Below are 57,671 nucleotides of genomic sequence, written 5' to 3'. Positions count from 1 at the left end.
GGAGCACCAATTCTACTTTTAACTTGTTTAATCTTTATAGTTGACATATCTCCTCCTTATCCTCTAAATACTTTTTCAACACTAATACCTCTGTTCTGAGCAACCATTCTTGCATCACGCATTTCACTCAAAGCTTCAATTGTAGCTTTAACAAGGTTATGCGGATTCGAAGAACCTTTAGATTTAGCCAAAACGTCAGTAACACCAACACTTTCCAATACAGCACGCATAGCACCACCAGCTACAACACCGGTTCCGTGAGATGCAGGTTTGATGAATACTTCAGCACCACCAAATCTAGCTGATTGTTCATGAGGAACAGTACCTTTTAAAATAGGTACTTTCACCAGGTTCTTTTTAGCTGACTCAACACCTTTAGCGATAGCAGCTGTTACTTCACCTGCTTTACCAAGTCCCCAACCAATGATACCTTCTTCGTTACCTACAACAACGATTGCAGAGAAACTAAAAGTTCTACCACCTTTGGTAACTTTAGTAACACGATTAATAGCAACTAATCTATCTTTCAGTTCTATATCGTTAGTAATCTTAACTCTATTATTAACTCCTGCCATAATGATTAAAATTTAAGTCCACCGTTACGAGCAGCATCAGCTACTTCTTTTACTCTCCCATGATACAAGTAACCATTACGGTCGAAAACAACAGTAGTTATACCTGCTTCCTGAGCCTTTTTAGCAATCATTTCACCAACTTTAGCAGCTTGTTCTTTTTTAGCGACTTTCTCAGTCAAACCTAAAGAAGAAGCAGCAGCCAGTGTCTTACCAGAAAGATCATCGATAATCTGGACATAAATTTGCTTGTTACTTCTAAATACACTCATACGCGGACATTCAGTAGTACCTGAAATTTTGTTGCGTACTCTATATTTGATCTTAACTCGTCTTTCTATTTTTGTTGTCATAATAATCTAATTTTATATGAATTACTTAGCGCCGGCTGATTTACCAGACTTTCTACGAATTACTTCGCCAACAAACTTAATACCTTTACCCTTGTATGGTTCAGGCTTACGGAAAGAACGTATTTTAGAGCAAACTTGACCAAGCAATTGTTTGTCACACGATTCCAATATAATAAGAGGATTCTTATTTCTTTCAGACTTCGTTTCAACTTTTACCTCAGCAGGTAATTGAATGAAAATATTGTGTGTATAACCTAAAGCCAGCTCAATGATGTTACCTTGGTTTGAAGCACGATAACCTACACCTACAAGTTCCAGTTCTTTCTTGTAACCTTCAGATACGCCCACAACCATGTTGTGAACCAATGAACGATACAAACCGTGGAAAGCATGTTTCTGCTTCGGGTTATCAAGCATTTCTTTATCGTTTTCTGTTAAAGTTACGTGTCCGTCTTCAATAGTAACATTGATAGCAGGATTCACATATTGGCTCATTTCGCCTTTGGGTCCCTTTACGGTAACCACATTATCCTTCAGAGTGATTGTCACTCCAGCAGGGATACTAATGGGTAATTTTCCTATTCTTGACATTCTAATTCCTCCTAATTAATATACATAACACAAGACTTCACCACCGATTTTCAGTTCTGCAGCCTCTTTGTTAGTCATTACACCTTTGGAAGTAGATATTATAGCAATACCCAGCCCATTAATAACACGCGGCATATCTTTGTAACCAGTATACTTACGCATACCCGGAGAAGATATTCTTTCTAACTTTTTGATTGCGTTAACTTTGTTAACAGAATCATACTTCAAGGCAACCTTAATAGTTCCTTGAGGACCATCTTCTACAAACTTATAATTAAGGATGTAGCCTTTTTCAAAAAGAATCTTAGTGATTTCTTTTTTCAAATTCGAAGCGGGAACTTCAACAACTCTGTGCTTTGCACCAATCGCGTTCCGCAACCTCGTTAAATAATCTGCTATTGGATCAGTCATATAAAAATAAATTAAATTAATCAGGACTACCCTGACAATATTTAAACAATAATTACCAGCTTGCTTTTTTTACGCCTGGGATCAGTCCGTTAGATGCCATCTCACGGAATTGAATTCTCGAAATTCCGAACTGACGAATATAACCTTTAGGACGACCAGTCAGTTTGCAACGGTTGTGCATACGAATTGGATTAGAATTCTTTGGCAACTCTTGCAACTTCTGTGCAGCTTCGAAAGCATCAGCAGGATCACCTGTTCTTACGATTTGCTTCAAAGCAGCTCTTTTCTCGGCGTATTTGGCTACTAATTTAGCACGCTTTACTTCACGTGCTTTCATTGATTCCTTTGCCATATCTATTAGTCTTTTTTAGCGTTTTTAAAAGGTAAACCGAATTCCTTCAGCAAAGCATAACCTTCTTCATCTGTTTCCGCAGAGGTTACAAAGGTAATATTCATTCCGAGAATTCTTGTAATACTATCGATATTTATTTCAGGGAAAATGATTTGTTCCTGAATACCAAGGGTATAGTTACCTTTACCATCAAACTTACTTTCGATACCTTTGAAGTCACGAATACGAGGAAGAGCTACACGAACCAATTTTTCAAGGAATTCGTACATTCTTTCACGACGTAAAGTTACCATAACACCAATCGGCATTTTTTTACGCAACTTAAAGTTTGCGATATCTTTACGAGAAATGGTAGCTACAGCTTTTTGACCTGTAATAGCTGTCATTTCATTGATTGCTACTTCGATAATCTTCTTATCAGCAACAGCCATACCTAATCCCTGATTGATTACAATCTTCTTAAGTACGGGTATCTGCATTGTAGAAGAATACTGGAACTGTGATTTCAATGCAGGTGCTATACGCTCTGCATATTCTTTCTTAAGACTAGCAGTATTACTCATTACTTAATCTCCTCTCCTGATTTTTTAGAATAACGCACTAAAGTTCCTTCCGAACTCTTTTTTCTCCCAATACGCGTTGCTTTACCAGTTTTTGGATCAACCGGGTTCAAGTTTGAAATGTGGATAGAAGCTTCTTGCTTCACAATACCACCTTGTGGATTCTTTGCATTCGGCTTTGTGCTTTTAGATACCATATTGATACCTTCAACAAATGCACGTCCTTCTTTAACAAGAACCTTCAATACACGACCAGTTTTGCCCTTATCTTCACCAGCATTTACGTAAACTGTGTCGCCTTTTTTAATATGTAATTTACTCATTACTTAAATCTTTTACAAATTAAAGTACCTCAGGCGCAAGTGACACAACTTTCATGTTTGTAGCACGAAGTTCTCTTGCTACAGGACCGAAAATACGACTACCTCTAATTTCACCTGCATTATTCAACAACACGCAAGCATTATCATCAAAACGTATATAAGAACCATCAGGACGACGGATTTCTTTCTTTGTACGTACAATCAAAGCCTTTGATACTGCACCTTTTTTAACATCACTAGAAGGGATAACGCTCTTCACTGAAACTACAATGACATCCCCCACTGAAGCATAACGACGGCCTGTACCACCCAAAACGCGGATACACAACGCCTCTTTCGCTCCACTGTTATCACATACTGTAAGTCTGGATTCTACTTGTATCATAATTACTTAGCTCTTTCAATTATTTCTACTAATCTCCATCTTTTAGTCTTGCTCAAAGGACGAGTTTCCATGATGCTTACAGTATCACCGATATTGCATTCATTCTTTTCATCGTGAGCATGGTACTTCTTCGTTTTGCTAACGAACTTACCATATATAGGGTGTTTTTCCTTAAATTTGGCAGCAACTGTGATGGTCTTGTCCATCTTATTGCTCAACACAACCCCTGTTCTTTCTTTTCTTAAATTTCTTGCTTCCATCAAGCTGATCATTTATTGTTAAGTTCTCTTTCGCGCAATTCTGTTTTCATACGCGCAATAGTCCTGCGTAATTGTTTGATTTGAGCAGGATTTTCCAAAGGAGAAATAGAATGATTAATAACCATTTGGTTATAATTAGCTGTTTCCGCCTCTACTCTTTCTACTAAATCATTAGTAGTCATTTCTTTAATTTCTGCAATTTTCATAACACTTACGCATTTTGATTTTGAATATCATAATCACGTCTTACGACAAACTTCGTTGTAATAGGAAGCTTTTGAGCAGCTAAGCGCAATGCTTCTTTCGCGATTTCGTAAGATACTCCTTCAGCTTCAATAATGATTCTACCTGGAGTTACAGGAGCCACAAATCCCTCTGGAGCACCTTTACCTTTACCCATACGTACATCGGCAGGTTTTCTAGTGATCGGTTTATCCGGGAATATACGGATCCAGATCTGTCCTTGACGTTGCATATATCTTGTTACTGCAATACGAGCAGCTTCGATCTGACGGCCTGTAATCCACTTAGTCTCCAAAGCCTTTATGCCAAAAGAACCAAAGGCCAGCTGGTTGCCTCTCTGGGCATTACCTTTCTGACGGCCTTTTTGTTGTCTTCTGAATTTTGTCTTTTTCGGTTGTAACATAGTTTCCTAAAATTCAAATTCGTTTAGCGATTATTTTTCTTTCTTTTGAAGTTCTTTCCGCCGTTGTTTCCACTATTGTTTCCACGACCACTTTCTTTGCTTTGTGTAAAGTTCGGAGCCAATTCTTTCTTACCAAACACTTCACCTCTACAAATCCAAACTTTGATACCAAGAAGACCTACTTTAGTCAATGCTTCTGCATGACAGTAGTCGATATCAGCTCTGAAAGTGTGCAACGGAGTTCTTCCTTCTTTATACATTTCAGAACGAGCCATTTCAGCTCCATTCAAACGTCCTGAAATCTGAATTTTGATACCTTCAGCACCCATACGCATTGTGTTTGCGATAGCCATCTTGATGGCACGGCGATAGGCAATTTTACCTTCAACCTGGCGAGCGATGTTGTTAGCAACAATCACAGCATCCAGTTCCGGTCTCTTCACTTCAAAGATATTGATTTGAATATCTTTGTCGGTAACCTTCTTCAACTCCTCTTTTAACTTATCAACTTCTTGGCCACCTTTACCGATAATAATACCCGGGCGAGCAGTGCAAACAGTAATAGTAACGAGCTTCAGCGTACGTTCAATTACGATTCTTGATACACTTGCTTTTGCAAGTCTTGCATTAAGATATTTACGGATTTTGCTATCTTCCAGCAAAGAATCACCGTAATCATTTCCACCATACCAGTTAGAATCCCATCCTCTGATAATTCCTAAACGGTTGCTTATTGGATTAACTTTTTGTCCCATCTACCTTAATTTTGATCTTCGTTATTACTTTTAGCACCAACGAACAATGTTACGTGATTTGAACGTTTGCGAATTCTATAACCTCTACCCTGTGGTGCCGGTCTCATTCTTTTGAGTGTAGCTCCACCATCAACAAAAATCTGTGTTACGAACAATTCGCCACTTTCTGCTTTACGTTCGTTTTTCTGTTCCCAGTTAGCAATTGCAGAGCGAAGCAATTTTTCCACTCTTGCAGCAGCTTCTTTTGAAGAAAATTTCAAAACACCAAGTGCTCTGTTCACTTCCATACCACGGATCATGTCTGCAACCAGACGCATCTTACGTGGAGAAGTAGGAACATTTTGCAATTTTGCAAAATACATGGTCTTAAGGGCTTCTTTTCTTTTTTCAGCCGATATTTTTTTTCTTGCTCCCATTATTATTTATTACTTTATTATTTCAAATAAATCCTGTTATCTTTTCTTGTTACCAGCGTGTCCTCTGAATGTACGAGTTGGAGCAAATTCGCCCAACTTGTGTCCTACCATATTCTCGGTAACATAAACAGGAATAAATTTATTTCCATTGTGAACTGCAACTGTATGGCCTACAAAATCAGGCGAAATCATTGAAGCTCTGGCCCAAGTCTTTACTACGACTTTCTTACCTGATTCATTCATGGCAAGAATTCTCTTTTCAAGCTTAACGTTAATATATGGACCTTTTTTTAATGAACGACTCATAGTTTACTCAATTAATCAGATTACTTTTTTCTTCTCTCAATAATGTACTTAGACGATTGTTTCTTAGGAGCTCTAGTCTTAAGTCCCTTAGCATACAATCCCTTACGTGATCTTGGGTGACCTCCGGAAGCACGTCCTTCACCACCACCCATCGGGTGATCAACCGGGTTCATTACAACACCACGGTTACGAGGACGACGTCCTTGCCAACGAGAACGTCCAGCTTTACCTGAACTTTCCAACCCATGATCAGAGTTACCTACACTACCGATAGTAGCTTTACAAGTGCTAAGAATCTGTCTAACTTCACCTGAAGGCAACTTAATTACACAATACTTACCCTCACGAGAAGTCAACTGAGCAAAGTTACCAGCTGAACGAACCAGAGCAGCGCCCTGTCCCGGACGTAATTCGATATTGTGAATTACAGTACCCACCGGAATGTTCTGAAGAGGAAGAGCATTACCAATCTCTGGCGCTGCTGTTTCACCTGACATCAGAGTCGCACCAACTTGCAATCCATTGGGAGCAATAATATATCTTTTTTCTCCATCAGCATAAAATAACAGAGCGATACGAGCCGAACGATTCGGGTCGTATTCGATTGTTTTAACTACTGCTGGAACACCGTCCTTATTTCTCTTGAAATCAACAATTCTAATCACCTTTCTATGACCGCCACCAATGTAGCGCATAGTCATCTTACCTTCGCTGTTACGACCACCAGATGATTTCTTACCATATACAAGAGACTTTTCTGGTACTGATGCAGTAATTTCTTCGAAAGTACCAATAATTTTATGTCTTTGCCCCGGTGTTGTGGGCTTAAATTTACGTACTGCCATTTTTATTAAATATTGCTATAAAAATCAATAGTATCTCCTTCTTTCAATGTCACGATTGCTTTTTTGAAAGCATTCGTACGACCATTGATGATACCTGCTTTGGTATAACGGCTCTTATTCTTGCCAGCATACTTCACAGTATTCACATCAACTACAGTAACATTATAAAGAGCTTCAATTTCCTTCTTAATTTCCAGTTTGTTAGCTTCAGGACGTACAACAAAGCCGAAACGATTCAGCTTATCTGTGATTGCAGTCATTTTCTCTGTTACCAACGGTTTAATAATAATTCCCATTATTTAAGCCTCCTTTTTAAATTAAGATATTGTCAATAGCCTTCAGAGAGTTTTCTGTAAGCACAACAACCCCAGCATTCAATACTCTGTAAGTATTTAATCCTGAGATAGTCTGCACATTAGTACCCTCAATGTTACGAGCTGACAAATATACGTTTTTATTTGCTTCCGGTAAAATTACAAGTAGCTTTTTATCGGAAACTTTAAGATTTTTTGTCATTGCAACGAAATCTTTTGTCTTAGGAGCTTCAAATGTGAAATCCTCAACGACAATGATTGCATCGTTTTGAGCTTTATAAGACAAAGCTGACTTACGAGCCAATGTCTTAACTTTTTTATTCAATTTGAAGAAATAGTCTCTTGGTTTCGGACCGAAAACACGAGCACCACCTACAAGAACAGGCGAGTTCATATCACCACGACGTGCTCCACCGCCACCTTTCTGACGACCGATCTTACGAGTTGAACCACTGATTTCACTTCTTTCTTTTGACTTATGAGTACCCTGACGCTGATTAGCCATAAATTGTTTTACGTCCAAATAAATAGCGTGGTCGTTGGGCTCAATTCCGAAGATAGATTCGTTTAACGTAACCTTTCTCCCAGTGTCTTCACCTTTAATGTTATATACGTTAACTTCCATTATTTCTCAATTAATACGATTGAACCTTTGCAACCCGGGATAGAACCTTTAACCAAAAGAAGGTTATGATCCGCGATTACTTTTAATACCTGCAAGTTTTGTACAGTGACTCTGTCACCACCAAGTTGTCCACCCATGCGCATTCCTTTGAATACTTTTGCAGGGTAAGAACAAGCACCGATAGAACCCGGTTTACGAGCGCGATTATGCTGACCGTGAGTAGCTTGACCCACACCACCAAAACCATGTCTTTTTACTACACCCTGAAAACCCTTACCCTTAGAAGTACCAACAACGTCAACAAAGCTAGCGTCGTTAAACATTTCTACAGTAATGGTATCACCCAAATTCAACTCTGTTTCAAATTCTTTGAACTCAGCCAAGTGTCTCTTCGGTGTTACTCCTGCTCTTTTAAAATGTCCCATCAACGGTTTAGTTGTATGTTTTTCCTTTTTGTCCTGGAAACCCAACTGAACAGCTGCATAGCCATCTTTTTCTACAGTTTTAACTTGAGTAACAACACAAGGACCTGCTTCGATAACAGTGCATGGTACATTTTTACCATCGGCACTGAAAACGGATGTCATTCCGATTTTTTTTCCTAATAATCCTGGCATTTCACTAATTTTTAATTATCAAACTTTAATTTCTACTTCCACACCACTTGGCAATTCCAACTTCATCAAAGCATCTACTGTCTTAGCTGTTGAGCTATAGATGTCGATTAATCTCTTATAAGAAGAGAGTTCAAATTGCTCACGAGACTTTTTGTTTACGAAAGTCGAACGGTTCACAGTAAAGATACGTTTGTGCGTAGGCAGAGGTATTGGACCGCTAACGATAGCACCAGTAGCTTTTACAGTTCTTACAATTTTCTCAGCTGACTTGTCAACCAAGTTGTGGTCGTAAGATTTCAATTTAATTCTAATTTTCTGACTCATTATTTTTTTTAATTAATACATTTATAATAAGATAAAGCGGCAGGCTAAGAGTCATTCACTAGCCTGCTGCTTTAGATATTTTAGAGTAAATCAGCGCGTCCTTTTACTTCTTCCAATACAGCCTTAGCAATAGAAGAAGAAAGCTGAGCGTGATGAGAGTAGGTCATTGACGAGGTTGCACGACCAGAAGTAATAGTACGTAAAGCTGTTACGTAACCAAACATTTCCGCCAGTGGAACCATCGCTTTCACGATACGAGCGCCAGAGCGGCTAGATTCCATACCTTCAACCTGTCCACGACGTTTGTTCAAGTCACCGATAACATCACCCATGTTTTCTTCCGGAGTTACAACTTCCAGTTTCATGATAGGTTCCATCAAAACAGGACCTGCCTTAGCACATGCATTTTTATAAGCCTGCATTGCACAGATTTCAAATGACAACTGGTCAGAGTCAACCGGGTGGAATGAACCATCAACCAAAGTCACTTTCAATGAATCCAATGGGTAGCCTGCCAAAACACCACTCTTCATAGCATTTGTAAAGCCTTTCTGAACTGCAGGAATAAATTCCTTAGGAATATTACCACCCTTCACTTCATCAACAAACTGCAAACCACCTAAAGTGAAATCCGCATCAGCCGGACCAATGTTCACAATGATATCAGCAAACTTACCACGTCCACCAGACTGCTTCTTGTACACTTCACGCAAGTTAACTGTCTTCGTGATAGCTTCCTTATAGTTAACCTGAGGCTTACCTTGGTTACATTCTACCTTGAATTCACGTTTCAAACGGTCAATGATAATATCCAAGTGAAGCTCACCCATACCAGAAATAACTGTCTGACCTGTCTGTTCGTCTGTTTTCACAGTAAATGTCGGATCTTCTTCAGCCAATTTAGCCAAACCGTTAGACAGTTTATCCATATCTTTCTGAGTCTTAGGTTCTACAGCGATACCAATAACCGGTTCCGGGAAGTCCATAGACTCAAGTACTATCGGAGCTGTTTCATCACACAAAGTATCCCCAGTACGAATATCTTTAAAGCCTACACCTGCACCAATATCACCAGCACCGATTACTTCAACCGGGTTCTGTTTGTTGGAGTGCATCTGAAACAGACGAGAAACGCGTTCTTTCTTACCAGAACGAGAGTTGTAGATATAAGAACCTGCTTCAATTTTACCAGAATAAACACGGAAGAAAGTCAAACGTCCAACATATGGGTCAGTTGCGATCTTAAACGCCAAAGCAGATGTTTTTTCATCATCACTTGGTTTACGATCCTCTTCAGCTCCCGTATTAGGATTTGTACCTATTACGTTCTCTGTATCAAGTGGAGAAGGCAAGAAAGCACAAACATAATCAAGCAATGTCTGAACACCTTTGTTCTTAAAAGAAGATCCGCAAAGCATAGGAACTACAGCCATCTGAACTGTTGCATTACGAAGAGCTCTCAATACTTCTTCTTCAGTAATAGTAGAAGGATCATCGAAATATTTCTCCATCAAAGCATCATCAAATTCTGCTACTTTTTCAAGCATCTTATCTCTCCACTCGTTAGCTTCATCGATAAGTTCTGCAGGGATTTCCTCAATACTGTAGTCAGCCCCCATTGTTTCATCATGCCAATAGATAGCTTTCATTTTGATAAGGTCAACAAGACCTTTGAAAGATTCTTCAGCACCGATAGGAACAACAATCGGACACGGATTAGCTCCAAGAACATCCTTCATCTGACGAACTACTTCAAAGAAGTCAGCACCAGAACGATCCATCTTATTAACATAAGCAATACGAGGAACGTTATATTTATCAGCCTGACGCCATACAGTTTCTGATTGAGGCTCAACACCACCAACAGCACAGTAAGCAGCTACAGCCCCATCAAGGATACGCAATGAACGTTCTACCTCTGCGGTAAAGTCAACGTGTCCCGGAGTGTCAATCAAGTTAATTTTATAAGTATCACCAGCATATTTCCACCTTGTTGTTGTAGCAGCGGATGTAATAGTGATACCACGTTCTTGCTCCTGTTCCATCCAGTCCATAGTAGCAGCACCATCATGAACTTCACCAATTTTGTGAGTCAATCCAGTATAGAACAGGATACGTTCAGAAGTAGTTGTTTTTCCGGCATCAATGTGAGCCATGATACCGATATTACGAGTTAAATGTAAATCATGTTTAGCCATCTTCTAATTCCTTTACTTTAAGTTTATATTAGGTTTCTTACAGTATTAGAATCTAAAATGAGCAAATGCACGGTTAGCTTCTGCCATTCTGTGCATATCTTCTTTACGTTTGTATGCACCGCCTTGTTCATTGAAGGCATCCATAATTTCAGCAGCCAACTTGTCAGCCATTGATTTACCACCTCTTTTGCGAGCAAACAGAATCAAATTCTTCATAGAGATTGATTCTTTACGATCCGGACGGATTTCAGTAGGAACTTGGAAAGTAGCACCACCTACACGGCGAGACTTTACTTCCACTTGCGGAGTTACATTATCCAAAGCCTTTTTCCAGATTTCGAGAGCTGATTTTTCTTCGTTAGGAAGTTTTGCTTTCACAGTTTCCAAAGCGGCATAAAAGATTTCATAAGATGTATTTTTCTTTCCATCATACATCAAGTGGTTCACGAACTTGGAAACCTTTTGGTCATTAAACACGGGATCCGGAAGAATCAGGCGTTTTTTTGGTTTTGCTTTTCTCATTTGTTTGAAAAATAATGTTTTTGTTCTTGGTTGTCTACTTCTTGACTTCTTCAACTCTCCCTCCGGAGAATTTACTCAACCTTTAGCATTTCCAACAAACTAAAACGTAAGTTATTACTTTAATTTTAATTAGGTCTTAATCCTTATTTTTTCTTACCCTTAGCAGGAGCAGCAGCTTGTCCTGGTTTCGGACGCTTAGCACCATATTTAGAACGTCTTTGAGTACGACCAGCAACACCTGCTGTATCAAGTGTACCACGTACAATGTGATAACGCACACCCGGAAGGTCTTTTACACGACCACCACGTACCAAAACGATTGAGTGTTCCTGCAAGTTGTGTCCTTCTCCCGGAATGTATGAGTTCACCTCTTTTTGGTTAGTCAAACGTACACGAGCTACTTTACGCATTGCAGAGTTCGGCTTCTTCGGAGTAGTAGTGTATACTCTCACGCAAACGCCACGTCTTTGAGGACATGAATCCAAGGCTGGAGATTTACTTTTCTCCACCAGCACTTCGCGTCCTTTTCTTACTAATTGCTGAATTGTAGGCATTTTAATTGTTTTTTGATTTATATTATTGTTATATTAATTTCGTAACTATACATTTTGGGCTGCAAAAATACGAATAATATTTGAATATTCAATGCACTACAACTTTTTTTTCTTTTTTAATGTTTTTATATCATCCTCACGCTTCGCCTTTTACACCCGTCAAAGGAGAAATAGGGGGTTCATCCGAAGTACGAATCGGACCGAATACGCGCTCATACTTTGCTATATTATCTTCTAATGCCCGCAGCAGACGTTTTGCGTGCTCCGGAGCCACAATAATACGAGATTGCACACCAGCCTTCGGTATACCCGGCATTACGCGCACGAAGTCAAGGATGAATTCAGAACTCGAATGAGTAATAATAGCAAGATTTGCATAAGTTCCCTGTGCAACCTCTTCTCTCAATTCAATCTGTAATTGTCCGTTGTTATTTTGTTCTTCCATATTTAATATGATTAAAAAGTTATCCTGCAAAATAACACATTTTTCCTGAAACTAATGGTAATACACGCGAGTAAAAAAGAAATAAAAAAAGGAGCAATTGCCCAATCAGGCAACTGCTCCTTTTCATATAGTCAATTGAATTGTATTTATTCTACTTCATTGTAGTCAAGTACTGTTTTCTTGTTAGCCAAGATACGGTCATACTCTTCTTTTGATCCAACGATGAGCTTTTCGAACTCGCGCTGTCCGGTACCGGCAGGAATCAAGTGACCACAGATCACATTTTCCTTCATACCTTCAAGCTTATCGATCTTACCGTTGATAGCAGCTTCATTCAATACTTTCGTTGTTTCCTGGAAGGAAGCAGCCGACATAAAGCTTGATGTTTGCAAAGCAGCACGCGTGATACCTTGAAGGATCTGAGTAGAGGTAGCAGCAACAGCGTCACGAACTTCAACCGGCTTCAAGTCACGACGTTTCAACATACTATTCTCATCACGCAACTTGCGGGCAGTTACAATCTGTCCAGCTTGCATATTTTGAGAATCACCAGCATCCACTACGACTTTCTTGCCCCAGATACGATCATTTTCTTCCATGAATTCCAGTTTGTCTACGACTTGCTGTTCGAGGAAGCGAGTATCTCCCGGTTCATCAATTTGTACTTTACGCATCATCTGACGAACGATAATCTCAAAGTGCTTATCATTGATCTTCACACCCTGCAAGCGGTATACATCCTGAACTTCATTCACGATATATTCCTGTACAGCTGTAGGACCCTTAATTGCCAAGATATCTGCCGGAGTAGTAGCACCGTCAGACAACGGAGTACCAGCACGTACATAGTCATTTTCCTGTACCAGAATCTGCTTAGACAGTGCAACCAGATACTTCTTAACCTCACCCGTCTTGGAAGTTACGATGATTTCACGGTTACCACGTTTGATCTTACCCATTGTCACCTCACCGTCGATTTCAGAAACGACAGCCGGATTTGACGGGTTACGAGCTTCAAACAATTCAGTAACACGAGGAAGACCACCCGTGATATCACCCGCCTTACCTACGGCACGCGGAATCTTCACGATTACTTCACCGGCTTTTACCTTCTGACCATTCTCGATGATAACGTGCCCACCTACCGGTAAGTTATAAGTACGGATCAAATCACCGTCCTCTGTTAAGATATGAGCGGTAGGAACTTTGGTTTTATCCTTGGATTCAATAATAATAATTTCACGAAGACCTGTTGCTTCATCCGATTCAACCTTATAAGTAACGTTTTCAATCACGCCCTCAAATTCGATCTTACCGGTTGCTTCTGTGATAATAACAGCATTGAACGGGTCCCACTTAGCAATCAGTTTGCCTTTTTCTACCAAGTCGCCGTCGCTTACATACAGTGTTGAACCATAAGGTACGTTATGAGTAGAAAGAACGATACCGGTATTCACATCCACAAAACGTACTTCGGCCAAACGACCTACTACCACTTTTGCAGATTCACCCATCTCGTCAACGATATCTACTGTACGCAACTCTTCAAATTCAAGACGTGCATTATTTTTAGCAACGATACTGGCGTTAGCTGCAATATTTGCAGCAGTACCACCGGCGTGGAATGTACGCAATGTCAACTGTGTACCCGGCTCACCAATAGACTGAGCAGCGATTACACCGACAGCTTCACCCTTCTGAACCATGCGGCTCGTTGCCAGGTTACGTCCGTAACATTTAGCACAAACACCCTTCTTAGCTTCACAAGTCAATACCGAACGGATTTCAACACTCTCGATCGGAGACTCCTGAATCTTCTTGGCTACTTCTTCTGTGATTTCTTCACCACCGGCAACAAGCAATTCACCTGTGGTAGGATGAATAATATCATGTACGGAAACACGGCCTAAGATACGTTCGTACAGAGTAGCAATAACTTCATCATTATTCTTAAGGTCCGTACAAACCAATCCGCGGAGTGTACCGCAATCTTCTTCTGTAATAATCACATCGTGTGATACGTCCACCAGACGACGAGTCAAATAACCAGCATCGGCAGTCTTCAAAGCGGTATCCGCCAAACCTTTACGAGCACCGTGGGTAGAGATAAAGTACTCCAACACCGAAAGTCCTTCTTTAAAGTTCGACAAAATCGGGTTCTCGATGATCTGACCACCTTCAGCACCTGCTTTCTGCGGTTTTGCCATCAAACCACGCATACCTGACAACTGACGAATCTGCTCTTTAGAACCACGGGCACCAGAGTCAAGCATCATATATACAGAGTTGAAACCCTGATCGTCCGAAGAAATAGTCTTCATCAGGATATTAGACAACTCGGAGTTCACATGTGTCCAAATATCAATTACCTGATTGTAACGTTCGTTATTGGTAATGAAACCCATGTTATAGTTGTTTACGACTTGTTCAACTTCGTCGTAACCTTTCTGTACCAAAGTTTCTTTTTCCTTCGGAATGATAATATCACCCAAGTTGAATGACAAACCACCCTTGAACGCCATCTGATAACCTAAATTCTTGATTCCATCCAGGAAGTCGGCAGCCTTAGCCACACCACATACCTTAATTACATCACTAATAATATCACGAAGAGATTTCTTAGAGATAATTGTATTGATATAACCAGCTTCAGGTGGAACGATTTCATTCACAATCACACGTCCTACTGAAGTTTCGCGCATTACGTCTACAATGTTACCATTTTCATCAACGTCTTTCACGATAACCTTTACCGGAGCATGAATATCTACCTTACCTTCATTGTAAGCGATCAACGCTTCTTCCGGTCCGTAGAATGTCAAACCTTCACCTTTTGCACCGGCACGCAACTTAGTAATATAGTACAAACCAAGAACCATATCCTGTGCAGGCACAGTAATAGGCGCACCGTTTGCCGGATTCAATATATTATGTGATTGAAGCATCAACATTTGTGCTTCAAGAATTGCTTCATTACTCAAAGGCAAGTGAACAGCCATCTGGTCACCGTCAAAGTCGGCGTTGAATGCCGTACATGCCAACGGGTGCAACTGAATAGCTTTACCTTCGATCATTTTAGGCTGGAAAGCCTGAATACCCAAACGGTGCAAGGTCGGAGCACGGTTCAACAGTACCGGGTGTCCCTTCATTACATGTTCTAAGATATCCCAAATCACCGGCTCTTTGCGGTCTACGATTTTCTTTGCAGACTTAACAGTCTTAACGATACCACGTTCGATGAGCTTGCGAATAATAAACGGCTTGTATAATTCGGCAGCCATCAATTTAGGAATACCGCATTCACCCATCTTTAATTCCGGACCAACGACGATTACGGAACGAGCAGAGTAGTCAACACGTTTACCCAGCAAGTTTTGACGGAAGCGTCCCTGTTTACCTTTCAAACTGTCAGACAATGACTTCAACGGACGGTTGGCGTCTGTCTTCACAGCACTTGACTTACGTGAGTTATCAAACAAAGAATCGACAGATTCCTGAAGCATACGTTTTTCATTACGCAAGATTACTTCCGGAGCCTTGATTTCAATCAGTCGTTTCAAACGGTTGTTACGGATAATCACACGACGATAAAGGTCGTTCAAGTCAGATGTAGCAAAACGGCCACCATCCAGCGGAACCAACGGACGAAGTTCGGGCGGAATAACCGGTACGATACGTACGATCATCCATTCCGGTTTGTTACGTCCACGTGATGCGCGGAACGATTCTACTACCTGAAGACGTTTCAAAGCTTCATTCTTACGTTGCTGAGACGCATCGTTTCCGGCGCGGTGACGCAGTTCGTAAGACAAAGCATCCAGATCCAAACGAGCCAGCAAATCATAAATAGCTTCGGCTCCCATCTTTGCAACAAATTTATTCGGATCATTATCTTCAAGATACTGATTGTCTTTCGGAAGCGTATCCAAAATATCCAGATATTCTTCTTCAGAAAGCAAATCATATTCAGCTACGCCATCTTCAGCTTTCACACCCGGCTGAATAACAACATAACGTTCGTAGTATATAATCGAATCCAGTTTCTTTGTCGGCAATCCGAGCAAATAACCGATTTTATTAGGAAGCAAACGGAAATACCAGATGTGAGCCACCGGCACAACCAGCTGGATATGTCCCATACGTTCACGGCGCACTTTCTTTTCAGTAACTTCCACACCACAACGGTCGCAGACGATACCTTTATAACGGATACGCTTGTATTTACCGCAATGACATTCATAATCCTTGATAGGACCAAAAATGCGCTCGCAGAACAAACCGTCACGTTCGGGTTTGTACGTACGGTAATTAATGGTTTCAGGCTTCAAAACTTCACCACTCGAATTCTCAAGGATTTCTTCCGGAGAAGCCAGACCAATTGAGATCTTCGAGAAATTACTTTTCGTCTTATTTTCTTTTCTAAAAGCCATACTCTATATAATTGAGATTTGATAATTGAATCATTGGAAATTGAAAAAAGTGCGGATGCCAACAGACCTTCATCGGTACATTGACATCTCACATTCTTTCATTATTTTATTCTAGGTTGATACTCAAACCTAAACCTCTCAACTCGTGCAACAATACGTTCAAGGATTCCGGAATACCAGGTTGTGGCATCGGTTCACCTTTCACAATTGCTTCATAAGCCTTCGAACGTCCTACCACGTCATCAGATTTGATAGTCAGGATTTCCTGCAAGATATGGGCAGCACCGAAACCTTCGAGTGCCCAAACCTCCATTTCTCCGAAACGCTGACCACCGAATTGAGCTTTACCACCAAGAGGTTGCTGAGTAATCAATGAGTACGGACCGATAGAACGAGCATGCATCTTGTCTTCAACCATGTGGCCCAACTTCAACATGTAAGTTACGCCCACAGTAGCTGCCTGGTCAAATTGCTCACCTGTACCACCATCACAAAGATAAGTCTTACAGTAGCGAGGCAATCCTGCCTTGTCTGTCCACTGATCCAGATCTTCCATGGTAGCACCGTCGAAAATAGGAGTCGCAAATTTCACGCCCAACGTTTTTCCGGCACGTCCGAGTACAGCTTCAAAAATCTGACCAATGTTCATACGAGAAGGCACACCCAATGGATTCAACACGATGTCAACCGGAGTACCATCAGCCAAGAACGGCATATCTTCCTGACGAACAACACGGGATACAATACCCTTGTTACCGTGGCGACCAGCCATCTTATCACCCACACCAATCTTACGTTTCTTAGCAATATATACTTTTGCCATCTGGATAATACCAGCAGGAAGTTCATCACCAATTGTAATAGCAAACTTCTTACGTTTCAATTCAGCATCCAGCTCTTTATATTTCTTAATGAAATTCATCACCAGATCACGAATCATACCGTTAATATGATCGTCGCTTGTCCAGTTGCTCAATTGAATAGAAGTAAAGTCAAGTGAATCAAAATCAGAAGCACTGAACTTAGAACCTTTCGCAATAACTTCCGCACCCAAATAGTCTTTCACACCTTGAGAAACCTTACCTTCAGTCAAAGTCATCAGTTTCTTAACCAGGATACGTTTCAAGTCAGCTACCTTAGATTCAAATTCATCATCAATCTTAGGCAACAATGCTTTATCGGCCAGTTTAGAGCTACGATTCTTAATCACACGTGAGAAAAGTTTCTTATCAATCACCACACCTTTCAAAGAAGGAGAAGCTTTCAAAGAAGCATCTTTCACGTCACCTGCCTTATCACCGAAGATAGCCCGAAGCAGTTTTTCTTCCGGAGAAGGATCAGATTCACCCTTCGGCGTAATCTTACCAATCATGATATCACCCGGCTCGATACGAGCACCGATTCTTACGATACCGTTTTCATCCAAGTCTTTGGTAGCTTCTTCACTTACATTCGGGATATCAGAAGTCAACTCTTCCATACCACGTTTTGTCTCACGAACTTCCAGAGAATATTCCTCTACGTGAACTGAAGTCAACAAGTCTTCGCGTACCACACGTTCGTTCAATACGATAGCATCCTCATAGTTGTAACCCTTCCAAGGCATATAAGCTACCAACAGGTTCTTACCCAATGCCAATTCACCCTTTTCAGTAGAATAACCTTCAGTCAAGATATCACCTTTCTTCACACGCTGGCCTTTGTCACAAATCGGACGTAAGTCAATCGTCATGTTCTGGTTAGTCTTACGGAACTTAGGTATTCTATATTCCTTCAAAGCAGGTTCGAAACTTACAAATTCTTCGTCTTCCGTACGGTCATACAAAATACGGATAGTAGTAGCATCCACATAGTCAACCACACCATCGCCTTCTGCAGTAATCTGGGTACGAGAGTCTCTTACCAACTGACGTTCGATACCTGTACCTACGATTGGAGCTTCACTTCTCAACAAAGGAACCGCTTGGCGCATCATGTTCGATCCCATCAATGCACGGTTAGCATCGTCATGTTCCAAGAATGGAATCAAAGAAGCTGCAATAGATGCAATCTGCTGAGGAGCAACGTCCATCAAGTCAACTTCAGATGGTTCAACAACCGGGAAATCTGCATCTTGACGAGACTTCACCCTGTTAAGTACGAATGTACCATCGTCATTCAACGGAGCATTTCCCTGCGCAATAACCTTTTCTTCCTCTTCTTCAGCAGTCAGATAAATCAGACCGTTATCAGAAAGATCCACTTTCCCATTTTCCACCTTGCGGTAGGGAGTTTCAATGAATCCTAGCTCATTAATCTTAGCAAATACACACAATGAAGAAATCAAACCGATGTTCGGACCTTCAGGAGTCTCAATCGGACAAAGACGACCATAGTGTGTATAGTGAACGTCACGAACCTCAAATCCGGCACGTTCACGGGAAAGACCACCAGGACCAAGGGCAGACATACGACGTTTGTGCGTAATTTCAGCCAGCGGGTTTGTCTGGTCCATGAACTGCGACAACGCGTTCGTTCCGAAGAATGAGTTGATTACTGAAGAAATAGTCTTCGCATTAATCAAATCAATCGGAGTAAACACTTCATTGTCACGAACGTTCATACGTTCACGAATCGTACGAGACATACGAGCCAGCCCCACAGCAAACTGATTAGAAAGCTGTTCACCAACAGTACGTACACGACGGTTACTCAAGTGGTCAATATCATCCACATCCGCTTTTGAGTTAATCAACTCAATCAGATATTTGATGATTTCAATAATATCTTCCTTCGTGAGGACACGCACGTCCATATCAGTCGTCAGATTCAACTTTTTGTTGATTCTGTAACGGCCTACATCACCAAGGTCATATCGTTTTTCTGAGAAGAACAAGTTATTGATAACCTCCCTTGCACTTGCGTCATCAGCCGGATCGGCATTACGCAACTGACGGTAGATATACAACACAGCTTCTTTTTCCGAGTTACTCGGGTCCTTCTGCAACGTATTATATATGATAGAGAAATCGGACTGATTCGGTTCATCCTTATGCAAAAGGATGTTCTGAACTCCCGACTCCAAAATTTCATCAATATGCTCCTCTTCCAGTACGGTTTCACGGTCGATAATAACTTCGTTACGTTCAATAGAAACCACTTCACCGGTATCTTCATCAACGAAATCTTCAATCCATGTTTTCAAGACACGTGCAGCCAGTTTACGGCCTAACACCTTCTTCAGATTTGTCTTGTTTACCTTCACATCTTCTGCAAGATCGAAAATCTCAAGAATATCTTTGTCATTCTCGAAGCCAATTGCACGCAACAATGTAGTCACCGGCAATTTCTTCTTACGGTCGATATATGCGTACATCACATTATTGATGTCAGTAGCAAACTCAATCCACGAACCCTTAAACGGAATAATACGAGCCGAATAAAGTTTCGTACCATTGGCATGTACACTCTGACCGAAGAACACACCCGGAGAACGGTGAAGCTGTGACACAACTACGCGTTCGGCACCGTTAATGACGAAAGTAGCCTTATCAGTCATATAAGGAATCGGGCCGAGGAATACGTCCTGAATCACTGTATCAAAATCCTCATGATCGGGGTCCGTACAGTAAAGCTTAAGTTTCGCTTTTAAGGGAACACTATAAGTAAGCCCACGCTCTATACAATCATCAATGGTATAACGCGGCGGATCAATATAATAGTCCAGAAACTCAAGAACAAAATTGTTTCTTGTATCGGCAATAGGGAAGTTTTCAGCAAATACTTTATACAATCCCTCATTCTTACGCTTTTCAGGTGGGGTATCTAATTGTAGAAAGTCTTGGAATGACTTCAATTGTACTTCCAGGAAATCCGGGTATTCTAGCGGATTCTTAGTCGAAGCAAAATTAACTCTTTGATTTACAGTATTTGAAGACATCTGTCAATGAATTTGGAGAACTTAATTTGAAATATATACACAAAAAGGTTAAGAATCCTCTTGTGAAGGATTCCTAACCGAATTACCTGATTACCAGGCCAATGTTATTTAAGTTCAACTTCAGCTCCAGCTTCTTCCAATGTTTTCTTCAATGATTCTGCTTCGTCTTTAGCCAAACCTTCTTTTACTGTGCTAGGAGCACCGTCTACCAAGTCTTTAGCTTCTTTCAAACCAAGACCACAAGCTTCCTTAACGGCCTTAACTACTTGAAGTTTAGCTGCACCAGCGCTCTTCAATACTACGTCGAAAGAAGTTTTTTCTTCTGCGGCAGCAGCACCAGCTGCAGGACCAGCAGCAACAGCTACAGCTGCAGCAGCAGGTTCAATACCGTATTCTTCTTTAAGGATAGTTGCAAGTTCATTAACTTCTTTTACTGTCAAGTTAACTAATTGTTCTGCAAAAGCTTTCAAATCTGCCATTTTTTGTATGATTTTAATTGTTTAAATACTTTGTTGATTTTTGAAAATTATTCGGGACGTTCACCAAGAGTCTTGAGAACTCCGTGAAGGGTGTTACCACCTGATTGAAGAGCAGAAATAACATTCTTGGCCGGAGATTGCAACAGGGCAACGATATCGGCGATAACTTCATTCTTACTCTTGATTGAAACGAGAGCATCCAATTGATCAGCACCAATGTAGAAGCTTTCTTCTGCATATGCAGCTTTCAGTCCGGGAATACCGTCTTTCGCTTTGTCTTTGATTAACTTAGCAGGAACGTTTGCAGTATTGCTAAACATAACAGCAGTAGTACCTTTCAAAGAACCGTAAAGAGGTGAGAAGTCTTCTTCCAAGCTTTCAAGTGCTTTGTGAAGCAGCGTGTTTTTAACCAACATCAATTTGATGTCTGATTTAAAACAATCTCTTCTCAATGCACTGGTAGCAGCAGCGTTCATAGCTGTAACGTCTACCAAGTAGAAGTGACCATATTCCTTTACTGTAGCAGCAATTTGCTCTATAATCGTACTTTTATCTTCCTTTCTCATTATTTCTCTGTTTTATTAGATTTCATCCACTGATTTCGGGTCGATTTTAATACCCGCACTCATTGTACTAGAAAGATAAATACTCTTAATATATGTACCCTTTGCTGCGGTCGGTTTCAGTTTGTTCAGAGTAGAGATGAACTCTTTCGCGTTGTCGCGAATCTGATCAGGACTGAATGATACCTTACCGATAGAAGTGTGAACGATACCGCTCTTATCAACTTTAAAGTCAATCTTACCTTGTTTTACTTCTTTTACAGCCTTAGCAACATCCATAGTTACAGTACCACTCTTAGGGTTCGGCATCAATCCACGAGGACCGAGAACACGACCGAGCGCACCAATTTTACCCATGATAGATGGCATAGTGATGATTACATCAATATCAGTCCATCCACCTTTGATCTTTTCAATATATTCGTCAAGACCAACGTAGTCAGCACCAGCTTCTTTTGCAGCAGCTTCAGCATCCGGTGTACAAAGTACCAATACACGTACTTCTTTACCAGTACCATGAGGAAGTGAAACAACACCTCTCACCATCTGGTTAGCTTTACGTGGATCAACACCTAAACGTACATCAATATCCAGTGAAGCATCAAACTTAGTAAAAGTGATTTCTTTTACCAAAGATGCAGCTTCTTTCAGTGAGTATGCTTTCCCTGCTTCAATCTTTTCTGCAGCTAACTTTTGATTTTTTGTCAGTTTACCCATTACAATTGAAGTTTATTAATTATTAACCGGGAACTCCCCTTTTACAGCGATACCCATACTTCTAGCTGTACCTGCAACCATTCTCATGGCAGCTTCCACAGTAAAACAGTTTAAGTCAACCATTTTGTCCTGAGCAATCGTACGAACCTGTTCCCAAGTAAGCTCGGCAACTTTCTTACGGTTAGGCTCAGCAGAACCACTCTTTACCTTAGCTACTTCAAGTAATTGAATAGCAACGGGAGGAGTCTTGATTACAAAATCGAAAGACTTATCTGCGTAGTAAGTAATGATAACAGGTAAAATCTTACCTGCTTTGTCTTGGGTTCTGGCATTGAATTGCTTGCAAAATTCCATGATATTGATACCCTTAGAACCCAAAGCAGGTCCAACGGGAGGTGATGGATTTGCAGCGCCTCCTTTAATCTGTAACTTGATTAGTCCAGCAACTTCTTTAGCCATTTTTTTATTGATTTATATATAAACATTAAACGAAGAACAACAACAGCGTAACAATTCCGTGTTATTCCTTTTCCACTTGCATAAAGCCCAATTCAAGCGGCGTTTTGCGCCCGAATATCTTCACCATGACCTTTAGTTTCTTTTTTTCACTATTCACTTCTTCAATGATGCCACTGAATCCGCTGAAAGGTCCAAAAGTAACTTTTACAGTTTCTCCCACTACGTACGGAATATTGAGTTCTTCACCCGTTTCCTGCAGTTCGTCCACTGTACCAAGTATACGATTCACTTCTGATTGTCTGAGAGGCACCGGTTTTTCGGAGCCGCCTAAAAAGCCTATCACATTCGGAGTATTGCGCAGGTGATGAGCGACCTCACCAACCAAAGCAGCCTCCACTAAAACGTAGCCAGGAAGATAACTTCTTTCCTTCACAATTTTTTTACCATTGCGAACCTGGTAAACTTTTTCAGTAGGAATCAATACCTGAGATACATATTCACCAAGGTCGCTGTTCTTAAGATCAGCTTCAAGATATTCCTTTACCTTAGCTTCTTTACCGCTAATAGCACGTAGAACGTACCATTTCTTTTCAATCTCAGCCATTTTCAATTCCTAATTTTTTAATGTGGATAAACGATTTTTTCCATGAAGTTCTGGAAACAGACATCCATACCCCATACTACCAATGCAATAAGCAGGGAAGCATATAAAACAACTACTGCACTGTTAGCAAGTTCAGAATACGTAGGCCACGATACTTTATGTACAAGTTCGTCGTAAGATTCTTTAATATAAGCTATTACCTTTTTCATTTCAATAATATTAGCACGGGAGGAGAGGCTCGAACTCCCGACACCCGGTTTTGGAGACCGGTGCTCTACCAACTGAGCTACTCCCGTGTGTACATAATCAGTTCCCGATGAAAACCGGGAACTGATTAATTATTGTGTATTAGTCGATAATTTCAGTAATCTGACCAGCACCTACCGTGCGTCCACCTTCGCGGATAGCGAAACGAAGGCCCGGGTTCAATGCTACTGGGTAAATCAACTCAACTGTAATAGTTACGTTATCACCCGGCATTACCATTTCTGTTCCTTCCGGCAAAGTGATTTCACCTGTACAGTCCATAGTACGCAAGTAGAACTGAGGACGGTATTTGTTGTGGAACGGAGTGTGACGACCACCTTCTTCTTTCTTCAAGATATAAACCTCAGCTTTGAATTTAGAGTGCGGTTTAATCTGACCAGGTTTACAAAGAACCATACCACGTTTGATTTCGTTCTTGTCAATACCACGAAGCAAAAGACCTACGTTGTCACCAGCTTCACCTTGATCCAACAGTTTACGGAACATTTCAACACCAGTTACAACTGATTTCTTATCTTCACCTAAACCAAGAATTTCGACTTCATCACCAACGTGGATGACACCTGTTTCGATACGACCTGTTGCTACAGTACCACGACCTGTGATAGAGAACACGTCTTCAACCGGCATCAAGAATGGTTTATCAACATCGCGCGGAGGCAGTGGAATCCAGTTATCAACTGCATCCATCAGCTCCATAACTTTGTCTTCCCATTTTTCAACACCGTTCAATGCGCCAAGAGCAGAACCACGGATGATAGGAGTATTGTCACCATCGAAATCATAGAATGAAAGGAGTTCTCTCATTTCCATTTCAACGAGTTCCAACATTTCTTCGTCGTCTACCATATCGCATTTGTTCAAGAATACAACCAGACGAGGTACGTTTACCTGACGAGCCAACAGAATGTGTTCGCGAGTTTGAGGCATCGGACCATCAGTTGCAGCACAAACGATGATAGCACCGTCCATCTGAGCAGCACCAGTAACCATGTTCTTTACGTAGTCGGCGTGACCCGGGCAGTCTACGTGTGCATAGTGACGGTTAGCTGTTTGATATTCAACGTGAGAAGTATTGATAGTAATACCTCTTTCTTTTTCTTCAGGAGCGTTGTCGATAGAATCGAAAGAACGCAATTCTGAAAGACCTTTTTTTGCCAACACTGTAGTGATAGCAGCTGTCAACGTTGTCTTACCGTGGTCTACGTGACCGATTGTACCAATGTTTACATGCGGTTTGGTACGTTCAAATTTCTCTTTAGCCATAGCTTTACTTGTTATTTATTTGATTAATAATCAGCATTTACATCCTTTATGAGCTGTTACCGGGACTTGAACCCGGGACCTCTTCCTTACCAAGGAAGTGCTCTACCACTGAGCTATAACAGCAAGAAAAGAGAGCGGAAGACGGGGCTCAAACCCGCGACCCTCAGCTTGGAAGGCTAATGCTCTATCAACTGAGCTACTTCCGCATTCTTGCCAAAGTTGTCACTCTGATTGTGGGCAAAGATGGATTCGAACCACCGAAGGCGTAAGCCAGCAGATTTACAGTCTGCCCCATTTGGCCACTCTGGTATTTGCCCTTTTCAAAATCAAGAAATAAAAGAACTATTTTCAAACAATATGATAAAGACAGATGTTCTATCTTTGTTCTTCGGTTTCTTTTTGAGCCTCTTGTCGGATTCGAACCAACGACCCCGAGATTACAAATCACGTGCTCTGGCCAACTGAGCTAAAGAGGCAAACTTACTAAAAAATGCAACCGTCACGTTCTAACGCGAGCGAAACGGCTGCAAATTTAGTTATTTATTTCTTTCCCGCAAAATATTTGGGATTTTTTTATTTGCTACGTTGCTTTTCCTTGTATTTAACCAGCTGTTTTCCGAGTGCTTCCACATCTAAATCAATTGCTTCTTCAAATGTATCGCATACTTTGCTTGCATAAAACTCTCCATTTGGGATCAATATTTTAATGCCCGCTTCCTTGTTTTCAGCAACTTCTGGTTTAACTATCTTTAATGACACCTCTACTTTCTTTATATCTTCGTAATATTTTTCCAACTTGGACACTTTCTTCTGAATAAATGCCTGCAATTGCTCTGACGCATCAAAGTGAATTGATTGAATTCTAACATCCATACTTACCTCCTTTTTTTTAAGCTCTTGGATGAGCTTGTTTATACACTTTTTTAAGTTCTTCAAATGTGGCATGTGTGTAGATCTCGGTAGTTGTTATACTCTCGTGACCCAAAAGTTCTTTTACCGCCCCCAGCTCTGCTTCATTATTCAGCATTGTGGTAGCAAAAGTATGCCTCAACACGTGAGGACTCTTTTTCTTCAACGTCGCCACCTTTGACAGGTTCCGTTTCACTAAATTATAGACTAGATTCTTGTAAAGCCGTTCACCATTCTCTCTAATAAAGAAAGCTTCCGACCTTTCCGGAATCGTTTCGTTTCTTACATTAATATATTCAAGCATCAGCTCCTGCAGTTCGTCACCGAACGGAATCAGCCGTTGCTTGTTTCTTTTCCCGGTCACTTTCAGAAGAGAAGCCGAAAAATCCACATCCTTATTATCCAGACCTATCAATTCCGAAAGTCTCATGCCGGTAGCATAAAACACTTCAATAATCAACCGATCCCGACAGCCTTTAAATCCTTCACCAAAGTCCGTTTCATCCAATAACCGATTCATTTCGTTCTCTTTTAAGAACACAGGCAACGGCTTTTTGTTTTTAGGTCCTTTTATTTTACGCAAAGGATCTATAGTCGTTTCTCCCTGCCTCAAGAGATACTTGTAAAACGTTCGGAGCGAACTTAGCTTACGATTTACAGAAGTTGAGGTATACCCTTTATCCATCAATGAAACAATCCATTCACGAATCAGTTCCGCCTCGACCTCTAACGGATTAAATTTTCCATACTCTTCCTGAGCAAACTCCTGCAGTTGCTTTATATCTTCACCGTACGCAAGAACGGTTTTTTCAGAATAGTTCCGCTCATACTGGAGATAATCAAGAAAAGATTCTATCAACATAATATCGCTACATCTAAAATCGTGCAACGAATGTATGAAAAGAATTCAATAATTCAAAGGAAATTACGAATTATTAATCTTCTACTTGCTGAAGTTGTTGTACGTAAACTGCGCGTTCTTTCTTAAGTCTTTTAGTTACAGACGGTTTATCAAACTGTTGTCTGCTTCTCAACTCTTTTACAATGCCAGTCTTTTCAAATTTTCTTTTGAACTTCTTCAGCGCTTTTTCAATGTTTTCGCCTTCTTTTACAGGTACTACAATCATTTTGTTACTATTAATATGTTATGATTAAAAAATTCTGCAGTCAAATTGCGCCGCAAAATTACACATACTTTCTTTATTCACAAAACTTTCGGCAAATATTTCTCAAAAACTATTCATAAACAAGTTATTAAATGCAGAAAGTTAGTACCTTTGAAACACTTACATGTCTATAATAATATAATAAAGTATGAAACAGAGCATAAAAGAGCGAGTGCATGCACTGCGCATGACCTTTCATCCCAATTCTATCAAAGCGTTCATTATTCCCAGCACCGACCCTCATCTTAGTGAATATGTGGCTCCCCACTGGATGTCACGGGAGTGGATTTCCGGTTTTACTGGTTCTGCCGGAACAGCGGTTATCCTGATGGATAAAGCAGGATTATGGACCGACTCACGTTATTTTCTGCAAGCTACGAAGGAATTGGAGGGCAGCGGCATTACCTTATATAAAGAGATGTTGCCGGAGACTCCCAGTATTACAGAATTTCTCTGCCAACACTTAAAACCTGGAGAATCTGTAAGTATCGACGGGAAAATGTTCTCTGTGCAACAGGTCGAACAGATGAAAGAAGAACTGGCAGCACATCAGTTACAGGTCGACATATTTGGAGATCCATTGAGTAGCATTTGGAAAGACCGGCCCGCCATGCCTGATTCTCCTGCCTTTATTTATGATATCAAATATGCAGGGAAAAGCTGTGAAGAGAAAATATCCGCCATCCGTACGGAATTGAAAAAGAAAGGTGTCTATGCTTTATTCATATCCGCGCTTGACGAGATCGCATGGACTCTCAATTTGCGAGGAAACGATGTACATTGCAATCCGGTCATAGTAAGTTACCTGTTAATCACACAGGATGAAGTGACTTATTTTATTTCACCGGAGAAAGTGACGGCAGAGGTAGAGACTTATCTAAAGGAACGGCAGATTGGGATACAGAAGTATGATGAGGTAGAGACATACCTGAATTCTTTTCCGGGAAAAAACATTCTGATTGATCCACGAAAAACGAATTATTCTATCTATTCGTCTATTAATCCGCAATGTTCTATTCTTCGTGGTGAGTCGCCCGTCGCATTATTGAAAGCGATTCGCAATGAGCAGGAGGTCGCCGGCATCCACGCTGCCATGCAACGGGATGGAGTAGCACTCGTCAAATTCCTCAAATGGCTGGAAGAATCCGTATCTACCGGAAAAGAGACAGAATTAAGTATAGATAAAAAGTTGCATGAGTTTAGGGCTGCACAGCCTCTCTACATGGGGGAAAGTTTCGACACGATTGCAGGATATAAAGAACATGGGGCAATCGTACATTATTCGGCTACCCCGGAAAGTGACGTGACTCTTCAGCCCAGAGGGTTCTTACTCTTAGATTCAGGAGCCCAATATCTGGACGGAACCACTGACATCACCCGAACCATTGCCTTAGGCGAACTTACAGAGGAAGAAAAAACGGATTATACCCTTATATTAAAAGGACACATCGCGTTGGCTATGGCCAAATTCCCTACCGGAACCCGTGGAGCCCAGCTCGATGTACTAGCCCGTATGCCTATCTGGAACCACAGAATGAATTTTCTTCATGGCACAGGACATGGCGTCGGACATTTCCTGAGTGTACACGAAGGCCCGCAAAGCATTCGTATGAATGAGAATCCTGTCATTTTGCAGCCCGGCATGGTTACTTCCAATGAGCCTGGTGTTTATAAAGCAGGCAGTCACGGGATACGTACGGAGAACCTGACGTTGGTTTGCAAAGATGGAGAGGGAATGTTTGGAGAATATCTTAAGTTTGAAACTATCACTTTATGCCCAATCTGCAAAAAAGGGATCATCAAGGAGATGCTGACAAATGAAGAAATTGAATGGTTAAACAATTACCATCAGACTGTCTACGAGAAGTTGTCACCGGATCTTAACGAAGAAGAAAAAGTTTGGTTACAAGAGGCGACTGCTTCCCTTTAAACAGAACTTGTCTGACACCCGGGTGTCAAGCATACTGAGACCCGGGTGTCAGACTATCCAAGACCCGGGTCTCAGCCATCACGACACCCGGGTGTCGTACAACATAGAACTGCATTAAATAAAAAACTTTATTAGAAACAAATATTATATGGCTTTAATTAAATCAGTACGGGGTTTTACTCCCGAAATCGGAGAAAACTGCTTCCTCGCAGATAATGCAACTATTATAGGAGATGTAAAAATAGGAAATGATTGTAGCATTTGGTTTAATACGGTATTAAGAGGTGACGTCAACTCCATACGAATCGGCAATGGTGTCAACATTCAGGATGGAAGTGTCTTGCATACGTTATATCAGAAATCGACTATTGAAATTGGCGATCACGTATCCGTTGGGCATAATGTCACCATTCATGGGGCGACCATCAAAGATTATGCATTGGTAGGGATGGGGTCAACCGTCCTGGATCACGTCGTAGTTGGCGAAGGAGCAATCGTTGCCGCCGGTTCGCTGGTATTAAGCAATACCATCATTGAGCCGGGAAGCATTTGGGGAGGGGTACCCGCGAAATTCATTAAAAAGGTAGATCCTGAACAAGCCAAAGAACTGAATCAGAAGATTGCTCACAATTATTTGATGTATTCGCAATGGTATAAGGAAGATAAATAGCAGACTCTAACAAGTTAATAAAAACAGCGGGACATTCTAATGAAAGAACATCCCGCTGTTTTTATAAGATTTTTTATAAAGCCGTTTTTTTACAAAAAGCGAATTCATTGGATTCACCTCTTTTCGACACTATTTCCTCTAATCAAAAATTAATCATGTGCATAATCTTTTCTGTAGCTCCGGCATTACTAGTCACATAATAACCTGCATTTGTTCCGGTTTCACGCAAGAACAATTCATCTGCCAGGAAACGATCCAGCAAAGTTTTCAGTTCATCATAATCTTTGATGGAATAAGCGCCTTTTGCTTCGATCAATTGAACGGCTTCCATAAATTTCTGATACTTCGGTCCGAAAATCACCGGAATACCATATACAGCCGCTTCCAATGTGTTATGAATACCGACTCCGAAACCTCCACCGATATAAGCTATTTCGCCATAACGGTAAATAGAGGACAGCAGTCCGAAGCAGTCTATAATAAGGCAATCCGCTTTCAATACATTCCTTTCGTCGGCACGAGTATAGCGCACATACGGACGTTTCAATTTACTGATGATTTCAACCAAGTGATTCTCGTCGATCACATGCGGAGCAATAATCAGTTTCATTTCCGGATGGTTATTGAAATATTCGAGGAATAAATCTTCGTCAGGTCCCCATGAGCTTCCGGCAACAAAAGTAAAGGAATTGGTTCCTTTAAATTTCTCTACCAACGGGAGTTCTTTAGCCTCTTCACGGATTTGCAACACGCGGTCAAAACGGGTATCTCCCACTACTGTCACACGGCTGATACCGATTTTCGACAAGTAACGTTTGGATGCCTCATTCTGAACAAACAGATGATCGAAATCTTTCAATACATTGCGATAAGTTCCACCGTACCATTTAAAGAATATTTGTTCGCGACGGAAGATAGACGATACACTATATACCGGAATACGGCGTTTGTGAAGCTCATCCAGATAATTCTTCCAAAACTCATATTTGATAAAGAACGCCATGCAAGGATTTGCAATATCCAGGAACTTTTTCACATTCCGCGGTTTATCAAACGGCAGATAGCAGACAATATCCGCCCCCCGGTAATGCTTACGCACCTCGTAACCGGAAGGAGAGAAAAATGTCAGCAATATCTTATAGTTAGGATACTTCGCACGAATCATTTCTATCAGAGGACGCCCTTGTTCAAACTCTCCCAGTGAAGCAGCATGAAACCAAATATACTGTTCCCCTTTCTCCACTTGCTGCCGCAGGAGTTCATACACTACCCAATGCCCTTTCATCATCTTTCGGGGCTTACGGCTAAACGGAGCAGCCAAATGGACGATAAAGTCATAAATGACTATTGCCAGGTCGTAAAGCATAGTACTGTGTCGATTACTTCAAAACCTCTACCGCACGTTTCATGCGAGCTATCGTCTCTTCTTTGCCCAATACCCAGGAAATATCGAACATGTGCGGGCCTTTTCCTTCACCCACTAATGTCAGACGGAAAGCATTCATGATATTACCTGTATGATAACCTTTCTCCGCAATCCAGTCCATAACGACTTTTTCCTGTCCTTCAATACTAAAGTCTTCAATGCCGGCAATCACTTCTGCCAATTCGGTCATACATTTTGCAGAATCTTCTTTCCAACGTTTCTTCACCGTCTTTTCATCATATTCGGTAGGAGCAACGAAGAAGAAGCTACATACGTCCCACAGTTCTTTAATGAAACTTACCCGATCTTTCATCATGCCAACTACAGTCACCACCTTTTCGAAAGGAGCTTCTACACCATGTTCTTTCAGGAAAGGCAAGAACAGTTCCGCTATTTCTTCGTTAGGTTTCTGCTGTATATATTGATGGTTGAACCATATTCCCTTTTTATAGTCGAACTTGGCACCCGACTTGCTGCAACGGTGAAGATCAAACAATTTAATCAATTCGTCCATTGACATCACTTCCTGGTCATTGCCCGGATTCCATCCCAACAAAGCCAAGAAATTAATCACTGCTTCCGGCAGATACCCCGATTCACGATAACCTGAAGAGATTTCTCCCGATTTCGGATCGTGCCATTCCAACGGGAATACAGGGAATCCGAGACGGTCACCGTCACGTTTACTTAATTTTCCATTGCCTTCCGGTTTCAATAACAAAGGCAGGTGAGCAAATTCCGGCATCGTATCTTCCCAACCGAAAGCACGGTACAACAACACATGCAAAGGAGCGGAAGGCAACCATTCTTCACCACGAATCACGTGGGAAACTTCCATCAAATGGTCATCCACGATATTTGCCAAATGGTAAGTAGGCAGTTCGTCAGCCGATTTATAAAGCACTTTGTCATCCAGAATAGATGAGTTGATTACTACTTCGCCACGAATCAGGTCATTTACATGTATATCTTCATTCGGTTCGATTTTGAAACGAACAACATATTGTTTGCCTTCAGCAATCAGTGCATCCACTTCTTCTTTCGGCATAGTTAATGAATTGCGCATCATACCACGGGTAGATGCATCATATTGGAAGTTAGCAATTTCAGCACGCTTAGCGTCCAGCTCCTCCGGAGTATCAAAAGCGATGTAAGCTTTTCCATTTTCCAGCAAAATCTGCACATATTTCTTGTAGATTTCGCGGCGCTCCGACTGACGGTATGGACCCTGTTCACCACCGAAGCTCACTCCCTCGTCAAAGTGGATACCTAACCACTTAAAAGATTCGAGTATATACTCTTCCGCTCCCGGAACGAACCGGTTAGAGTCAGTGTCTTCAATACGAAATATCAAGTCTCCGCCGTGTTGACGTGCAAATAGATAATTATACAAAGCTGTACGCACACCACCGATGTGCAATGCTCCCGTAGGACTTGGAGCAAAACGAACTCTTACTTTTCTTTCTGCCATAATTTGGGTTAGTATAGGTAAATCGTGGCAAAATTAAACCTTTTTTTCCACACTATTGTTTTTTTTTGTACTTTTCGCAAAAATTTCAGTGGATATGGAACATTTGAAGAAGAAAAAAAGATTTTCATGGAGAGATTTACTATATAAATCACTGCTGTTTGTAGGCACTGTGGCGCTGATTGTTTATTTCCTGCCACGTGACGGAAAATTCAATTACCAGTTCGACATCAACAAGCCCTGGAAATACGGACAGTTGATCGCTACTTTCGACTTTCCTATTTATAAAGAGGATGCAGTGGTAAAAAGGGAACAAGATAGCCTGATGGCTTTCTTCCAACCTTATTATCAACTGGATAAAAATATAGAAAAAGACGCAATCGCCAAGCTGAAAGAGAATTACCATACGAATCTGAAAGGTATTCTCCCTTCCATCGATTATTTGCGGTACATTGAGCGCACTTTAAAAGAAATCTATCAGGCAGGCATCGTTTCGACAGAGAATATACAGCTGCTTCACAAAGACAGCACTTCATCTGTCATGGTGATTGATGACAAACTGGCTAATCCACAGGCTACCGAGAATCTTTACACGGTAAAAAAAGCCTATGAGCACTTGCTGTCAGCAGACTCTACTCATTTCAACCGGGAAATTTTAAGGCAATGCTCCCTGAACGAATACATCACCCCCAACCTTACCTTTGACGAGGAACGTACCCAGGCTGCCAAAGAAGAAATCCTGAACAACTATTCCTGGGCAAACGGATTAGTAGTCAGCGGGCAAAAGATTATCGACCGGGGGGAAATCGTCAGCCCGCATACCTATAATATCCTGGAGTCATTACGCAAAGAATCCATCAAACGGAATGAGTCCATGGGACAGAACCGTCTGATTCTCGGCGGACAGATTCTGTTTGTAGGAATGCTGATGCTTTGTTTTATGCTTTATCTCGACCTGTTCCGAAAAGACTACTATCAACGAAAAGGCAGTCTGTCATTGCTATTCACGTTGATTGTATTTTACAGTGTCATAACCGCTTTTATGGTAACACATAATCTATTTAATGTGTATATCATCCCGTACGCGATGCTACCCATTATCATCCGTGTTTTTCTTGATTCGAGGACTGCTTTCCTGACGCATGTCATCACTATATTGATATGCTCCATATCCCTACGCTTTCCGCATGAATTCATTCTGACACAGTTGGCAGCAGGATTGGTGGCGATATTCAGTCTAAGAGAGCTATCGCAAAGGTCCCAACTTTTCCGGACGGCTTTATTGGTTATACTGACTTATGCAGCCATTTACTTCGCCTTCGAATTGATGACAGAGAACGGTCTTTCCACCGACTTCTCGAAGTTGAACATACGAATGTACACTTACTTCATCATCAATGGAATTCTGTTATTATTCACCTATCCTTTACTCTTTTTATTGGAAAAGACTTTCGGATTTACTTCCAATGTAACGTTGGTAGAACTTTCGAATATCAATAATGACCTTTTGCGGCAAATGTCCGAGACGGTTCCGGGCACCTTCCAACATTCCATGCAAGTGGCCAATCTTGCTGCAGAAGCAGCCATCCGTATTGGAGCTAAAAGCCAGTTAGTACGTACAGGAGCTTTGTATCATGATATTGGTAAGATGGAAAACCCTGCTTTTTTCACAGAAAATCAGTCAGGAGGAGTTAACCCGCATAAGAACCTGAATTACGAACAAAGTGCGCAGGTCGTCATCAGTCATGTGACGGATGGATTGAAGTTAGCCGATAAACACAATCTGCCTAAAGCCATCAAGGACTTTATCAGCACGCATCATGGACGGGGGAAAACAAAATATTTCTATATTTCCTGGAAGAACGAGCATCCGGACGAAGAGCCGAATGAAGAACTGTTCACCTATCCCGGCCCGAATCCGTTCACCAAAGAACAGGCTATCCTGATGATGGCGGATGCCGTAGAAGCTGCCTCACGCAGTCTTCCGGAATATACAGAAGAAACAATCAGCAACCTGGTCGATAAGATTATCGATTCCCAGGTCACTGAAGGTTACTTTAAAGAATGTCCTATCACTTTCAAGGATATAGCAACAGTGAAAGCTGTGTTCAAAGAAAAACTAAAGATTGCTTATCACACCCGGATCAGTTATCCTGAGTTAAAGAAGTAAGCAAACCTGCGCAAGCATCTTCAAGAACATCAAGTACATATTCAAACCCCTCGGCCCCTCCATAATAGGGGTCGGGTACATGATCTGCAGGAATACGGGTGCAATACTCCGTCATGCGATGAATCTTCTTCCATTCTTCGGGAGAAGGAGCTTTGTCTTTCAAGTCATCTATGTTCCGGTCGTCCATACCGATAATCAGATCAAAATTATAAAAATCTTCCGTACGGACGGGGCGAGAACGATGCACCAATTGATAACCGCGACGGGCTGCATGAGCACGCATCCGGCTATCCGGCAATTCCCCCTGATGATAAGACAGGATTCCGGCAGAATCTATCACAAATTCTTTTTCCAGTCCCGCTTCTTCTATTAAATGAAGCATTACGCCTTCAGCCGTAGAGCTACGGCAGATATTTCCTAAACAGACAAATAATATTTTCTTCATATATACATGATTGTTTCTCAAAAAGAGTTCAGTATCTGATTGGCCCGGTTCACGGTTATTGCGGCCGGGATTTCCGGCATACTACCCAAATTGAACGGAGCAAGCATTTTTTCTATCTTCTTTAATCCGGCCTTATTTCCTTTTTTCTCAAATTCCTGACGAAGGATATTGATCTTCTCATGCGCCTGTATTCCTTCAATCAAACGCTCGAAACGAATACAGCTACGAGCTCCCGGATATACAAGGTAAGTATCTCCGCCTGCCCAACTACGGAAACGGGAATCGAGCAGCGGTTCCAATGGCCAGCTGTTATATGCCCAACGCAGATAACCATCCAGATGTTTCTTAGATGAATAATAACTCATCCAGGCTGCTTCTGCAGGATCAGAGAAAGTAAACGTGTTGGGATGGGCTTCCGTACAGCAGGTATAATAATTAGTACGCTTGTTCTCGGCAACACGACGCAGACGCACTTCTTCCGGGAAGTTCTGTCCGATAACAATACAATAATCATATAGATCGGGCTCAATTTCTTCATGATAGTTCCCGGCCAACGATACTTTAAAATCCGGATCAGCTTTACGAATCACTTTCAACGTCTTCTGCATCACTTCCATCGGACGTTCGTCCATTGCAATAGCACAAATATCAAACCATCCTTTTTCTTTCAGATGCTTGGAGAAAGAGGCAAGCATCGCTCCCCACATTTCTTCATAAGCCGCATCACCCGGTGCAGTTTTCACGAATTGCAGAGAGTTGGTTGCCTGATCGTAGTATTGGAATGACAATTCCCATGGAACCATTGAGTAACAATTAATCTGTTTATCAATGCCTACACTCATCATAAATTCCACCCAACGGTCGAAGATAGTATAATCAAAAGCCCATGTTCCATCTGCCCGTTTCATCCAGGTGACCATTGTATCAAAATAATCTTCTGTCTGACCATTCCAGGGTTTATGTGTCAAAGTAGCCGTGATAATCTTCTGTCCGGCATCTGCCAACATTTTCATCAAAGGACGCATAGCGTCAAAATGCTCCTGGCTCCATAAAGGAACCTGATAATAACGTGCCACTGCATAAGGACTTTGCCATAAATCCAAGTGATAAGCCCATTCCGAAGGTTGAGGAAGTTCACGGGAAGAAACGGTAATTTCGAGATTCAGGCGTTGCAATAAACGCGAGCCGTCATTGATTAACAACTCCCCTTGATAAGGGAGTAGCCGATTGAGGAATCCAGCACTGCACCCAAACCGGTTGAACAGTGTGAGCGGGCAAAGCCATCGTTTTCAGGTTGGTATCAATAGGATCGGCCACCAATAATGAATCATAATCTATGGACTTCCGGTGTCCGCAGGCACCTCTCCCATCCTTATTCAATTCATCCGTCATCACATAACGGACAAAACCACCTGTAAATGCATCTTTGGGAAGAACATTTCCCTTTTTGTCTTTAAAATCACCAAAGCTGAAATTCAGGTCTTTCAGTTCTACGCCTGTCCACACAACAGCTTGCGCGTTCACACGTTCGCCACGCCAGCCTTTCAGGGAAACAGTCTGTTGTTTCTTCAACTGCGGGAGTTGATGTTTCGCATACCGGGTATCTGTTGTACCCCAAGAGACTTGAGTGGAAGTCACCGCTGCCCACTCTTTATCAGAAGGTGCAGTAGGATCAGGCAACTCCTGATAAGTCAGTAAAGGGAACTTCGGTTGTCCTGTCGGAACACCACATTGAGTTACTCCCTGCTGGGCAAAAACTGCACCCACGCTAAAGAGACAAGTCAGAGAAAAAATAGTAAGTCGTTTCATGGTTAGTTAATTAAATGATTAAAGGTTATTATATGGGGGAAAATTATTAAATCACATAGGGTCTACATCATAATACACAATCAAAGATTTATAGCGTTCGTCCGCCAACATCTCGCGCTGGATACGTAACAACAATTCCCGTGCACGTCCCATCGGGGCATTCTGCTCAATCTTGACGACGATCTTTTTGATAAACAAAGTCTGGATACGGGCAACAGGAGGTTTATCCGGACCTAATACCCGATTGCCAAATACAGCCCGCAACTTATTCGCCATCACTGCCGCCATCTGATCCAGCAACGCTTCATTATGATTTTTCAGATAAACATATACCAGCCGGTAATAGGGAGGATAATGGAACATCTGACGTTCCACCAATTGTCCGCCTACCATATCTTCATAATCATTGGCAATGACCTGATGAATGATAGGATGATCGATACTCTTGGTTTGCAATACCACCCGTCCGCGTTTGTTCTTACGTCCGGCACGTCCCGCTACTTGTGCCATCAACTGAAAAGCACGTTCATAGGAACGGAAATCAGGATAATTCAACATGGTATCAGCATTCAATATACCTACTATACTGACATGATCGAAATCCAACCCTTTTGATACCATTTGCGTACCAATCAATATGTCCGTCTTTCCCTGCTCAAAGTCTGCAATAATCTTCTCATAAGCCGAGCGGGTACGTGTAGTATCCAAGTCCATCCGGGCTACGGCAGCTTCCGGGAAAAGGATTTTGATGTCATCTTCAATCTTTTCCGTACCGAAACCACGGTTCACCAGTTCTGTTCCCTCGCAGGCAGGACAGGATTTCGGCAGTTGATACGTATAACCGCAGTAGTGACAGGTTAATTGATTAATTCCTTTATGATAGGTAAGGCTTACATCGCAATTCTTACACTTAGGCACCCAACCACAGGTACGACACTCCACCATCGGAGCAAACCCACGACGGTTCTGAAAAAGAATCACTTGTTCTTTCTGTTCCAAAGCCTCTTTCATATGTTGTATCAGAAGTGGCGAGAATTGTCCGACCATCCGCTTTTTGCGATGCAGTTCCTTGATATCCACCGGAATAATCTCCGGCAACTGGATTTCTTTATATCGTTCTTTCAGTTGTACGAAACCATATTTTCCCTCTCTTGCATTCTGCCATGACTCGATAGAGGGAGTGGCCGTACCCAACAGGGTTTTAGCTCCGTACATGGCGGCCAGTACAATAGCCGCGCTACGCGCATGATAGCGGGGAGCGGGATCTTGTTGCTTATACGTATTTTCGTGCTCTTCGTCCACAATCACCAATCCCAGATTTCGGAAAGGCAGGAAAATAGAAGAACGAACACCCAGAATAATATCATACCCGTTCTCTCCCAGTTGCTTCCGCCATATTTCAACCCGTTCGGCATCAGGGAACTTAGAATGATAGATACCCAGACGAGCACCGAAGACCCGTTGCAAACGCTCCGTGATTTGAGTGGTCAATGCAATTTCCGGCAACAAATATAACACCTGCTTTCCCTGACGAATCGCTTCTTCTATCAGATGGATATAAATTTCAGTCTTACCACTGGACGTTACCCCATGAAGCAGACAGACATTTTTCTCCTGAAAAGACTGCACGACTTCATCAAATGCACGCTGTTGAAACTCATTCAAAGGATTTAATTCGACAATCTCCTTCTCCTGCTTATCCAACCGCCCGATTTCATGGTAGTAGATTTCAAAAATCTTCTTATCCACCAATCCATTCAATACAGAAGGAGCCACATTAGTCCGCTGCAACAGTTCTTTCTTGGAGACTTCTTTCGGAGTTCCCGCTCCTAAAACGCCGGAACACTCCACATACTTCATGAGTAATGCCAACTGCTTCGGAGCACGAGACAGAATATCAAACAGGATATGAAGCCGCTTTTCATCCGCTGTACCCGCAAGCCGAACCCGTGCCTCTGTTTTAGGTTTATAAGTACGCCTCAACTCCTCCTTTACGAAAATCGCTTCTTTATCGAGCAAAGACTTGATGACCGTAAGAATATTTTTGATACCACTGTCCTTCTCCAGTTTAGTGACGCACTGTTGCGAATCTACGGCAAGTAAATCCAAAATACGTTGCTCACGTTCCGGCAATGGCGCATCCGCTTCAAAATCAGGATTATATTCAACGATCGTTTCACTCTCCAGTTTCAGGCCGGAGGGAAGTGCCGCTTTATAGACATCGCCTTGTGTACAGAGATAATAATCAGCTATCCACTCCCAAAATTTGAATTGAGCGGGTAACAGAATGGGAGAAGCATCCAGCAATGCAGATATATCTTTCACTTCGTACTCCGTTGGAGCACAATAATGAACGTTAAGGACGATAGCCGTATAAAACTTCTTCCGCCCGAAAGGAACTACCACACGGCAGCCTATCTTCACATCTTCCGCACATTCATCCGGCAAAGAGTAAGTAAAACTCTTCGGAAGCGGAAGCGGTAATATGACATCTACATACTTTTTCATTGCAGCTACAAAAATACAATAAAAAAATGGGGATTTAAAAGAAGGGAGAGAGAACACTTAAAAAGAAAACTCTACTTCATACGAGAATTGGAAGAAATATATTCGAGAGCGCAACAGGACAATCCCAAACAAAAAAGAGTTTCCGGTTATCGGAAACTCTTTTTCATATACTATGTAAAGTGATAGACTACTTAAAAAATATAGGCCACAGATACTTGCCAAGTCTTAGTCTTATAAGAAGCATTTGTTCCTTCAATATCAGCAGTATTACCCAATGGGATATTGTAATTAGCACCCACCTGCAAATGGTTCAGCAACTTCAAACCGGCACCCACATTGATACCTACTTCAGCTTTCTTCTTATCAATTCCCGATTTCTTTTCAAAATCGAAATAAAAGTCAGGACCTGCAGCCAGATAAATACCCGCCAGACTTCCCAAGCCAATGGTATATTTCAGGTTTACAGGAATATCAATACCGTTTTGTTTAACAGTAATATCATCATTCCCTTCTGAAACTTTGATACCCCGTTGAGCAAAAAGCAAAGATGCATCTACTCCCAACCCTACGATTGGAATATTAAACTCGGCCATCGGACCGATAAAGAAACCTGTGAAATTATCCTTTTTAAAGTTTTCGCTCACATTAGAGAAACTCGCCTTTGACAAGTTCAAACCTCCCTTTACACCAAAGTGTATCTGCGCCTGAGCAGGCATTGCCATAGCTATACATATAGCAATCATTAAAGCACCAAAAATCTTTTTCATAAATTTACGTGTTTATAATTCGGGACAAAGATATATATTTAGATTAAATAAACACAAATTATTGGTTGTTTGTTCATTTAAAGACGTCGTTGTCCCTCCTGACGAACTAATAAGAATTTCTTATAAGTTCGATTTTATCTAATTGGTACGGTTATGAAGCAATTGATATTTTAGCAAATAAGTATTGAATTAATCCGATTTTACTTCCTGATTTTCATACAGATTCTTTTCAGCCAACAGGTACAGCAAGTAGTCTGCCCCAAGACGAGTTCTTTTTCCAACTTCCGCAACCGGTCACATTGTTTCAGCCATTTGATTTGTAAGGTATCATAGAGGATTCCGGCTGCTTTATATCTTGTGATTTCTTTGTCCTGTTTTCCTAAAAGTGATAGGTATATTGAACAAAGTTTTGATTTATCTATGCAATATCGTTCCAGTTTTTCGATATACATCAAGGTAGCCCCTTTTTCATTTCGACTCATAAACTCCTGAACACTGTCATCACTGATGATGTCGATGCCCGACCTTTCGTAGTCCACAGTGATTTCTCGCATCTCTATCAAGACCCAGATATATTCTGTCTCGAATCCGTACTTTGCGGCTGCCTCTTCTATACTAATCCATTGTGCCATAGCGTTTGTTTTTTCATGTGTGATACAAATAAGGGATGAATAATATTTTATTCATGTATATTAGCACAACGGGCATCCACGCTTTTTTGCAGTCTGCCGGGTGGGGATTGGCTAGGTTAAATTGGGGCAATTTATTACCGGCCGAATACAAGAAAGACGCAGATGCTGCTGTACCATTATCCGATCTTAAGGCTAGCTACACCCGCACAAAAGATAATGATAACAGCAGACACCCACGTCAATCGTTTATATATAACACATCTCTTACGAATATGTTGATATACATCCGTTCACGTGGAGTATCTACCGTATCATCTCTCTTTGTTTGGATTGGCTATTTCTAAGATCGAGAGATAATACGCTTTTACTCCATAATGGAAATAAAAACCGCCTTCTGCCTATTCCATCACGCTGATGGGCTGAAAGCGTACGGCAAAGATATATGTTTTTTTGAAACGCAGTCGAAATATGGAAATAAATACTGGAAGTTATGTATTAAAATGAATCTGACAAAAGACGGCTCTACTTCTCGTTCTTGATTATGGAAATATTTCTCACAAATAAAAGTTATAGCAGTTTTTACCCTCACACCCTCACCCATTGGTTCAATCCCTTTATTCATCGGCATTACAGGTGTGAGGGTAAAAAAATGATGGCAGGGTGAGGGTAACTTTTACCCTCACCCTGCCATCACGTAAGCGCTTCCACTAATCTGCACCTACAACAAACTGTTATCATCTGATATACTGAACATTAATTATTTCCGCAAGAAGTATTAACAGCTATCACCTCAAGTATTAACACTGTAGACTTCAGCCATTAATAGTTGAAAAATCAGGTATTAACACATGGGAAATGGAGTGATAATACCTGATCAATGGTTTAATATCATCTGAAACAACAGGTGAAACGAGCGTATAGATACAGATGAAAGCATCATACCATAATAAGATTGCAAATGGCTTATCCATTAGGAAAGTTCCAGTTTCCAATAGGACGAATGACAGTTTCATATAATGATACTAACAGTTTCCCGGTGAGAGACTATAGTTTCCCCGTAAGGAAACCATTGTTCCCCCATAGGGGAAACTTTAGTTTCAAGCCTGCGAACAGATTGTTTCAAGCCTCTAAACAAATTATTTGAAGCTATAAAACAAATTTAAGCTGCTGACCGGAAATTAGCCAACCAGTAATCACGAGGAAAACACAACTTACCCGACAACTGAAATCAGGATGATCCACACACAGCGTATGCGACTAGAAAGACGTATTCTTACTACTCTATGAGAACAAATCATTCAACGCTTCGCTCATGCTGGGATGAGTAAAGATGAAATCACGCAGGAAAGTATAATCCTGACCTGTTTTCATTGCCATGGCAACTATATTGATGACTTCGCCGGCATCAGGCGCAAACAGCATACAACCTACTATTTTTCCCGTATTCTTATCAATGACAGCTTTCAACAGACCGTCCGTCTCTCCCAATGTCTTTGCTCTCGGTATCGCCATAACAGGCAATTTCTTGATAATCACATCCAAATCCTGCTTACGAGCCTCATCCTCATTCAATCCGATACGCGCCATTGGAGGATCAATAAATACGGAGTAAGCAACCGGATTACGGTCACTTGTTTTCCGCTCCTTATCTCCAAACAAATCTTCACAGATAATCCGATAATCATCCAATGAAATATAAGTGAACTGCAAACCACCTTTCACATCACCCACGGCACGTATATTCGGATTAGTTGTTTTCAGATATTCATCCACAATGATCGCTCCACGTGCGTCCGTCTCCACTCCGGCAACTTCCAGATTAAGATCTTTCGTATTGGGTTTGCGCCCCGTAGCCAACAAGACAGCATCAGCTTCAAGTCCGAACGCTTCACCTGTTTGTGAGTCAGAAAAAACAACGACAGCCCTATTTTCAACATGCCGCACAGATTGTACCTTCACGTTCATCCGAAAAACAATACCCTTTTTCTCCAATGTTTCCTTTACACTTGCAGCAATGTCACGATCTTCACGAGCAATTAGTTCCGGATAACTCTCAAGCACCGTCACCTGCGAACCGAACGAAGCATACATAGACGCAAACTCTAAACCAATATAACCGCCGCCAACAATAACCAGCCGACGGGGAAGATCGGTTAATTCCATGATTGAAGTACTGGTATAAACCAAAGAATTGTCCGCAATTCCTTCAATAGGCGGAATAATTGTTTCCGCTCCGGTGTTGATAATTATTTGCTTTGATGTTAACCATATTTCTTCAGTAGATGTACGGACGGAAACCACATCGGCAGATACAAAAGAACCTACACCTGTATAAACTGTTACATTAGGATGATCTGCCAGATTATGGTAATTCTTATCTCTCAACGCACTTGTCACAGACTCCTTCACAGCAATAGCATTACGATAAAACTCTCTTCTTTCTTCAAACGTCGAATTCTTCATGCCGGAAGCAATTTTAGCCTGATGAACCAGCGTCTTTGTCGGAATACATCCGATATTGATACACGTCCCTCCATACATTTTATCAGAACGTTCAACAATGGCAACTTTCCGCCCACGTTTTGCAAACTCTGCCGCAAGGGTCTTTCCTCCCTTACCGAAACCGATAATAATAACATCAAATGCATTCATATCTATATAACTTTTAATGGGTTCAAGACTTGCTTATTAGGTTAACAACGAATGATATTGCAAAGTTCGTCGCTTTCGAAGTAATAAACAATAACCATTTCACCGGATAAATTAGCAATTATTCCCGTATAAGGTCAAAGTAATAAATAATCAAAAATCGCCGGAACAGATCAATGATCTGCCCGGCGATATCTCATCTTAAACCAATCTCCACTTACTATATATCAATCAACGATTCGGGTGAATGTCCAACTTCACCGGTTTTATCATATTTTCAGGTTTTAAGATAGTATCCAAGTCTTCTTTGGAAAGAATGTTATGTTCCAAAACAAGTTCATAAACTCCCTTCCCGGTTTCCAATGCTTCTTTGGCTATTTTGGTAGAGTTCTTATATCCGATCACCGGATTCAGGGCTGTCACTACTCCAATGCTGTTATGCACATCTCTCCGGCATTTTTCTTCATTAGCTGTAATGCCGTCGATGCATAAGGTGCGCAAAGTGTCGAAACCATTCATCAGTAAATCGGCGGACTCGAAACAGCATTGTGCCATCACCGGCTCCATTGCATTCAGTTCCATTTGAGCTGCTTCACCGCTCATGGCCACACAAAGGTCATTTCCTATTACCTTGTAGGCCACCTGGTTCATCACTTCAGGAATCACCGGATTCACTTTTCCGGGCATGATGGATGAGCCCGGCTGCATTGCCGGCAGATTGATTTCCCCCAATCCACAACGCGGACCGGAAGCCAGTAACCGCAAGTCGTTACATATCTTATTCATTTTAACAGCAATACGCCTCATCACTCCCGAATAACCTACCATGCAGGAAGTGTCCGAAGTAGCTCCCACCAAATCGTCTGCCAGTTTGATATCCAATCCCGTAATCTTGCGCAAAGCGGCAATGCACTTCTCCGCATATTCCGGTTCGGCGGTGATTCCTGTTCCAATGGCTGTTGCTCCCATATTGACTGCCAGAAAATCCTGTGCAGCAAAATCAAGGTTCTTTATTTCATGTGACAAAATACTTGCAAAGCCATTAAAGGTTTGCCCAAGAGTCATCGGTACGGCATCTTCCAATTGGGTACGCCCCATTTTGATGACATGTGCAAACTCATTCGCTTTCTTCCGGAAAGACTCGATCAGAACCTCCAAATGCTTAACCAATTTCAAATGAGTATAATACAGTCCAATGTGAATGGCTGTAGGATAAGCATCGTTGGTAGATTGCGAACGGTTGACGTGATCGTTAGGCGAACAGAATTGATATTCTCCCCGCTGATGCCCCATCAGTTCCAATGCCCGGTTGGCAATCACTTCATTGGCATTCATGTTGGTGGTCGTACCGGCTCCTCCCTGAATCATATCTACCGGGAACTGCTCGTGATGCTTTCCTTCGAGTATTTCTTTACAGGCTCTCAAGATAGCATCCGCTTGTTCTTCAGTTAATAAGTCCAGTTCACGGTTGGCAACGGTGGCTCCCATCTTCGTAATGGCCAATGCCTGAATGAATAAAGGATATTCATTCAAATGAAACTTGCTGATGCGAAAGTTTTCAATGCCACGGAGTGTCTGTACTCCATAGAGTGCACTTTCCGGCACTTCACGACTACCTATCAGGTCACTCTCTGTACGAGTTTTTTTTGATAAATTTTGTTCCATATCGGTTGTTTTATAGTAATAACGTTTTCGTTAGTTCTTATAATAACCAACCAACGATGTTATTGTTTTAATAAATATGCAAAAACTATTCAAAGACTTTTTTGTTGTAAATAGAAGAAAAAGAAAATACAAAGAGAAGAATCGCTTATCTTTGTTTTTGAACTTAAAACAGCAATCTATGATATTACAATTAGCATTTGTTCTGACAGCCATTATTATTGGCGCACGCCTGGGAGGTATCGGACTTGGCGTAATGGGAGGCGTAGGGTTGGCAATACTCACGTTCGTTTTTGGTTTACAACCCACTGCGCCTCCCATCGACGTTATGTTAATGATTGCCGCCGTAATCTCTGCCGCTTCCTGCATGCAGGCAGCCGGAGGTTTGGACTATATGGTGAAACTGGCAGAACATTTGCTTCGTAAAAATCCTTCACACGTCACTCTGCTTAGTCCGCTGGTGACTTACCTCTTTACTTTTGTAGCCGGAACCGGACACGTGGCTTATTCCGTACTGCCGGTGATTGCAGAGGTTGCCACCGAAACAAAAATCCGTCCGGAACGTCCGTTGGGTATTGCCGTCATCGCTTCCCAGCAGGCCATTACGGCAAGTCCGATCTCTGCCGCTACCGTGGCACTTCTCGGACTTTTAGCCGGATTCGACATTACCCTGTTCGACATTCTCAAAATTACGATTCCCGCCACCATCATCGGAGTGTTGGTAGGCGCCTTGTTTTCCATGAGAATCGGTAAGGAACTGGTGGAAGATCCCGAATATCAGAAGAGATTGAAAGAAGGTTTATTCAACAATAAAAAGGTGGAGATTAAAAGTGTCAAGAACAAACGTTCGGCAATGATTTCCGTTATCATCTTTATATTGGCAACTGCTTTTATCGTGCTTTTCGGTTCTTTTGAAGGAATGCGCCCCAGTTTCCTGATTGATGGGGAAATTGTCACCTTGGGAATGTCTTCCATCATCGAAATCGTGATGTTGTCGGCTGCCGCAATTATCCTGTTAGTAACGAAGACGGACGGGATCAAGGCAACGCAAGGTTCTGTATTTCCGGCAGGTATGCAGGCGGTGATTGCCATCTTCGGTATTGCCTGGATGGGAGATACCTTTCTTCAGGGAAATATGGGACAGTTGACTCTCTCTATTCAGGGAATTGTGCAACAAATGCCGTGGCTGTTCGGTGTCGCCCTGTTTGTGATGTCTATCCTGCTATATAGCCAGGCTGCCACTGTACGGGCACTCGTCCCTCTGGGCATTGCGTTGGGGATTTCTCCTTATATGCTGATCGCTTTATTCCCGGCCGTGAACGGATATTTCTTTATTCCGAATTATCCTACCGTGGTGGCTGCAATTAATTTCGACCGTACCGGGACAACAAAAATCGGCAAATATGTGTTGAATCATTCGTTCATGATGCCCGGTCTGGTATCGACCGTTGTGGCTATTGCACTAGGTTTGCTTTTTATACAAATATTCTAATAGATTCATATTATTAACCTAAACATCATTCAGTTATGAAACAATTCAAAAGCTTTGGACTGGTAGTAGTCACACTACTGTTTTCCGTAACTATGGCATTCGCCGCAAAACCGAATATTCATATTCTTGCTACGGGAGGAACCATCGCGGGTACGGGAAGCTCGGCTACCGGAACCAGTTATACGGCAGGACAAGTTGCCATCGGCGCACTGCTCGATGCTGTGCCTGAAATTAAAGACATCGCCAACGTAACCGGAGAACAGATTGTCAAAATCGGTTCGCAGGACATGAACGACCAGGTTTGGTTGACGCTTGCCAAGAAAATCAATGAACTACTGAAACGCCCGGACATTGACGGCATCGTGATTACTCACGGAACAGACACCATGGAGGAAACTGCTTACTTCCTGAATCTGACTGTCAAGAGTGACAAACCGGTGGTATTAGTAGGCGCCATGCGTCCGTCTACCGCTCTAAGTGCCGACGGCCCGTTGAACCTTTACAATGCCGTTGTTACCGCAGCCGCAAAAGAATCGAAAGACAAAGGGGTATTGGTTGCCATGAACGGCCTGATCCTCGGAGCGCAGAGCACGGTTAAAATGAATACGGTCGATGTACAAACTTTCCAGGCTCCCAACTCCGGCGCACTGGGTTATGTACTGAACGGAAAAGTGTTCTACAACCAAGTAACGCTAAAGAAACATACTACCCAGTCCGTTTTTGATGTCACTCATCTGAACGCGCTTCCTAAAGTAGGTATCGTGTACAGCTATTCCAACATTGAGGCCGATATGGTAACTCCGATGCTTAGCAACGGGTACAAAGGCATCATCCACGCAGGAGTAGGAAACGGAAATATTCACCAGAACATCTTCCCGGTACTGACGGATGCCCGCCAAAAAGGTATTCTTGTCGTTCGTTCTTCCCGTGTCCCGACCGGACCCACCACACTGGATGCAGAGGTGGACGACGCCAAATATCAGTTTGTGGCTTCGCAGGAACTGAACCCGCAGAAATCTCGTGTTTTGTTAATGCTTGCACTAACAAAAACTACAGACTGGAAACAGATTCAGCAATATTTCAACGAATACTAAAAACCTGACTTACTTATGAAAAAATGGATATTCATGCTGCTCCTCGCGGGCAGCATACAGGGAATATATGCTCAAAAAACAGAGAAAAAGGAGAAATTCAATCCGAACACTCCCCTGTTTGAAGAGCTGACAGACGTGAAAAAGAAAACAGATAAATTCAATCTTTATCTGAATATGCAAGGGAGCTTTGACGCTCATTTCCAAAATGGTTTTCAGGAGGGTGACTTTAATATGCACCAGCTTCGTATCGAAGCCAAAGGAAATATCAACAACTGGCTGTCTTACCGCTATCGTCAGCGTCTCAACCGCTCGAACGATGCAAACGGCATGATTGATAACCTCCCGACTTCTATCGACTATGCCGGAATCGGTATCAAGCTGAATGACCAGTTTAGTCTTTTTGCAGGAAAGCAATGTGCCGCATACGGTGGTATCGAGTTCGACCTGAATCCGATTGACATCTATCAATACAGTGATATGATTGATTACATGAGTAATTTCATGACCGGATTGAATGTGGGTTATAACATTACTCCCGAACAGCAGCTTAACCTGCAGATATTGAACAGCCGTAACAGTTCTTTCGATAATACTTACGGAATCACAGAAGATGCCGAAGGTAATCTCCCCGATCTGAAATCGGGCAAAATGCCACTGGTTTATACATTAAACTGGAACGGTAATTTCAATAATGTATTTAAAACCCGTTGGTCGGCTTCTGTTATGAACGAGGCCAAAAGTCACAATATGTATTATTATGCTTTAGGTAACGAGTTGAATCTTGGAAAATGGAATGCTTTTGTCGATTTCATGTATTCAAAAGAGGATATTGACCGGAAGGGAATCATTACCAGTATCGTAGGTCGTCCGGGCGGTCATAATGCTTTTGATGCGAACTATCTTTCGGTTGTTGCCAAGTGTAATTACCGCTTTCTTCCGAAATGGAATGTTTTTGTGAAGGGTATGTACGAGACGGCTTCCGTAGGCAAGGCGTCCGAAGGTATAGAAAAGGGAAATTACCGTACCTCCTGGGGATATCTGGGCGGTATCGAATATTACCCGATGGAAACCAATCTGCACTTCTTTGTTACCTACGTAGGACGTTCGTATGATTTCACTTCCCGCGCCAAGGTGCTGGGACAGGAGAATTACAGTACTAACCGTATTTCTGTAGGATTTATCTGGCAGATGCCTGTATTCTAATTCTAAAGCAAGAAACCGAGATGACAATAAAAAATACCCGATAGCTTCTTACAACAGTTATCGGGTATTCTTATATGTTCGGTCTTTTTAAATCAATACTCTTCCTCGTTAAAGAAGAAATCCTCCTTACTAGGATAATCCGGCCAAATATCTTCGATACTCTCATAGATTTCGCCCTCATCTTCCATCTCTTGGAGATTCTCAATAACTTCAAGAGGAGCACCCGAACGCATGGCATAATCAATCAATTCGTCCTTGGTTGCCGGCCAGGGAGCATCTTCAAGTTTTGATGCTAGTTCCAATGTCCAATACATAATCTTGAGTATTTAAAATGAATACTAAATTTGTCTCGTTTTCTATTTTTCGGCAAAAGTATAATAAAATCTATCATTTCCAACTATTATCCCAAAATATTTCATTATTTTGCTCATCAAAATTAATTTTTCGGGATAATACAAACAAATAATCTGATAATCTGTTGACAAATGCTAATACTTCGGGAGAAATTGTACAAGTTTCGGATAAAGCCAGAATACGTCTCTCGGCTCTCCTGCAAATAGTACGGCAAACATGACAAACGGCTGCTCCACGACTCCCGCCGGGAATGATGAAAGCGCAAAGTTCGGGCAGTTGTTCGTCCAGCTTATCAATCTCCCGCTCAATATTCTCCACGTTTTCGGGAGTTATGATGCTGGCAGCCTTCAGTTGCGTTTTTTCCTGGTCGGTGGCCAGATGTGAACCGATGGCAAATAGCTTATGCTGAATACTCAAAATGAAATCACGGTCTGATTCATCTTGCAGATAGGTATTCAACCATCCTAGATGAGAATTTAGTTCATCCACAGTTCCGTAAGCTTCCAGACGGATATGGGTCTTTGGAACGCGACTTCCGCCGACAAGACTGGTAGTTCCTTTATCTCCGGTCTTTGTATATACAAGGCTCTTTTTCATAATCTTCTTTTTTACTTATTATAAGGTAAACGTACAAAGGTTCTTAGAAGTTGACAATATACTGCTGTTTTATCTTCGTTTTATCAAAAAATAGTAAACCGACGTCGTAGAGGTCAAAGGTGATGCCTACTCTTTCATCAGCCTGCAGCTTTTTCCAAAGTGCTTTCATCTCTTTGGAATAGCAGATGCCATGGACTACAAATACACTTTTAGGAGTGGCACGATGTGCACAAACCCGGAAGACTTCTTCCAGTAAGTCGGGATTCCGGTAGTCATTCAGATACAAAAAGTCGACTGAAGTGTCTGCATCCAGAAACAGTTCCGACAAGTCGGAAGCAAAAAGGTAGGAAGCCGATGGTTTAGCAGACTGTAAGTAGAGGGTTGTGGAGGAAGGACGCCCAACTTCTATAATCGTATCAGGCTGTACTCTGTTCACCAACCGGAACAGGAAACGGTTTACCTTTTGAGAACCTTTAGTCCACCCACGCTCTCTTATCATCTTTTTCTGTTCTTTTTTCAAAGAAGAATAGGCATAGTAAGGCATCTTCTCATAAATCACATCGGTAATCAGACTAAAAGCAAAAGGGGAATGTACGCCATATCCGCAACGATAACGAAAGCGGGAAAGCCAGATAAAAGGTCTTTTTATACAGAGTAGAAGATTCATAAAACAATCATTCGTATTTTTATTCTCCCGACAAAGATATATTTTTTTATTGAAAAAGGGTCGGTTCCCATAAAGAACCGACCCTCATACTCATTTATTCCAAGTTACTACTGTAGTCTGAATGATACCGGTACAGTAAATTTCACTCGTACTTTCTTACCATTTTGCACTCCGGGAGTCCATTTCGGCATAGAACTTATCACGCGGATAGCTTCTTTATCCAAATAAGGATCAACCCCTCGCACAACTTCAGGATTGGAAATCGTTCCGTCTTTGTCTACAACAAACTGAACAATGACTTTTCCTTGTGAACCAGTTTCCTGCGAAATCGTTGGATATTTGATATTACTACTTAAATATTTCATTAAAGCAGCTGTACCTCCAATAAACTCCGGCATGACTTCAACACTTACGTGAATAACGTCTTCAACTACCGTTTCTGTTTCTACCACTGGGGGTATCCAAATAACATCATGAACTGCATTCATATCCTCTGACACTGTAGAAACGTTATCCGTCACCTCCATATTGTTTTCCACTATTTCGAACAATTCTGTTACCTTAGTTTCGGGAGGAGGAGGCGGTTCCAGTTTCTCTTCAGGGAATGTGATTGGAACTAGCTCTGTTACAAAGATGGATTCATCATCTGGTGATAGTGCTGCAACTCTGACATCATGTTGTGTCCATTCGAACGAAACGAACATGAAGGCTAGCGCAACAACCAAACCCATCAACAACCAAGAACCCCGTTGATTCTCAATTGCAGCCTTTTTTGATTTCTTGGCTTCCATAAAAAATGTGTTTAAGTAATTAATAATAGAAAATATATAGTATATATACTACTTTTCGTTTTTCCTCTTAAGCATTACTTAAAGTGCTCTCTCGCTGCAATAAATATAATCGTTTTATGGATAGGTTGTTACGACGTCTCTTGTTTATTTTATTCTTTTCTCTTCTTTTGGATAAAATTTATGAATAATTCGGCTTTAGTGAGTTTAGTATGAGTAAACGTTTCTATACCACTATTTTTCATATCTCAATATTGAACATAAATTGTACTAAGACCAGTATGACCGGACGCCTGCAATGAATCTCCAGAATAGGTCAGATGCATAGAGATTCCGTTATAATCAATTTTCACCGGATAAGACACCTGCTGCCGGTCTATTGGAATGAGTACATCGAGTATACCTTCATCGTTCGTTTTCACTTTCAGAAAGCCAAAGTCGAATGTTACACCTATAAGTTGCTTTTCCGTTTCATTATCTACAATACAGTATTGAATATGCCCAAACGTTTCAGGATTCCGTTGAATAGGCAATGCCATCTTTGAAGTAATAGATACGATTGTGTCCAACACATAGCAACCATAAGCCTTTGCAACAATTCTCATATTCTGTCCTTTATACTTTCCCGGAATGTTGGGAAACAAAACAGCATTATCCAAATCTTTTAGAACCACTGTGCGTAGATCATTTTCACCTAGAAACAGATACAGACTGTCTGTTTCATCGGCACTAAGTGGGAGAGCCTTGCAAGGTGTTTGTGATAATTGCACTGCTAAATCGAAAGGACGTGAATGAATTGCGTTCACTGCCAGTCCGATGATAATGGAAAGAACAACAATCATCAAAGCGACCAGCTTAACGAGAAAATGCTTTCGACGGTTCCATAATACGCCAAAGTCCACATCAAGCATTCTTGCCACAAGACGGATAAATGCTTGATGGAAACGTATCGCATGGAATCTTGAATTTTCCGCCTGCACATCAATCCCCAAAAGTTCCAATCCGCCTAACGTCAGTTGAGCATGAAAACATTCCCGATCTTTGGAATGAGGAATACCGTCAATGATAAAAGGTATAATCTCTCTTTCGCGTCCCTTCGAGCGGAAGTAGGCAATCTCCTCCCCTACATATTTCGATTGTGCCGAATTCGGCGAACAAATGACAATCAGATATTTCGATTCATCCAATTTATGATGCAGTTCGTCACTAAGTACACCACTCGTCAGTTCATCAGCATCACGAAAGACTTTAAACCGTTTAGGTGCCTCCGGCTTCATTTTCTGAATCATTGTCGGCAAATTGTACGATTCTAATAAAAACTGTAATCGCTTCGCCGCCTTAATGTCCGTATGACGATAGCTAATAAAAGCAAAAAAATTGTGTGCCATTTCGTCTGATTTCTATTTAAAATTAACCACATTTGATAACATTCCACTATTTTTTCTTTTTCCTACACATTCATGGGATATATCTGCAATTGCATGCCTATCATATTATTGTTCAAATCAAAAACATTAATATATTTGTTTCTATCCTCCATCAGCACACTCAAGAACAATATAGTTTTCTGACATTCCTCGCTCAAAAGCGAAAGATCTTTTCGGTGATGGTTCCTAATATAATATGAGTTTTCATAAATTATTTTGTTGTTTCAGGAGATTGTAATACCTTACTATTAGCAACATTAATCAAATCCATAATTTCCTTTGTCAAAGGATGATTTTCACCATAAACAGACAAACGGATTTTCAAGGACTTCTCATAATAGTTCAGAGCTTTGGATTTGTCACCTTGAATTATATACAAACTCCCTATACTATAATAACTCAAAGCTACCTCAGGATGGTTCTCACCAAAAAGAGACAAACGGATTTTCAAAGACTCTTCAAAATAATATAAGGCTTTAGAATAATCTTTTTGAGCAAAATATATTTCTCCTATATGATCATAAATAGAAGATACTTGAGAATGATTTTCACCATAAACTGACAAAACTATTTTCAAAGACTTTTTAAAATAATCCAAAGCTTTGAAATCATCTCCTTGAACGGAATATATTTCTCCTATATCATTGTAAACAGAAGCTACTCGGGAATGATTTTCACCATAAACTGACAAACGAATCTTTAAAACCTCCTCAAAATATTCCAAAGCCTTAGAGTAATCCCCTTGAGCAAAATACACATACCCAATATTATAATATCCGGAAGCTACAGAAGGATGGTTCTCACCAAAAAACGACAAATCCAATTTCAAAGACTTTTTAAAATAATCCAAAGCTTTAGAATAGTCATTTTGAGCAAAATATATCTGTCCTATATAACTGTAACTTGTAGCTACAGCAGGGTGGTTATCTCCATTAAGCAACAAAAATATTTTCAAGGCCCCTTCAAAACAGACCAAGGCTTTGGAGTAATCTCCTTGATTTGAATATACACGTCCCATACCAATAGATACATTGGCTATTCCCCATGAAGCGTTCTCACCGTAAATCATCAAATAGATATTCAAAGACTTTTCATAATATTCCAAAGCTTTAGAACAGTCATCTTGAGCGAAATATATCTGTCCCATACGTTCATAATCATTAGCCACAATTTCATCATTTTCGCCATAAACAGATAGCCGAATCTTCAAAGACTTTTCATAACATTCCAAAGCTTTAGAATAGTCATCTAGCTTCTCATATATTCCCCCTATTATAATGTAACTAGTTGCTTTGTATGTATCATTGTCTGTTGTATTCAATGCAGACAACTGATAATTCATAGCCCGATTGTAATCAGCCATATAATCTTCTTCAAACCTTCCCGCTGCAATCAAATAATCCCAATTTGTTGGAGCAGCTTTCGTGAGAATCTCATAATAATGCGAAACCGAATCATTCAAATGCTGCATCTTGAATGATTCGATAGCAGTCTCCATTTTCCCAAACCATTGACTGCGTTGTTGTATCAACCGTTGTTGTTCTGACAGTCCTCTAGCTAATTCAAGCTTGGCTTGTTCTACTTTTGCATCCGCATTCCGTTGCTGTTGTTCAATCACTTTCCAGGCTTCCTCGGCTCCACCAGGCATAGACTCGCGTATCAAGTCGTTAAGTGCCTTCCATTCTCCGTTTTTTTTCAGTTCATAAATTTTCAGTTCCAAAGAGTCCAAGCTCTGATAATCGGTCAGTGCCAGCTCTTCAGCTAATTCCTTGATAACCTCATCTATCTTATCCTCATTGTTGATGTAATCAAGATAAAGTTTGCGGATGCTGTCACACTCCGCTTTCAGACGTGCATAATGTACATCCGATTCGCTCAATTCTCCAAGACGCTTATTCAGTTCATTGCGTAGTTTACGTAAAGATAACGACTGCTCTTCATACTTTTCTTTCAGTAACTCATACCGCTTCTTATACTCCATCTCCTTTTCTTCTGGTGTTATCAACGAGACTTCCAAGTCATTGGCAGATATAAATAGTCGTTTACCTTTCGATGGCGAAGCCAACATATACTTGGAACCTTGTGGCACACGCACGGCTGTCAGTGTATAACTACCCGCCTTATCCGTGACCTTCACCTTCAACGAAAATCGTCCGTCCTTATCACTTGCTTTATTAGCTTCCCCCGACACAATAACTTGTACACCCTGCACCGGAATGAAAGGATCGGAAGCCGAACGGGTAACCTTGCGGACTATCCCCTTCTGGGTATGAACCTGTGCTGTAACTCCCAATACCATGAAGACGGCAAAAAGGAATACTGTTATCAAACGTAATTTACTCATGTCATTTTCATTATAACTATAGAATTATCTAGAATCTTACCTTTATTATTCTTATAGTCCTTGCTACTTGCCTTTACTATTTTATTCATTAAAAGCGATGGTTTAATAAAACCATCGCTTTTAACTCCTTACAATGCCTGTCCACATTCCGAACAAAATTTTGCACCTTTGATATTCCGATATCCGCAGTTCGTACAGAATACCATACCGTTAATATCCAAATTCAGAGTTGTAAAAGAATCCCGATTTTTTAGCACCTCTTCAGCTATTTCGAGCGCCTTATCATCAAGTTTGGACTGTTGTACTATCCCCCAAATTTGCGTGATAAGTACCGGCCAGAAGAATAGCATAGAAATGATAGTAGGAATAGCTTGTTGACCAAAGATCCCTATCCCAGCCTCAAACGCTATTGCATTATCTTTAGGTATCAAGCTGACTTTCAATGCAGACTTCAAACCAAGTACAGCTTTAAATAAACCGCCCTTTGATATAGAAATATCAACACCACCACTTAATAAATTATCTATTTGTACCTCAAACTGCTCGGCCGCAAATTCTGTTTTTATTTGTTCAGCAATAACAGGAATCAAAGAAGGATTGCCCTGAAGTATCTTTTTTGTTGCAAATGTTCCCATAATTCTATTTTTTAAAAGTGTAATGACTGTAATGCATGATATTGGCTCGTTGTAAATAACACACCGGCTTCAACAAGCAATTCTTTAATTTCACGCTGTTGCTCTTCCGTATAGTTCTTTTCCATAGACTTCAATATAGAAACCATTCTTTCAGACTGTTCCTTGATCTCCTGTTCAGTAACTATACCATCTTCCATAATCTTCTTGAATGTGGGCTGGTTCATGACCGCCTCGTCTAAATTCAACATTCCTTGTTCATTAAAAAACATAAGCTATTATATTTAAAGTTTATTTCCACAATGTTTGCAATAGGTCCAGCCATCCACTATCGGTTGTTTGCAATTCGAGCATACCTTGCCTGATTTTTCTGCCGAAAGATGATCTACTATAGTCTTATATTGAGAACTTTTTCCCCATTTCAAGATTTCCTTAACCCGCACAGCCGAGAACGGATGATTCTGATTCATTATTGCCGCTACCTGCAATGTCTTATTCCATAATCCGTCATTACGGATAGCCTCATATTGGTCTGCCTGTTTAGCCCACTCCTCCATATCGATATTCTTTGTTATAGAAGTCGGACCTCCGGATAGACGAGCCATCGTGCTTGCCACTATGGCCGGAGTAGTCACAATACTGGCAGCTCTGTCACAGGACAACTCACTTTTACGTTCCCAATACAAAATCGCATATTGAAGAGGAGCTCCCAAACTCCCCAAAACGCCCAGCGAATCCAGACCATCCATCACATAATGAGCTATAGAATGATACAAGACATGATGACAAAGGATATGCCCGCATTCATGGGCAATCACTGCATCCAACTCCTCTTCGGTCATCATATCAACCAAACCGGAAGTGATCGTTATAAAAATCTTTGTATCGCCAAAGGTCCATGCGTTAGGATTAGGATCCATAGAGAGATAAAACTCCGGTTGCTCAATACCCAACTTTTTACAAATCGGTGGCAGACGATTATACAGTTTCGGCAATTGACTCGGTGATAAACGAATTGCAGATGCCATATTAACGCCATATTGCAGTTGTTCCAATCCCATTGACATTAACTTTTTCACTAGGGTCGGGAATCCGGGAATACTTTCCAACTGCCTCAATGCAGCTGCATCCTCAGGATGAATAAAATCTGTTGCTTTAATCATGGTTATCAATATTAATATCTATTGTTTTTATGACCTTCATTACAAAACATATCAAGTTCAGTCTTTTCATATCACTGGTATACGCAACAAACTCCTCGTAAGCACCACAGGTTAAAATCCTGATATACAATAAACCGGAAACATAAAAAGAATTATGCGAATAAATTCTTCATTTATCTGATAAAATAAGAAAGCAGCACGATAATCAGTATTAGCTTTTAACAGATACAAATATCATACTGCTAAAATGTTGTCCTTGTGCAGTCCTTTCATTGGCGATTTCAGAGACCTGGACAAACATATTCTCCATATTCTAGTTCACCGCATCATCATTACAAGTCTCAAATATAACGAATAATATAGCAGGAAAAAATTACAAAAGCCCCAATCATGTCTAAACAGACCAAAAACAGAACTATTGATGCGAAAAACATGTCTATCATGACATTTTTTATTTTGCAAATCACAACAACAAAAAGATAGCATTCATTATAAATATATTATCACTAGTGTCCACTAAAAATTTTTTGGTCACTAGTCGGTTAAAAATTAAATAAATTCGATTCACTTGAATCATTTAGCTCTTTGATATTTTTGAAATTCGATTTGTCGAACAAATCT

Annotated in this window: 60 protein-coding genes, 5 tRNA genes and 1 pseudogene (1 of these 66 running past the window's edge); 7 read left to right on the top strand and 59 right to left on the bottom strand. The window is 41.2% G+C overall.

Translation table 11 applies throughout. The features are described from left to right. The 41 genes from rpmD to rpsU all read right to left on the bottom strand — a co-directional run. A protein-coding gene (gene rpmD, locus N5O98_RS18250; protein ID WP_004296332.1) for a 50S ribosomal protein L30 crosses the window boundary here: on the bottom strand, nt 1-47 show its 5' end (the start). The gene continues 130 nt to the left of window position 1, outside the view; 47 of the gene's 177 nt are visible here — the first part of the coding sequence; the start codon lies at nt 45-47; its stop codon lies beyond the left edge, outside the window. A 9-nt stretch (nt 48-56) separates the two neighbouring features. Next, a complete protein-coding gene (gene rpsE, locus N5O98_RS18245) occupies nt 57-575 on the bottom strand; it encodes a 30S ribosomal protein S5 (protein WP_004296333.1) in 519 nt (172 codons plus the stop codon). A gap of 5 nt (nt 576-580) precedes the next feature. Beyond that, entirely contained in the window at nt 581-925 is a 345-nt protein-coding gene (gene rplR, locus N5O98_RS18240; RefSeq protein ID WP_004310883.1) for a 50S ribosomal protein L18, read from the bottom strand. Nucleotides 926-946: 21 nt separating this feature from the next. Further along, the gene (rplF, locus tag N5O98_RS18235) at nt 947-1,516 is read right to left on the bottom strand and encodes a 50S ribosomal protein L6 (protein WP_004310884.1); all 570 of its coding nucleotides are present in this window, start codon (nt 1,514-1,516) and stop codon (nt 947-949) included. A gap of 15 nt (nt 1,517-1,531) precedes the next feature. Next, nucleotides 1,532-1,927, bottom strand: coding sequence for a 30S ribosomal protein S8 (gene rpsH / locus N5O98_RS18230; RefSeq protein ID WP_004296336.1), 396 nt, complete (start codon nt 1,925-1,927; stop codon nt 1,532-1,534). Between the two features lie 52 nt (nt 1,928-1,979). Beyond that, nucleotides 1,980-2,279 (bottom strand): 30S ribosomal protein S14, encoded by a 300-nt coding sequence (gene rpsN / locus N5O98_RS18225; protein WP_004310885.1) that lies wholly within the window; start codon nt 2,277-2,279, stop codon nt 1,980-1,982. Between the two features lie 5 nt (nt 2,280-2,284). After that, nucleotides 2,285-2,842, bottom strand: a complete 558-nt coding sequence (gene rplE, locus N5O98_RS18220; RefSeq protein ID WP_004310886.1) for a 50S ribosomal protein L5 — start codon at nt 2,840-2,842, stop codon at nt 2,285-2,287. Then, a complete protein-coding gene (rplX, locus tag N5O98_RS18215) occupies nt 2,842-3,162 on the bottom strand; it encodes a 50S ribosomal protein L24 (protein ID WP_004296339.1) in 321 nt (106 codons plus the stop codon). Before rplX ends, rplE begins: the two co-directional genes overlap by 1 nt. 19 nt (nt 3,163-3,181) lie before the next feature. Next, nucleotides 3,182-3,547, bottom strand: coding sequence for a 50S ribosomal protein L14 (rplN, locus tag N5O98_RS18210; RefSeq protein ID WP_004296340.1), 366 nt, complete (start codon nt 3,545-3,547; stop codon nt 3,182-3,184). A gap of 2 nt (nt 3,548-3,549) precedes the next feature. After that, complete coding sequence (gene rpsQ, locus N5O98_RS18205) at nt 3,550-3,819, bottom strand: 30S ribosomal protein S17 (RefSeq protein WP_004296341.1); 270 nt, start codon at nt 3,817-3,819, stop codon at nt 3,550-3,552. After that, the gene (gene rpmC / locus N5O98_RS18200; RefSeq protein ID WP_004296342.1) at nt 3,816-4,013 is read right to left on the bottom strand and encodes a 50S ribosomal protein L29; all 198 of its coding nucleotides are present in this window, start codon (nt 4,011-4,013) and stop codon (nt 3,816-3,818) included. Before rpmC ends, rpsQ begins: the two co-directional genes overlap by 4 nt. A gap of 5 nt (nt 4,014-4,018) precedes the next feature. Further along, a complete protein-coding gene (gene rplP / locus N5O98_RS18195; RefSeq protein WP_004291234.1) occupies nt 4,019-4,453 on the bottom strand; it encodes a 50S ribosomal protein L16 in 435 nt (144 codons plus the stop codon). A 23-nt stretch (nt 4,454-4,476) separates the two neighbouring features. Next, on the bottom strand, nt 4,477-5,208 hold the full coding sequence (gene rpsC, locus N5O98_RS18190) for a 30S ribosomal protein S3 (protein ID WP_004296343.1): 732 nt from the start codon (nt 5,206-5,208) through the stop codon (nt 4,477-4,479). Nucleotides 5,209-5,213: 5 nt separating this feature from the next. After that, nucleotides 5,214-5,624, bottom strand: a complete 411-nt coding sequence (gene rplV, locus N5O98_RS18185) for a 50S ribosomal protein L22 (RefSeq protein WP_004296344.1) — start codon at nt 5,622-5,624, stop codon at nt 5,214-5,216. 36 nt (nt 5,625-5,660) lie between these two features. Beyond that, a complete protein-coding gene (rpsS, locus tag N5O98_RS18180) occupies nt 5,661-5,930 on the bottom strand; it encodes a 30S ribosomal protein S19 (protein ID WP_004296345.1) in 270 nt (89 codons plus the stop codon). 20 nt (nt 5,931-5,950) lie between these two features. Beyond that, nucleotides 5,951-6,775: a 50S ribosomal protein L2 gene (gene rplB, locus N5O98_RS18175; RefSeq protein ID WP_004296346.1), complete on the bottom strand. Its 825-nt coding sequence runs from the start codon at nt 6,773-6,775 to the stop codon at nt 5,951-5,953. Between the two features lie 5 nt (nt 6,776-6,780). After that, the gene (gene rplW, locus N5O98_RS18170; RefSeq protein WP_004296347.1) at nt 6,781-7,071 is read right to left on the bottom strand and encodes a 50S ribosomal protein L23; all 291 of its coding nucleotides are present in this window, start codon (nt 7,069-7,071) and stop codon (nt 6,781-6,783) included. Between the two features lie 16 nt (nt 7,072-7,087). Beyond that, nucleotides 7,088-7,714, bottom strand: coding sequence for a 50S ribosomal protein L4 (rplD, locus tag N5O98_RS18165; RefSeq protein WP_004310887.1), 627 nt, complete (start codon nt 7,712-7,714; stop codon nt 7,088-7,090). Then, nucleotides 7,714-8,331 (bottom strand): 50S ribosomal protein L3, encoded by a 618-nt coding sequence (gene rplC / locus N5O98_RS18160; protein ID WP_004313455.1) that lies wholly within the window; start codon nt 8,329-8,331, stop codon nt 7,714-7,716. The genes rplD and rplC overlap by 1 nt, the downstream gene beginning before the upstream one ends. Nucleotides 8,332-8,349: 18 nt before the next feature. Then, nucleotides 8,350-8,655, bottom strand: coding sequence for a 30S ribosomal protein S10 (gene rpsJ, locus N5O98_RS18155; RefSeq protein WP_002558075.1), 306 nt, complete (start codon nt 8,653-8,655; stop codon nt 8,350-8,352). 80 nt (nt 8,656-8,735) lie between these two features. Then, nucleotides 8,736-10,853, bottom strand: a complete 2,118-nt coding sequence (fusA, locus tag N5O98_RS18150; protein WP_004310890.1) for an elongation factor G — start codon at nt 10,851-10,853, stop codon at nt 8,736-8,738. Nucleotides 10,854-10,898: 45 nt separating this feature from the next. Further along, on the bottom strand, nt 10,899-11,375 hold the full coding sequence (gene rpsG / locus N5O98_RS18145) for a 30S ribosomal protein S7 (RefSeq protein WP_004296352.1): 477 nt from the start codon (nt 11,373-11,375) through the stop codon (nt 10,899-10,901). 143 nt (nt 11,376-11,518) lie between these two features. After that, nucleotides 11,519-11,929 (bottom strand): 30S ribosomal protein S12, encoded by a 411-nt coding sequence (gene rpsL, locus N5O98_RS18140; protein ID WP_002558078.1) that lies wholly within the window; start codon nt 11,927-11,929, stop codon nt 11,519-11,521. 136 nt (nt 11,930-12,065) lie between these two features. Beyond that, nucleotides 12,066-12,374: a DUF3467 domain-containing protein gene (locus tag N5O98_RS18135; RefSeq protein ID WP_004296354.1), complete on the bottom strand. Its 309-nt coding sequence runs from the start codon at nt 12,372-12,374 to the stop codon at nt 12,066-12,068. A 146-nt stretch (nt 12,375-12,520) separates the two neighbouring features. Further along, nucleotides 12,521-16,804 (bottom strand): DNA-directed RNA polymerase subunit beta', encoded by a 4,284-nt coding sequence (gene rpoC / locus N5O98_RS18130; protein ID WP_269495869.1) that lies wholly within the window; start codon nt 16,802-16,804, stop codon nt 12,521-12,523. Between the two features lie 106 nt (nt 16,805-16,910). Further along, nucleotides 16,911-20,723 (bottom strand): DNA-directed RNA polymerase subunit beta, encoded by a 3,813-nt coding sequence (gene rpoB, locus N5O98_RS18125; RefSeq protein ID WP_004310892.1) that lies wholly within the window; start codon nt 20,721-20,723, stop codon nt 16,911-16,913. A gap of 104 nt (nt 20,724-20,827) precedes the next feature. Further along, nucleotides 20,828-21,202: a 50S ribosomal protein L7/L12 gene (gene rplL, locus N5O98_RS18120; RefSeq protein WP_004296358.1), complete on the bottom strand. Its 375-nt coding sequence runs from the start codon at nt 21,200-21,202 to the stop codon at nt 20,828-20,830. Nucleotides 21,203-21,249: 47 nt separating this feature from the next. Further along, a complete protein-coding gene (gene rplJ / locus N5O98_RS18115; protein ID WP_004310893.1) occupies nt 21,250-21,768 on the bottom strand; it encodes a 50S ribosomal protein L10 in 519 nt (172 codons plus the stop codon). A gap of 15 nt (nt 21,769-21,783) precedes the next feature. Next, on the bottom strand, nt 21,784-22,482 hold the full coding sequence (gene rplA, locus N5O98_RS18110; RefSeq protein WP_004310894.1) for a 50S ribosomal protein L1: 699 nt from the start codon (nt 22,480-22,482) through the stop codon (nt 21,784-21,786). 15 nt (nt 22,483-22,497) lie between these two features. Continuing rightward, on the bottom strand, nt 22,498-22,941 hold the full coding sequence (gene rplK / locus N5O98_RS18105) for a 50S ribosomal protein L11 (protein WP_004296361.1): 444 nt from the start codon (nt 22,939-22,941) through the stop codon (nt 22,498-22,500). A gap of 61 nt (nt 22,942-23,002) precedes the next feature. Next, on the bottom strand, nt 23,003-23,545 hold the full coding sequence (gene nusG, locus N5O98_RS18100) for a transcription termination/antitermination protein NusG (protein ID WP_004296362.1): 543 nt from the start codon (nt 23,543-23,545) through the stop codon (nt 23,003-23,005). Between the two features lie 17 nt (nt 23,546-23,562). Then, nucleotides 23,563-23,754 carry a preprotein translocase subunit SecE gene (gene secE / locus N5O98_RS18095; RefSeq protein ID WP_004296363.1) on the bottom strand — a complete coding sequence of 64 codons (192 nt, stop codon included), beginning with the start codon at nt 23,752-23,754 and terminating at the stop codon, nt 23,563-23,565. A gap of 14 nt (nt 23,755-23,768) precedes the next feature. Further along, nucleotides 23,769-23,841: transfer RNA gene (locus tag N5O98_RS18090), tRNA-Trp, on the bottom strand. 52 nt (nt 23,842-23,893) lie between these two features. Then, nucleotides 23,894-25,078 carry an elongation factor Tu gene (gene tuf, locus N5O98_RS18085; protein ID WP_004296364.1) on the bottom strand — a complete coding sequence of 395 codons (1,185 nt, stop codon included), beginning with the start codon at nt 25,076-25,078 and terminating at the stop codon, nt 23,894-23,896. A 51-nt stretch (nt 25,079-25,129) separates the two neighbouring features. Continuing rightward, a tRNA-Thr gene (locus tag N5O98_RS18080) sits at nt 25,130-25,201 on the bottom strand. Nucleotides 25,202-25,211: 10 nt separating this feature from the next. Beyond that, a tRNA-Gly gene (locus tag N5O98_RS18075) sits at nt 25,212-25,284 on the bottom strand. A 28-nt stretch (nt 25,285-25,312) separates the two neighbouring features. Then, nucleotides 25,313-25,395, bottom strand: a tRNA-Tyr gene (locus tag N5O98_RS18070). An 85-nt stretch (nt 25,396-25,480) separates the two neighbouring features. Then, nucleotides 25,481-25,554: transfer RNA gene (locus N5O98_RS18065), tRNA-Thr, on the bottom strand. A gap of 97 nt (nt 25,555-25,651) precedes the next feature. Then, nucleotides 25,652-25,951, bottom strand: coding sequence for a ribosome hibernation-promoting factor, HPF/YfiA family (gene hpf, locus N5O98_RS18060; RefSeq protein ID WP_022200170.1), 300 nt, complete (start codon nt 25,949-25,951; stop codon nt 25,652-25,654). A gap of 16 nt (nt 25,952-25,967) precedes the next feature. Beyond that, on the bottom strand, nt 25,968-26,849 hold the full coding sequence (gene xerC / locus N5O98_RS18055) for a tyrosine recombinase XerC (RefSeq protein ID WP_074707590.1): 882 nt from the start codon (nt 26,847-26,849) through the stop codon (nt 25,968-25,970). 73 nt (nt 26,850-26,922) lie between these two features. After that, complete coding sequence (gene rpsU / locus N5O98_RS18050) at nt 26,923-27,114, bottom strand: 30S ribosomal protein S21 (RefSeq protein WP_002558090.1); 192 nt, start codon at nt 27,112-27,114, stop codon at nt 26,923-26,925. Nucleotides 27,115-27,301: 187 nt separating this feature from the next. Between rpsU and N5O98_RS18045 the strand changes: the two genes are divergently transcribed. Both N5O98_RS18045 and N5O98_RS18040 read left to right on the top strand, forming a co-directional pair. Continuing rightward, on the top strand, nt 27,302-29,083 hold the full coding sequence (locus tag N5O98_RS18045; protein WP_118161469.1) for an aminopeptidase P family protein: 1,782 nt from the start codon (nt 27,302-27,304) through the stop codon (nt 29,081-29,083). Between the two features lie 148 nt (nt 29,084-29,231). Beyond that, complete coding sequence (locus N5O98_RS18040) at nt 29,232-29,753, top strand: gamma carbonic anhydrase family protein (protein ID WP_004313451.1); 522 nt, start codon at nt 29,232-29,234, stop codon at nt 29,751-29,753. A 142-nt stretch (nt 29,754-29,895) separates the two neighbouring features. Here N5O98_RS18040 and N5O98_RS18035 read toward each other — a convergent pair whose 3' ends face one another. Together N5O98_RS18035 and gltX are read right to left on the bottom strand one after the other, a co-directional pair. Further along, nucleotides 29,896-31,119 (bottom strand): 3-deoxy-D-manno-octulosonic acid transferase, encoded by a 1,224-nt coding sequence (locus N5O98_RS18035; RefSeq protein ID WP_004313450.1) that lies wholly within the window; start codon nt 31,117-31,119, stop codon nt 29,896-29,898. A 13-nt stretch (nt 31,120-31,132) separates the two neighbouring features. Beyond that, nucleotides 31,133-32,650 (bottom strand): glutamate--tRNA ligase, encoded by a 1,518-nt coding sequence (gene gltX / locus N5O98_RS18030; RefSeq protein WP_022199846.1) that lies wholly within the window; start codon nt 32,648-32,650, stop codon nt 31,133-31,135. A 94-nt stretch (nt 32,651-32,744) separates the two neighbouring features. Here gltX and N5O98_RS18025 point away from each other — a divergent pair, with 94 nt between their 5' ends. After that, the gene (locus N5O98_RS18025; RefSeq protein ID WP_004296374.1) at nt 32,745-34,817 is read left to right on the top strand and encodes an HD family phosphohydrolase; all 2,073 of its coding nucleotides are present in this window, start codon (nt 32,745-32,747) and stop codon (nt 34,815-34,817) included. Here N5O98_RS18025 and N5O98_RS18020 read toward each other — a convergent pair. The 5 genes and pseudogenes from N5O98_RS18020 to N5O98_RS18000 all read right to left on the bottom strand — a co-directional run bounded on the left by N5O98_RS18020 (nt 34,792) and on the right by N5O98_RS18000 (nt 40,978). Beyond that, nucleotides 34,792-35,262, bottom strand: coding sequence for a low molecular weight protein-tyrosine-phosphatase (locus N5O98_RS18020; protein WP_004296375.1), 471 nt, complete (start codon nt 35,260-35,262; stop codon nt 34,792-34,794). The genes N5O98_RS18025 and N5O98_RS18020 overlap by 26 nt on opposite strands. A 17-nt stretch (nt 35,263-35,279) precedes the next feature. Continuing rightward, nucleotides 35,280-37,071, bottom strand: a pseudogene (locus tag N5O98_RS18015) (glycoside hydrolase domain-containing protein). Nucleotides 37,072-37,122: 51 nt separating this feature from the next. Next, nucleotides 37,123-39,579 carry a replication restart helicase PriA gene (gene priA, locus N5O98_RS18010; RefSeq protein WP_004310903.1) on the bottom strand — a complete coding sequence of 819 codons (2,457 nt, stop codon included), beginning with the start codon at nt 39,577-39,579 and terminating at the stop codon, nt 37,123-37,125. A 191-nt stretch (nt 39,580-39,770) separates the two neighbouring features. Beyond that, the gene (locus N5O98_RS18005; RefSeq protein ID WP_004296378.1) at nt 39,771-40,346 is read right to left on the bottom strand and encodes a porin family protein; all 576 of its coding nucleotides are present in this window, start codon (nt 40,344-40,346) and stop codon (nt 39,771-39,773) included. Between the two features lie 200 nt (nt 40,347-40,546). After that, nucleotides 40,547-40,978 carry a hypothetical protein gene (locus N5O98_RS18000; RefSeq protein ID WP_004310904.1) on the bottom strand — a complete coding sequence of 144 codons (432 nt, stop codon included), beginning with the start codon at nt 40,976-40,978 and terminating at the stop codon, nt 40,547-40,549. Between the two features lie 35 nt (nt 40,979-41,013). Between N5O98_RS18000 and N5O98_RS17995 the strand changes: the two genes are divergently transcribed. Beyond that, entirely contained in the window at nt 41,014-41,322 is a 309-nt protein-coding gene (locus N5O98_RS17995) for a hypothetical protein (RefSeq protein ID WP_022199847.1), read from the top strand. A 937-nt stretch (nt 41,323-42,259) separates the two neighbouring features. Here N5O98_RS17995 and N5O98_RS17990 read toward each other — a convergent pair. Together N5O98_RS17990 and N5O98_RS17985 are read right to left on the bottom strand one after the other, a co-directional pair. After that, entirely contained in the window at nt 42,260-43,630 is a 1,371-nt protein-coding gene (locus tag N5O98_RS17990) for an FAD-dependent oxidoreductase (protein ID WP_004310905.1), read from the bottom strand. Nucleotides 43,631-43,858: 228 nt separating this feature from the next. After that, nucleotides 43,859-45,292, bottom strand: coding sequence for an aspartate ammonia-lyase (locus N5O98_RS17985; RefSeq protein ID WP_008776919.1), 1,434 nt, complete (start codon nt 45,290-45,292; stop codon nt 43,859-43,861). Between the two features lie 178 nt (nt 45,293-45,470). On the opposite strand from N5O98_RS17985, the gene N5O98_RS17980 reads away from it, so the two are divergent. The 3 genes from N5O98_RS17980 to N5O98_RS17970 are packed head-to-tail and all read left to right on the top strand — an operon-like array spanning nt 45,471 to nt 49,078. Continuing rightward, the gene (locus N5O98_RS17980; protein ID WP_004302365.1) at nt 45,471-46,781 is read left to right on the top strand and encodes an anaerobic C4-dicarboxylate transporter family protein; all 1,311 of its coding nucleotides are present in this window, start codon (nt 45,471-45,473) and stop codon (nt 46,779-46,781) included. Nucleotides 46,782-46,816: 35 nt separating this feature from the next. Further along, on the top strand, nt 46,817-47,875 hold the full coding sequence (gene ansB / locus N5O98_RS17975) for an L-asparaginase 2 (protein WP_004296386.1): 1,059 nt from the start codon (nt 46,817-46,819) through the stop codon (nt 47,873-47,875). Between the two features lie 15 nt (nt 47,876-47,890). Continuing rightward, a complete protein-coding gene (locus N5O98_RS17970) occupies nt 47,891-49,078 on the top strand; it encodes a porin (RefSeq protein WP_004296387.1) in 1,188 nt (395 codons plus the stop codon). Between the two features lie 92 nt (nt 49,079-49,170). Here N5O98_RS17970 and N5O98_RS17965 read toward each other — a convergent pair whose 3' ends face one another. The 9 genes from N5O98_RS17965 to N5O98_RS17925 all read right to left on the bottom strand — a co-directional run bounded on the left by N5O98_RS17965 (nt 49,171) and on the right by N5O98_RS17925 (nt 57,050). Then, nucleotides 49,171-49,392 carry a DUF2795 domain-containing protein gene (locus tag N5O98_RS17965; RefSeq protein WP_002558131.1) on the bottom strand — a complete coding sequence of 74 codons (222 nt, stop codon included), beginning with the start codon at nt 49,390-49,392 and terminating at the stop codon, nt 49,171-49,173. Nucleotides 49,393-49,465: 73 nt separating this feature from the next. After that, a complete protein-coding gene (locus N5O98_RS17960; protein ID WP_004302366.1) occupies nt 49,466-50,029 on the bottom strand; it encodes a cob(I)yrinic acid a,c-diamide adenosyltransferase in 564 nt (187 codons plus the stop codon). 43 nt (nt 50,030-50,072) lie between these two features. Next, nucleotides 50,073-50,696, bottom strand: a complete 624-nt coding sequence (locus N5O98_RS17955; RefSeq protein WP_004302367.1) for a hypothetical protein — start codon at nt 50,694-50,696, stop codon at nt 50,073-50,075. A gap of 107 nt (nt 50,697-50,803) precedes the next feature. Further along, a complete protein-coding gene (locus N5O98_RS17950; protein WP_004302368.1) occupies nt 50,804-51,487 on the bottom strand; it encodes an energy transducer TonB in 684 nt (227 codons plus the stop codon). Between the two features lie 245 nt (nt 51,488-51,732). Beyond that, complete coding sequence (locus tag N5O98_RS17945; protein WP_004323776.1) at nt 51,733-52,872, bottom strand: toll/interleukin-1 receptor domain-containing protein; 1,140 nt, start codon at nt 52,870-52,872, stop codon at nt 51,733-51,735. 250 nt (nt 52,873-53,122) lie between these two features. Then, nucleotides 53,123-55,255: a tetratricopeptide repeat protein gene (locus tag N5O98_RS17940; RefSeq protein ID WP_004310910.1), complete on the bottom strand. Its 2,133-nt coding sequence runs from the start codon at nt 55,253-55,255 to the stop codon at nt 53,123-53,125. A gap of 128 nt (nt 55,256-55,383) precedes the next feature. Beyond that, complete coding sequence (locus N5O98_RS17935) at nt 55,384-55,890, bottom strand: zinc ribbon domain-containing protein (protein WP_004302377.1); 507 nt, start codon at nt 55,888-55,890, stop codon at nt 55,384-55,386. A gap of 11 nt (nt 55,891-55,901) precedes the next feature. Next, entirely contained in the window at nt 55,902-56,159 is a 258-nt protein-coding gene (locus tag N5O98_RS17930; RefSeq protein ID WP_004310911.1) for a hypothetical protein, read from the bottom strand. 12 nt (nt 56,160-56,171) lie between these two features. Then, nucleotides 56,172-57,050, bottom strand: coding sequence for a M48 family metallopeptidase (locus N5O98_RS17925; RefSeq protein ID WP_004302379.1), 879 nt, complete (start codon nt 57,048-57,050; stop codon nt 56,172-56,174). Nucleotides 57,051-57,671 lie beyond the last annotated feature (621 nt).

Source organism: Bacteroides sp. LFL-34 (genome assembly GCF_027257075.1).
Classification (GTDB): domain Bacteria; phylum Bacteroidota; class Bacteroidia; order Bacteroidales; family Bacteroidaceae; genus Bacteroides; species Bacteroides ovatus.
The sequence above is the reverse complement of the archived record's forward strand: the minus strand, read 5'-3'. Positions and strand labels throughout refer to the sequence as shown.

Excerpts from the sequence above, each read along its gene's own strand:
- rplD (WP_004310887.1), bottom strand. The coding sequence starts at position 7,714 with ATGGAAGTTAACGTATATAACATTAAAGGTGAAGACACTGGGAGAAAG.
- rplA (WP_004310894.1), bottom strand. The coding sequence starts at position 22,482 with ATGGGTAAACTGACAAAAAATCAAAAGTTAGCTGCAGAAAAGATTGAA.
- rpsC (WP_004296343.1), bottom strand. The coding sequence starts at position 5,208 with ATGGGACAAAAAGTTAATCCAATAAGCAACCGTTTAGGAATTATCAGA.
- N5O98_RS18020 (WP_004296375.1), bottom strand. The coding sequence starts at position 35,262 with ATGAAGAAAATATTATTTGTCTGTTTAGGAAATATCTGCCGTAGCTCT.
- secE (WP_004296363.1), bottom strand. The coding sequence starts at position 23,754 with ATGAAAAAGGTAATAGCTTATATTAAAGAATCTTACGACGAACTTGTA.
- N5O98_RS17930 (WP_004310911.1), bottom strand. The coding sequence starts at position 56,159 with ATGTTTTTTAATGAACAAGGAATGTTGAATTTAGACGAGGCGGTCATG.
- rpsL (WP_002558078.1), bottom strand. The coding sequence starts at position 11,929 with ATGCCTACAATTCAGCAATTAGTAAGAAAAGGACGCGAAGTGCTGGTG.
- rplR (WP_004310883.1), bottom strand. The coding sequence starts at position 925 with ATGACAACAAAAATAGAAAGACGAGTTAAGATCAAATATAGAGTACGC.
- rpsJ (WP_002558075.1), bottom strand. The coding sequence starts at position 8,655 with ATGAGTCAGAAAATTAGAATTAAATTGAAATCTTACGACCACAACTTG.
- N5O98_RS17965 (WP_002558131.1), bottom strand. The coding sequence starts at position 49,392 with ATGTATTGGACATTGGAACTAGCATCAAAACTTGAAGATGCTCCCTGG.
- rpoC (WP_269495869.1), bottom strand. The coding sequence starts at position 16,804 with ATGGCTTTTAGAAAAGAAAATAAGACGAAAAGTAATTTCTCGAAGATC.
- rplK (WP_004296361.1), bottom strand. The coding sequence starts at position 22,941 with ATGGCTAAAGAAGTTGCTGGACTAATCAAGTTACAGATTAAAGGAGGC.
- N5O98_RS17940 (WP_004310910.1), bottom strand. The coding sequence starts at position 55,255 with ATGAGTAAATTACGTTTGATAACAGTATTCCTTTTTGCCGTCTTCATG.
- N5O98_RS18005 (WP_004296378.1), bottom strand. The coding sequence starts at position 40,346 with ATGAAAAAGATTTTTGGTGCTTTAATGATTGCTATATGTATAGCTATG.
- N5O98_RS17980 (WP_004302365.1), top strand. The coding sequence starts at position 45,471 with ATGATATTACAATTAGCATTTGTTCTGACAGCCATTATTATTGGCGCA.
- N5O98_RS17970 (WP_004296387.1), top strand. The coding sequence starts at position 47,891 with ATGAAAAAATGGATATTCATGCTGCTCCTCGCGGGCAGCATACAGGGA.
- N5O98_RS18135 (WP_004296354.1), bottom strand. The coding sequence starts at position 12,374 with ATGGAAGAACAAAATAACAACGGACAATTACAGATTGAATTGAGAGAA.
- rplJ (WP_004310893.1), bottom strand. The coding sequence starts at position 21,768 with ATGAGAAAGGAAGATAAAAGTACGATTATAGAGCAAATTGCTGCTACA.
- rplN (WP_004296340.1), bottom strand. The coding sequence starts at position 3,547 with ATGATACAAGTAGAATCCAGACTTACAGTATGTGATAACAGTGGAGCG.
- rplE (WP_004310886.1), bottom strand. The coding sequence starts at position 2,842 with ATGAGTAATACTGCTAGTCTTAAGAAAGAATATGCAGAGCGTATAGCA.
- rpsG (WP_004296352.1), bottom strand. The coding sequence starts at position 11,375 with ATGAGAAAAGCAAAACCAAAAAAACGCCTGATTCTTCCGGATCCCGTG.
- fusA (WP_004310890.1), bottom strand. The coding sequence starts at position 10,853 with ATGGCTAAACATGATTTACATTTAACTCGTAATATCGGTATCATGGCT.
- N5O98_RS17925 (WP_004302379.1), bottom strand. The coding sequence starts at position 57,050 with ATGATTAAAGCAACAGATTTTATTCATCCTGAGGATGCAGCTGCATTG.
- hpf (WP_022200170.1), bottom strand. The coding sequence starts at position 25,951 with ATGGATGTTAGAATTCAATCAATTCACTTTGATGCGTCAGAGCAATTG.
- xerC (WP_074707590.1), bottom strand. The coding sequence starts at position 26,849 with ATGTTGATAGAATCTTTTCTTGATTATCTCCAGTATGAGCGGAACTAT.
- rpmC (WP_004296342.1), bottom strand. The coding sequence starts at position 4,013 with ATGAAAATTGCAGAAATTAAAGAAATGACTACTAATGATTTAGTAGAA.
- rpoB (WP_004310892.1), bottom strand. The coding sequence starts at position 20,723 with ATGTCTTCAAATACTGTAAATCAAAGAGTTAATTTTGCTTCGACTAAG.
- N5O98_RS17945 (WP_004323776.1), bottom strand. The coding sequence starts at position 52,872 with ATGGCACACAATTTTTTTGCTTTTATTAGCTATCGTCATACGGACATT.
- gltX (WP_022199846.1), bottom strand. The coding sequence starts at position 32,650 with ATGGCAGAAAGAAAAGTAAGAGTTCGTTTTGCTCCAAGTCCTACGGGA.
- ansB (WP_004296386.1), top strand. The coding sequence starts at position 46,817 with ATGAAACAATTCAAAAGCTTTGGACTGGTAGTAGTCACACTACTGTTT.
- N5O98_RS18000 (WP_004310904.1), bottom strand. The coding sequence starts at position 40,978 with ATGGCACAATGGATTAGTATAGAAGAGGCAGCCGCAAAGTACGGATTC.
- rplX (WP_004296339.1), bottom strand. The coding sequence starts at position 3,162 with ATGAGTAAATTACATATTAAAAAAGGCGACACAGTTTACGTAAATGCT.
- rpsN (WP_004310885.1), bottom strand. The coding sequence starts at position 2,279 with ATGGCAAAGGAATCAATGAAAGCACGTGAAGTAAAGCGTGCTAAATTA.
- rplC (WP_004313455.1), bottom strand. The coding sequence starts at position 8,331 with ATGCCAGGATTATTAGGAAAAAAAATCGGAATGACATCCGTTTTCAGT.
- rplF (WP_004310884.1), bottom strand. The coding sequence starts at position 1,516 with ATGTCAAGAATAGGAAAATTACCCATTAGTATCCCTGCTGGAGTGACA.
- N5O98_RS17985 (WP_008776919.1), bottom strand. The coding sequence starts at position 45,292 with ATGGAACAAAATTTATCAAAAAAAACTCGTACAGAGAGTGACCTGATA.
- rpsS (WP_004296345.1), bottom strand. The coding sequence starts at position 5,930 with ATGAGTCGTTCATTAAAAAAAGGTCCATATATTAACGTTAAGCTTGAA.
- N5O98_RS17990 (WP_004310905.1), bottom strand. The coding sequence starts at position 43,630 with ATGAATGCATTTGATGTTATTATTATCGGTTTCGGTAAGGGAGGAAAG.
- N5O98_RS18035 (WP_004313450.1), bottom strand. The coding sequence starts at position 31,119 with ATGCTTTACGACCTGGCAATAGTCATTTATGACTTTATCGTCCATTTG.
- N5O98_RS17950 (WP_004302368.1), bottom strand. The coding sequence starts at position 51,487 with ATGGAAGCCAAGAAATCAAAAAAGGCTGCAATTGAGAATCAACGGGGT.
- priA (WP_004310903.1), bottom strand. The coding sequence starts at position 39,579 with ATGAAAAAGTATGTAGATGTCATATTACCGCTTCCGCTTCCGAAGAGT.
- N5O98_RS18045 (WP_118161469.1), top strand. The coding sequence starts at position 27,302 with ATGAAACAGAGCATAAAAGAGCGAGTGCATGCACTGCGCATGACCTTT.
- tuf (WP_004296364.1), bottom strand. The coding sequence starts at position 25,078 with ATGGCTAAAGAGAAATTTGAACGTACCAAACCGCATGTAAACATTGGT.
- N5O98_RS17995 (WP_022199847.1), top strand. The coding sequence starts at position 41,014 with ATGAATAATATTTTATTCATGTATATTAGCACAACGGGCATCCACGCT.
- rpsE (WP_004296333.1), bottom strand. The coding sequence starts at position 575 with ATGGCAGGAGTTAATAATAGAGTTAAGATTACTAACGATATAGAACTG.
- rplV (WP_004296344.1), bottom strand. The coding sequence starts at position 5,624 with ATGGGAGCAAGAAAAAAAATATCGGCTGAAAAAAGAAAAGAAGCCCTT.
- N5O98_RS18025 (WP_004296374.1), top strand. The coding sequence starts at position 32,745 with ATGGAACATTTGAAGAAGAAAAAAAGATTTTCATGGAGAGATTTACTA.
- rplL (WP_004296358.1), bottom strand. The coding sequence starts at position 21,202 with ATGGCAGATTTGAAAGCTTTTGCAGAACAATTAGTTAACTTGACAGTA.
- nusG (WP_004296362.1), bottom strand. The coding sequence starts at position 23,545 with ATGGCTGAGATTGAAAAGAAATGGTACGTTCTACGTGCTATTAGCGGT.
- N5O98_RS18040 (WP_004313451.1), top strand. The coding sequence starts at position 29,232 with ATGGCTTTAATTAAATCAGTACGGGGTTTTACTCCCGAAATCGGAGAA.
- rplW (WP_004296347.1), bottom strand. The coding sequence starts at position 7,071 with ATGGGAATTATTATTAAACCGTTGGTAACAGAGAAAATGACTGCAATC.
- rplB (WP_004296346.1), bottom strand. The coding sequence starts at position 6,775 with ATGGCAGTACGTAAATTTAAGCCCACAACACCGGGGCAAAGACATAAA.
- N5O98_RS17955 (WP_004302367.1), bottom strand. The coding sequence starts at position 50,696 with ATGAATCTTCTACTCTGTATAAAAAGACCTTTTATCTGGCTTTCCCGC.
- rpsH (WP_004296336.1), bottom strand. The coding sequence starts at position 1,927 with ATGACTGATCCAATAGCAGATTATTTAACGAGGTTGCGGAACGCGATT.
- rplP (WP_004291234.1), bottom strand. The coding sequence starts at position 4,453 with ATGTTACAACCGAAAAAGACAAAATTCAGAAGACAACAAAAAGGCCGT.
- rpsU (WP_002558090.1), bottom strand. The coding sequence starts at position 27,114 with ATGATTGTAGTACCTGTAAAAGAAGGCGAAAACATTGAAAAAGCGCTG.
- N5O98_RS17960 (WP_004302366.1), bottom strand. The coding sequence starts at position 50,029 with ATGAAAAAGAGCCTTGTATATACAAAGACCGGAGATAAAGGAACTACC.
- rpsQ (WP_004296341.1), bottom strand. The coding sequence starts at position 3,819 with ATGATCAGCTTGATGGAAGCAAGAAATTTAAGAAAAGAAAGAACAGGG.
- N5O98_RS17935 (WP_004302377.1), bottom strand. The coding sequence starts at position 55,890 with ATGGGAACATTTGCAACAAAAAAGATACTTCAGGGCAATCCTTCTTTG.